Source organism: Rhizobium sp. Root1212 (assembly GCF_001424985.1).
Taxonomy (GTDB): Bacteria; Pseudomonadota; Alphaproteobacteria; order Rhizobiales; family Rhizobiaceae; genus Pararhizobium.
This window is the reverse complement of sequence record NZ_LMDA01000012.1, coordinates 570,753-628,423: the sequence shown is the minus strand read 5'-3', so window position 1 is coordinate 628,423 and position 57,671 is coordinate 570,753. Positions and strand designations below refer to the sequence as shown.

49 protein-coding genes and 1 other RNA gene (1 of these 50 only partly in view) are annotated in these 57,671 nt (G+C 62.1%); 11 read left to right on the top strand and 39 right to left on the bottom strand.

Annotated elements, in window-relative coordinates; all coding sequences use genetic code 11:
- Together ASC86_RS14945 and ASC86_RS14940 are read right to left on the bottom strand one after the other, a co-directional pair.
- Positions 1-667: the 5' end (the start) of an efflux RND transporter permease subunit gene (locus ASC86_RS14945; RefSeq protein WP_056322470.1), read on the bottom strand. It extends 2,468 nt beyond the left edge of the window; the window shows 667 of its 3,135 coding nt (coding positions 1-667); it begins with the start codon at positions 665-667; its stop codon lies beyond the left edge, outside the window.
- A complete protein-coding gene (locus ASC86_RS14940; RefSeq protein ID WP_056322466.1) occupies positions 664-1,872 on the bottom strand; it encodes an efflux RND transporter periplasmic adaptor subunit in 1,209 nt (402 codons plus the stop codon). Before ASC86_RS14940 ends, ASC86_RS14945 begins: the two co-directional genes overlap by 4 nt.
- Positions 1,873-2,242: 370 nt before the next feature.
- Between ASC86_RS14940 and ASC86_RS14935 the strand changes: the two genes are divergently transcribed.
- Genes ASC86_RS14935 through ASC86_RS14925 form a run of 3 tightly spaced genes read left to right on the top strand, consistent with a single transcriptional unit; the run spans position 2,243 to position 5,974 of the window.
- Entirely contained in the window at positions 2,243-4,714 is a 2,472-nt protein-coding gene (locus ASC86_RS14935; RefSeq protein WP_056322465.1) for a UvrD-helicase domain-containing protein, read from the top strand.
- A 16-nt stretch (positions 4,715-4,730) separates the two neighbouring features.
- Positions 4,731-5,219, top strand: coding sequence for a type II toxin-antitoxin system antitoxin SocA domain-containing protein (locus ASC86_RS14930; RefSeq protein ID WP_056322462.1), 489 nt, complete (start codon positions 4,731-4,733; stop codon positions 5,217-5,219).
- Positions 5,220-5,224: 5 nt separating this feature from the next.
- Positions 5,225-5,974, top strand: a complete 750-nt coding sequence (locus ASC86_RS14925; RefSeq protein WP_056322460.1) for a hypothetical protein — start codon at positions 5,225-5,227, stop codon at positions 5,972-5,974.
- Between the two features lie 742 nt (positions 5,975-6,716).
- On the opposite strand, the gene ASC86_RS14920 is transcribed toward ASC86_RS14925, so the two are convergent.
- The gene (locus ASC86_RS14920) at positions 6,717-8,165 is read right to left on the bottom strand and encodes a nucleobase:cation symporter-2 family protein (protein ID WP_244477617.1); all 1,449 of its coding nucleotides are present in this window, start codon (positions 8,163-8,165) and stop codon (positions 6,717-6,719) included.
- A 383-nt stretch (positions 8,166-8,548) separates the two neighbouring features.
- Positions 8,549-9,730: a DUF2778 domain-containing protein gene (locus ASC86_RS14915; protein ID WP_056322453.1), complete on the bottom strand. Its 1,182-nt coding sequence runs from the start codon at positions 9,728-9,730 to the stop codon at positions 8,549-8,551.
- A 473-nt stretch (positions 9,731-10,203) separates the two neighbouring features.
- Here ASC86_RS14915 and ASC86_RS14910 point away from each other — a divergent pair, with 473 nt between their 5' ends.
- Together ASC86_RS14910 and ASC86_RS14905 are read left to right on the top strand one after the other, a co-directional pair.
- Entirely contained in the window at positions 10,204-11,454 is a 1,251-nt protein-coding gene (locus ASC86_RS14910; protein WP_056322451.1) for a GGDEF domain-containing protein, read from the top strand.
- Between the two features lie 66 nt (positions 11,455-11,520).
- Positions 11,521-12,012, top strand: coding sequence for a CreA family protein (locus ASC86_RS14905; protein WP_056322448.1), 492 nt, complete (start codon positions 11,521-11,523; stop codon positions 12,010-12,012).
- 2 nt (positions 12,013-12,014) lie between these two features.
- Here ASC86_RS14905 and pncA read toward each other — a convergent pair whose 3' ends face one another.
- Together pncA and ASC86_RS14895 are read right to left on the bottom strand one after the other, a co-directional pair.
- Positions 12,015-12,644 (bottom strand): bifunctional nicotinamidase/pyrazinamidase, encoded by a 630-nt coding sequence (gene pncA / locus ASC86_RS14900; protein WP_056322677.1) that lies wholly within the window; start codon positions 12,642-12,644, stop codon positions 12,015-12,017.
- 123 nt (positions 12,645-12,767) lie between these two features.
- Positions 12,768-13,232 carry a chemotaxis protein CheW gene (locus ASC86_RS14895; protein WP_056322445.1) on the bottom strand — a complete coding sequence of 155 codons (465 nt, stop codon included), beginning with the start codon at positions 13,230-13,232 and terminating at the stop codon, positions 12,768-12,770.
- 194 nt (positions 13,233-13,426) lie between these two features.
- Between ASC86_RS14895 and ASC86_RS25845 the strand changes: the two genes are divergently transcribed.
- From ASC86_RS25845 to ASC86_RS14875, 5 genes are all read left to right on the top strand, one after another.
- Positions 13,427-13,591: a hypothetical protein gene (locus tag ASC86_RS25845; RefSeq protein WP_156387056.1), complete on the top strand. Its 165-nt coding sequence runs from the start codon at positions 13,427-13,429 to the stop codon at positions 13,589-13,591.
- A 159-nt stretch (positions 13,592-13,750) separates the two neighbouring features.
- A complete protein-coding gene (locus tag ASC86_RS14890; protein ID WP_056322675.1) occupies positions 13,751-14,350 on the top strand; it encodes an SCO family protein in 600 nt (199 codons plus the stop codon).
- Between the two features lie 21 nt (positions 14,351-14,371).
- Positions 14,372-15,502, top strand: a complete 1,131-nt coding sequence (locus ASC86_RS14885) for an NAD(P)/FAD-dependent oxidoreductase (RefSeq protein WP_056322442.1) — start codon at positions 14,372-14,374, stop codon at positions 15,500-15,502.
- A gap of 80 nt (positions 15,503-15,582) precedes the next feature.
- Positions 15,583-16,461, top strand: a complete 879-nt coding sequence (locus ASC86_RS14880; RefSeq protein ID WP_056322438.1) for a 50S ribosomal protein L11 methyltransferase — start codon at positions 15,583-15,585, stop codon at positions 16,459-16,461.
- A gap of 482 nt (positions 16,462-16,943) precedes the next feature.
- Entirely contained in the window at positions 16,944-18,782 is a 1,839-nt protein-coding gene (locus ASC86_RS14875; protein WP_056322436.1) for an aminopeptidase P family protein, read from the top strand.
- 83 nt (positions 18,783-18,865) lie between these two features.
- On the opposite strand, the gene ASC86_RS14870 is transcribed toward ASC86_RS14875, so the two are convergent.
- From ASC86_RS14870 to aqpZ, 16 genes are all read right to left on the bottom strand, one after another.
- Complete coding sequence (locus ASC86_RS14870; RefSeq protein ID WP_156387055.1) at positions 18,866-19,180, bottom strand: AzlD family protein; 315 nt, start codon at positions 19,178-19,180, stop codon at positions 18,866-18,868.
- 4 nt (positions 19,181-19,184) lie between these two features.
- A complete protein-coding gene (locus ASC86_RS14865; protein ID WP_056322429.1) occupies positions 19,185-19,901 on the bottom strand; it encodes an AzlC family ABC transporter permease in 717 nt (238 codons plus the stop codon).
- Positions 19,902-20,253: 352 nt separating this feature from the next.
- Positions 20,254-21,075 (bottom strand): 3-methyl-2-oxobutanoate hydroxymethyltransferase, encoded by an 822-nt coding sequence (panB, locus tag ASC86_RS14860; protein WP_056322427.1) that lies wholly within the window; start codon positions 21,073-21,075, stop codon positions 20,254-20,256.
- A gap of 13 nt (positions 21,076-21,088) precedes the next feature.
- Complete coding sequence (panC, locus tag ASC86_RS14855; RefSeq protein ID WP_056322424.1) at positions 21,089-21,949, bottom strand: pantoate--beta-alanine ligase; 861 nt, start codon at positions 21,947-21,949, stop codon at positions 21,089-21,091.
- 149 nt (positions 21,950-22,098) lie between these two features.
- Positions 22,099-22,815: a fumarylacetoacetate hydrolase family protein gene (locus ASC86_RS14850; RefSeq protein ID WP_056322421.1), complete on the bottom strand. Its 717-nt coding sequence runs from the start codon at positions 22,813-22,815 to the stop codon at positions 22,099-22,101.
- A 106-nt stretch (positions 22,816-22,921) separates the two neighbouring features.
- On the bottom strand, positions 22,922-23,923 hold the full coding sequence (locus ASC86_RS14845) for an inorganic phosphate transporter (protein WP_056322418.1): 1,002 nt from the start codon (positions 23,921-23,923) through the stop codon (positions 22,922-22,924).
- Positions 23,923-24,567: a DUF47 domain-containing protein gene (locus ASC86_RS14840; RefSeq protein ID WP_056322415.1), complete on the bottom strand. Its 645-nt coding sequence runs from the start codon at positions 24,565-24,567 to the stop codon at positions 23,923-23,925. Before ASC86_RS14840 ends, ASC86_RS14845 begins: the two co-directional genes overlap by 1 nt.
- Positions 24,568-24,674: 107 nt before the next feature.
- Complete coding sequence (ligA, locus tag ASC86_RS14835; RefSeq protein WP_056322672.1) at positions 24,675-26,825, bottom strand: NAD-dependent DNA ligase LigA; 2,151 nt, start codon at positions 26,823-26,825, stop codon at positions 24,675-24,677.
- Positions 26,826-27,232: 407 nt separating this feature from the next.
- Positions 27,233-28,906 carry a DNA repair protein RecN gene (gene recN / locus ASC86_RS14830; protein ID WP_056322410.1) on the bottom strand — a complete coding sequence of 558 codons (1,674 nt, stop codon included), beginning with the start codon at positions 28,904-28,906 and terminating at the stop codon, positions 27,233-27,235.
- Between the two features lie 171 nt (positions 28,907-29,077).
- Positions 29,078-29,944: an outer membrane protein assembly factor BamD gene (locus ASC86_RS14825; protein ID WP_056322406.1), complete on the bottom strand. Its 867-nt coding sequence runs from the start codon at positions 29,942-29,944 to the stop codon at positions 29,078-29,080.
- A 171-nt stretch (positions 29,945-30,115) separates the two neighbouring features.
- Positions 30,116-31,054, bottom strand: a complete 939-nt coding sequence (gene lpxC / locus ASC86_RS14820; RefSeq protein WP_056322669.1) for a UDP-3-O-acyl-N-acetylglucosamine deacetylase — start codon at positions 31,052-31,054, stop codon at positions 30,116-30,118.
- 332 nt (positions 31,055-31,386) lie between these two features.
- A complete protein-coding gene (ftsZ, locus tag ASC86_RS14815) occupies positions 31,387-33,207 on the bottom strand; it encodes a cell division protein FtsZ (RefSeq protein WP_056322404.1) in 1,821 nt (606 codons plus the stop codon).
- A gap of 99 nt (positions 33,208-33,306) precedes the next feature.
- Entirely contained in the window at positions 33,307-34,638 is a 1,332-nt protein-coding gene (gene ftsA / locus ASC86_RS14810; RefSeq protein WP_056322400.1) for a cell division protein FtsA, read from the bottom strand.
- A complete protein-coding gene (locus tag ASC86_RS14805; RefSeq protein ID WP_056322398.1) occupies positions 34,635-35,567 on the bottom strand; it encodes a cell division protein FtsQ/DivIB in 933 nt (310 codons plus the stop codon). Before ASC86_RS14805 ends, ftsA begins: the two co-directional genes overlap by 4 nt.
- The gene (locus ASC86_RS14800; RefSeq protein ID WP_056322395.1) at positions 35,555-36,481 is read right to left on the bottom strand and encodes a D-alanine--D-alanine ligase; all 927 of its coding nucleotides are present in this window, start codon (positions 36,479-36,481) and stop codon (positions 35,555-35,557) included. The genes ASC86_RS14805 and ASC86_RS14800 overlap by 13 nt, the downstream gene beginning before the upstream one ends.
- Before the next feature lie 289 nt (positions 36,482-36,770).
- On the bottom strand, positions 36,771-37,457 hold the full coding sequence (gene aqpZ, locus ASC86_RS14795) for an aquaporin Z (protein WP_056322391.1): 687 nt from the start codon (positions 37,455-37,457) through the stop codon (positions 36,771-36,773).
- Between the two features lie 289 nt (positions 37,458-37,746).
- Here aqpZ and ASC86_RS14790 point away from each other — a divergent pair, with 289 nt between their 5' ends.
- Entirely contained in the window at positions 37,747-38,844 is a 1,098-nt protein-coding gene (locus tag ASC86_RS14790; protein ID WP_056322388.1) for a metallophosphoesterase, read from the top strand.
- A 118-nt stretch (positions 38,845-38,962) separates the two neighbouring features.
- On the opposite strand, the gene murB is transcribed toward ASC86_RS14790, so the two are convergent.
- The 17 genes from murB to ASC86_RS14710 all read right to left on the bottom strand — a co-directional run bounded on the left by murB (position 38,963) and on the right by ASC86_RS14710 (position 57,497).
- Positions 38,963-39,937 carry a UDP-N-acetylmuramate dehydrogenase gene (gene murB, locus ASC86_RS14785; protein ID WP_056322385.1) on the bottom strand — a complete coding sequence of 325 codons (975 nt, stop codon included), beginning with the start codon at positions 39,935-39,937 and terminating at the stop codon, positions 38,963-38,965.
- On the bottom strand, positions 39,934-41,349 hold the full coding sequence (murC, locus tag ASC86_RS14780; RefSeq protein WP_056322382.1) for a UDP-N-acetylmuramate--L-alanine ligase: 1,416 nt from the start codon (positions 41,347-41,349) through the stop codon (positions 39,934-39,936). The genes murB and murC overlap by 4 nt, the downstream gene beginning before the upstream one ends.
- Positions 41,346-42,470 (bottom strand): undecaprenyldiphospho-muramoylpentapeptide beta-N-acetylglucosaminyltransferase, encoded by a 1,125-nt coding sequence (murG, locus tag ASC86_RS14775; protein ID WP_056322380.1) that lies wholly within the window; start codon positions 42,468-42,470, stop codon positions 41,346-41,348. Before murG ends, murC begins: the two co-directional genes overlap by 4 nt.
- Positions 42,471-42,504: 34 nt before the next feature.
- Positions 42,505-43,659 carry a putative lipid II flippase FtsW gene (gene ftsW / locus ASC86_RS14770; protein ID WP_056322377.1) on the bottom strand — a complete coding sequence of 385 codons (1,155 nt, stop codon included), beginning with the start codon at positions 43,657-43,659 and terminating at the stop codon, positions 42,505-42,507.
- A 47-nt stretch (positions 43,660-43,706) separates the two neighbouring features.
- Positions 43,707-45,095 (bottom strand): UDP-N-acetylmuramoyl-L-alanine--D-glutamate ligase, encoded by a 1,389-nt coding sequence (murD, locus tag ASC86_RS14765; protein ID WP_056322373.1) that lies wholly within the window; start codon positions 45,093-45,095, stop codon positions 43,707-43,709.
- Positions 45,096-45,101: 6 nt separating this feature from the next.
- Entirely contained in the window at positions 45,102-46,202 is a 1,101-nt protein-coding gene (mraY, locus tag ASC86_RS14760; RefSeq protein WP_056322370.1) for a phospho-N-acetylmuramoyl-pentapeptide-transferase, read from the bottom strand.
- A 102-nt stretch (positions 46,203-46,304) separates the two neighbouring features.
- Positions 46,305-47,738: a UDP-N-acetylmuramoylalanyl-D-glutamyl-2,6-diaminopimelate--D-alanyl-D-alanine ligase gene (locus ASC86_RS14755; RefSeq protein WP_056322368.1), complete on the bottom strand. Its 1,434-nt coding sequence runs from the start codon at positions 47,736-47,738 to the stop codon at positions 46,305-46,307.
- A gap of 1 nt (position 47,739) precedes the next feature.
- Entirely contained in the window at positions 47,740-49,206 is a 1,467-nt protein-coding gene (locus ASC86_RS14750; protein WP_056322365.1) for a UDP-N-acetylmuramoyl-L-alanyl-D-glutamate--2,6-diaminopimelate ligase, read from the bottom strand.
- A 64-nt stretch (positions 49,207-49,270) separates the two neighbouring features.
- A complete protein-coding gene (locus tag ASC86_RS14745; protein WP_056322362.1) occupies positions 49,271-51,013 on the bottom strand; it encodes a penicillin-binding protein 2 in 1,743 nt (580 codons plus the stop codon).
- Complete coding sequence (locus ASC86_RS14740; protein ID WP_056322359.1) at positions 51,013-51,405, bottom strand: hypothetical protein; 393 nt, start codon at positions 51,403-51,405, stop codon at positions 51,013-51,015. The genes ASC86_RS14745 and ASC86_RS14740 overlap by 1 nt, the downstream gene beginning before the upstream one ends.
- Positions 51,406-51,408: 3 nt before the next feature.
- The gene (gene rsmH / locus ASC86_RS14735; RefSeq protein ID WP_056322357.1) at positions 51,409-52,434 is read right to left on the bottom strand and encodes a 16S rRNA (cytosine(1402)-N(4))-methyltransferase RsmH; all 1,026 of its coding nucleotides are present in this window, start codon (positions 52,432-52,434) and stop codon (positions 51,409-51,411) included.
- Between the two features lie 14 nt (positions 52,435-52,448).
- Positions 52,449-52,889 carry a division/cell wall cluster transcriptional repressor MraZ gene (gene mraZ / locus ASC86_RS14730; protein ID WP_056322354.1) on the bottom strand — a complete coding sequence of 147 codons (441 nt, stop codon included), beginning with the start codon at positions 52,887-52,889 and terminating at the stop codon, positions 52,449-52,451.
- Between the two features lie 604 nt (positions 52,890-53,493).
- Positions 53,494-53,888, bottom strand: an RNA gene (gene rnpB, locus ASC86_RS15000) — RNase P RNA component class A.
- Positions 53,889-53,945: 57 nt separating this feature from the next.
- Positions 53,946-55,139 carry an FAD-dependent oxidoreductase gene (locus tag ASC86_RS14725; protein WP_056322351.1) on the bottom strand — a complete coding sequence of 398 codons (1,194 nt, stop codon included), beginning with the start codon at positions 55,137-55,139 and terminating at the stop codon, positions 53,946-53,948.
- 130 nt (positions 55,140-55,269) lie between these two features.
- Positions 55,270-55,803, bottom strand: coding sequence for a lytic transglycosylase domain-containing protein (locus ASC86_RS14720; RefSeq protein ID WP_056322347.1), 534 nt, complete (start codon positions 55,801-55,803; stop codon positions 55,270-55,272).
- Positions 55,804-56,031: 228 nt separating this feature from the next.
- A complete protein-coding gene (locus ASC86_RS14715; protein WP_056322345.1) occupies positions 56,032-56,793 on the bottom strand; it encodes an N-acetylmuramoyl-L-alanine amidase in 762 nt (253 codons plus the stop codon).
- Positions 56,790-57,497 carry a DnaJ family molecular chaperone gene (locus ASC86_RS14710; RefSeq protein WP_056322666.1) on the bottom strand — a complete coding sequence of 236 codons (708 nt, stop codon included), beginning with the start codon at positions 57,495-57,497 and terminating at the stop codon, positions 56,790-56,792. The genes ASC86_RS14715 and ASC86_RS14710 overlap by 4 nt, the downstream gene beginning before the upstream one ends.
- Between the last annotated feature and the right edge of the window lie 174 nt (positions 57,498-57,671).

The window sequence follows — 57,671 nt, the reverse complement described above, 5'->3', positions numbered from 1 at the left end:
AGGCAGTCGAAAGCGCCGTGCGCAGATTGGCAATGGTGATGCCGCGTCCCGCCAGTTTCGACTGGTTGACATCGATGCGGAAAATCTTCTCCTGCTCGCCATTGATCTGCACGTCCGCGACACCCTCGACGGCGGCCAGCCGGTCGGTGATCTCGTTTTCGGCGAGCAGCGTCAGGTCTTCCATCGACAGCGTGTCGGAGGTCAACGCCAATCGCATAATCGGCTGGCTGTCTGAATCCGCCTTCACGATCCGCGGCTCGTCGGCATCGTCGGGCAACTGCCCGGAAACCCGTCCCACGGCATCGCGCACGTCGTTCGCGGCCTGCCCGATATCGGTGGTGTCGGAAAACTGCAGCGTGACGCGGCTCTGGCCGTATTGCGAGGTGGAGGAGATATTCTTGATCCCCTGCACCCGCGACACGGCTCCCTCGATCACCGACGTCACTTCCTGATCGATCGTCTCGGGTGCTGCCCCGTCGAAGGTCGTGTTGATCGACACGACCGGCTGATCGACCTCAGGCAACTCGCGAATTTCAATCCCGTTCAACGCCGCAAGCCCGGCGACGATGATCAGCGTATTGACAACCAAGGCAAAGATCGGCCGCCGGATGAAAAGCGCCGTAAACCCTGCTGTTCCATGCGCCTTCTGACCCGACCCGCCGCTCACTTGGCGATCTCCGCTTCGGAGACCTTCTGCTCGCCGTCGGCTTCCGGCTTCTTCTCCCGCTTCGGCTCTTCGCCGGCAATCCGCACTTCGCCGCCGTCCCGCAGCCGCTGCACGCCTTCCATCACCACGGCCTGATCCTTCACAAGCGCCGCATCGACCAGCACCTTGTCGGAATTGCGCTGGACGATCTTCACCGGCACGCGCAGCGACTTGCTGTCCTCCACCCGCCAGACGAAGGAGCCGTCGGCGCTCCATTGCACCGCAAGCGGATTGACGGTCGGGTAGCTATCGCCGGCAAACCGCGCAACCACGGAGAACGACATCCCGGCCCTGAGCGTATCGTCAGGATTGTCCAGTCGCGCCCGAACGCGCAGCGTCCGGCTCGCCTCGTCCACCCGGTTGTCGATGGCATGGATCACCCCGGAATATTCCGAGCCCGGAATGGCGATGGCGGAAGCCGAAACCTCCTGCCCCACCGAAATCTTGTTGGAAAACCGCTCGGGCACCCAGAAATCGACAAGAATCTGCGAGCGATCGTCGATGACAGCAATCGGCGTCGAGGTCGTGACATAATCGCCGGGATGAACGGTGATGATCCCGGCAATGCCCTGAGACGGCGCCACGATATCGCGCCGCTTCAGATCAAGCTCGGCCTTCCGCAGATCAAGCTCCGCCGCCTGCTCGGCAAACTCCGCCTCCCTGAGCACCGCGACCGAAACCGCATTCCCAAGCTTACGGTTGCGCTCCACCTTCTCCTGCGCGCTGGCGAGCGCCACCCGCGCCTGATCGGCCGCCACCTTCTGGTCGTCGCTGTCGAGCCGGGCAATGACCTGCCCCTGCTTGATGCGGTCGCCGGATTTGATCAGCACCTCGGTCAGATTGCCGGTCGCCAACGGCGTCACGGTCACGGAAAGAATGGCGTCCCCGCTGCCGATCGCCGAAAGCCGATCATTGACGACGGCTTCGCCCACAGGCTCGGTCACGACCAGCGGCACCTGCCCGGCAAAACCGCCGCCGCCCTTGCGGTTGCGCCCCTTGCTTTCGCCTTCAGCGGCGACCTCCGGCTTGGCGACAAGCGCCACCAGCCTTTCGGGAACCCCGAACCCGGCCAGTTTCGCCGCCGCACCCGGCACGAAATGCACCCAGGCCGCCAGCCCGGCGACGAGCACGACGAGACAGATCGCCAGCTGTTTCCAGATCCGCATTCACCTCTCCAAATCGAAAATCCAAAAAACCCGGCATCACCGCAAACGGGTCAAAAAAACGCTTCGCTATAAACTACCGGCTTTGCGCATCGGCGCACAATCCCGGAATGCCATCATTACGCAATTGTAATAAAAGCGGATTTCGTGGATTTGATGGCAGCGGGGGAGGAATAGGAATTAGGCAATAGGCAATAGTGGCGAATAGAGCGCCCCGTCCCCGCGCTTGCCCTCAAGCCCTCACATCTATTCGTTATTCCCCATTCACTATTCGCCTTCCCCTTATTGCCGACTGCCTATTCCCTACTGCCTTAGAGAATAAATGCAGAACGCCATTCTGGCCTTTCGCCCCCGAATCACTACATTGAGCCGCATGAGCAACGGTTTTGACGATATTCCCTTCTTCGACGAGGAGCCGGCCCCGCGCCCGCTGCGCAACCAGCCCGCCCCCCCGCCGGCCGCATCAGGTGGCGGCATAGCCGCCCGCGCCATGGCCGCGCGTGACGGCGCCCGCCCGGCTGCCGTCTATCTCTCGGGCCTGAACCCGGAACAGCGCGAAGCCGTCGAAACCATCGAAGGCCCGGTCCTCGTGCTCGCCGGTGCGGGCACCGGCAAGACCCGTGTTCTCACCACCCGCATCGCCCATATCCTGGCCTCCGGCCGCGCCTTTCCCAGCCAGATCCTCGCCGTCACCTTCACCAACAAGGCCGCGCGGGAAATGAAGGAACGCATCGGCGTCCTCGTCGGCGGCGCGGTCGAAGGCATGCCCTGGCTCGGCACCTTCCACTCCATCGGGGTCAAGTTGCTCCGCCGCCACGCCGAACTCGTCGGCCTGCGCTCGGATTTCACCATCCTCGATACCGACGATGTCGTGCGCCTCATCAAGCAGCTGATCCAGGCCGAAGGCCTCGACGACAAGCGCTGGCCGGCAAAAACCTTCGCCCAGCTCATCGACGGCTGGAAGAACAAGGGCCTCGGCCCCGCAGATATCCCCGAAGGCGACGCCCGCGCCTTCGCCAATGGCAAGGGCCGCGAACTGTACGAGGCCTACCAGGCCCGCCTGAAAACCCTCAACGCCTGCGATTTCGGCGATCTCCTGCTCCACCCCATCCGCATGTTCCGCGCCTACCCGGATGTGCTAAAGGAATACCACACCAAATTCCGCTACATCCTCGTCGACGAGTATCAGGATACCAACACCGCCCAATATATGTGGCTGCGCCTGCTCGCCCAGCGCCCGAAGGGCGAGCCGCAGAATGTCTGCTGCGTCGGCGACGACGACCAGTCGATCTACGGCTGGCGCGGCGCGGAGGTGGACAACATCCTGCGTTTTGAGAAGGATTTCCCCGGCGCGAAAGTCATCAAACTGGAGCGCAACTACCGCTCGACGGCCCATATCCTCGGCGCCGCCGGCCACCTGATCGCCCATAACGAAGGCCGCCTCGGCAAAACCCTGTTCACCGATCGCCACGACCCCGATGACGAAAAGGTGCAGGTCCACGCCGCCTGGGATTCGGAAGAGGAAGCCCGCGCCGTCGGCGAAGAGATCGAACAGCTCCAGCGCAGCAAGCACAATCTCAACGACATGGCGATCCTTGTGCGCGCCTCCTTCCAGATGCGCGAGTTCGAAGACCGCTTCGTCACGCTCGGCCTGAATTACCGCGTCGTCGGCGGCCCGCGCTTTTACGAGCGCATGGAAATCCGCGATGCCATGGCCTATTTCCGCCTCGTCTGCCAGCCGGCCGACGATCTCGCCTTCGAGCGCATCATCAACACCCCGAAGCGCGGCCTCGGCGACACCTCCGTCCGCGCTCTCCACGATTACGCCCGCGCCCGCGATATCCCGATGCTGGCTGCCGCCAGCGATCTCATCGAAACCGACGAGATGAAGGCCAAGGCCCGCAAATCGCTGTTCGATGTCGTGACCATGTTCAAGCGCTGGCAAGGCCTGTTGGAAACGACACCGCACACCGAGCTTGCCGAAACCATCCTGGAGGAGTCCGGCTATACCGATATGTGGAAGGCCGACAAATCGGCCGACGCCCCCGGCCGGCTGGAAAACCTCAAGGAACTCATCCGCTCGATGGAAAGCTTCGAATCCATGCGCGGCTTCCTCGAACACGTCGCGCTCGTCATGGATGCCGAGCAGAACGAAAACCTCGATGCCGTCAACATCATGACGCTGCACTCGGCAAAAGGTCTGGAGTTCGAAACCGTCTTCCTGCCCGGCTGGGAAGAAGGCCTCTTCCCCCACCAGCGCGCGCTGGACGAAGGCGGCCGCGCCGGCCTCGAAGAAGAACGCCGCCTCGCCTATGTCGGCCTCACACGCGCCAAGCGCCGCTGCCACATCTGGTTCGTCTCGAACCGCCGCATCCACGGCCTCTGGCAATCGACCCTGCCCTCACGCTTCCTCGATGAGCTGCCGGTCACCCATGTCGATGTCGCCGAAACGGAACAGTCCTATGGCGGCTATAACCGCGGCGGTTACGGCCAGTCGCGCTTCGACAAGCAGGAACCCTTCGCCAACAGCTATTCCACCCCCGGCTGGAAACGCGCCCAGGCAAACCGCACGGATGCGACCCGCGACAACTGGGGCACCCGCTCCGGCGTTTCGATCGAGCGCATCGGCTATGGCGAAAGCGGCCCCAAGGCCCGCACGATCGATGGCGAACTGGTCGCCAAATCGACGGTCGACACCCCCTCGAAATTCAACCTCGGCGATCGCGTCTTCCACATCAAGTTCGGCAACGGCAACATCGCGGCCATCGAAGGCAACAAACTGACGATCGATTTTGATCGCGCCGGGCAAAAGCGGGTGCTGGACGGGTTTGTGGAGAGAGTGTGAAGGAGAATATAGCCTTATGGCTTACGATCCGAGAACAATAGCCAATATTGTGCTCGATATTGCAGAATCTAAGGGCGTTAAAATCACAAATTTGTCGCTCAACAAGATTCTATACTTTATGCACGCCTGGTATTTAGCAAAAAACCAGAAGCCTTTAATTGAAGCGAAAATTGAAGCTTGGGATTACGGGCCGGTAATACGAGAAGTTTATTCAGAGTTTAAACACTTAGGGGCAAATGAGATAAATAGTCGCGCCTACAGATTTGATGTTGATAAACTCAAAAAGGTGCTTTGCGAAGATCATATTTCTAATAGCGATCTGCTATTTATAGGCGATCAATTTTCGAGATACGGTCATTTAAGTGCCGGAAAATTGGTAAGTCTGTCTCACGAGCAAGGGGGACCGTGGGACGTAGCGTATAATAGGTCAGGCCGAGTGAATCCCGGCATGGAGATATCGAACGAGTTAATACAAACGTACTTCGACCAACAAACGAGGCATTGATTGTAATGAATCGGCTTGAAAAGAAATTAGAGCGCCCCCCTTACGTACACAACTGGATCAGGAATATCGGTTCAGATCTCAAGAGCACGACCAAGATACTTGTTAGATTGGCTTTGGGGTTTCCGACGAAAACCTATGGCGCTGGGGCACCAATTATCCGAGACTGCATAGCTTACTCGCTGGATCGTGAGACGGCTATCATTGCGGCGATGACCACGGGAAGAATCAACAGTCGCCCACTTGTGACAGAATACGTAAGCGCGTTCTGTGACTTCGATGAAACTCGTAAATATTCGGGAAAACCTACCTACGACGAGATGGTCGAGCCGTTCCGCATCGGCAAAGGTTTGTCAGTCCCGGTCAAACCGCTTGTAAACATCGTTGAAAATGGAAAGCTAATTCCGATCTTCTCCGTTGGATGGGCGTCGATGCCTTTCAACAAATTCCAACAGCGTCTTTTCGCCACGGTTCTTGAAGACGCCATCTTCTCCTTGACAGACTTTCGCATGTCCACCGGGGAATTCATTTTCTTCCCAAGGGAAAGCAACCACCCAGATGCTGCTCGCAAACCAATAGTTTGGAAGCGCGGCGATATGGAGAAGCTTTCCGCTGGAGAGCTGAGCGACTGCCTTCATATGTATTCTCAGGCGCTGGAAGCTGCAAAGACGATCTTGAGGGAAATGCCCCAAAGGGAAATACGTCCTGGCCAAAAGCCGGAATCGCCCCATCCCGATCAATATGGATTTGATTTGTAATCTTAGTTTTCGATCGACTTGCCCCCTCGAAACTCTGAGAGGGGGCAACAAAAGGCCAGCTTGCAAAATACAAGGTCAATCCCCGCAAATCCCCGCCCCCTTCACCCGTGCCACACTCCCCTTGTCCCGCCATCGGATACACCGGAGAGCGTTGCCGGCGAGGCGGGGCCGGTGCCTTCGGTCTGTGTTTGAAACGCAGACACGATCGGAGGGGCCTGCAGNGTCCCGCCATCGGATACACCGGAGAGCGTTGCCGGCGAGGCGGGGCCGGTGCCTTCGGTCTGTGTTTGAAACGCAGACACGATCGGAGGGGCCTGCAGAAAATGGTTTCCCTCCCGTTTGAAAGAGAGCGGGGCGTGCCTGTGGGGCACACAGGAAAACGGCCAAACAGCCGCTTTCGCAGAGAAACCGGAGTTGCAGGTAAAAACCGCCGAGACGGGACACATCGCGTGTCACCANCCTGTGGGGCACACAGGAAAACGGCCAAACAGCCGCTTTCGCAGAGAAACCGGAGTTGCAGGTAAAAACCGCCGAGACGGGACACATCGCGTGTCACCACTTTACCAATCCCTGAGGCACCCGATGTGTCCCGGCCGATTGATCCCCAAACCACGGGCGAAACCCGCCGCGTGAACGCATCCCCGTTCCTTGACATCAGCAACCATCGGGCCGCGCCAAAAATGTCCCCAAACGACAATGGCGCCGGTTTCCCGGCGCCATCATCGATCTCATGTCCCGGATATCAGTGCCCGTGGGCGGGGCTGGGCGCGCAGACGATTTCCTTGCCGTCGGCATTGAAGAGCTTGCCGTCGCGGAAGTAGTCGCCGTCCCGAAGGTCGGTGATCGACTGGTAGCGCAGGGTGCGTTCCGCTCCTTCCGCCAGAACCGAAGGCCGCTCCGGGTTGCCGGCACGGAAATGGTTGAAGAGCAGGTTGAGGCAGATCGCCATCAGGGCCGCCGACGAGATGCCCGAGTGGAAGATGGTTTCGAACCAGGCCGGGAAGTTGTGGTAGAACTGCGGCGCTGCGATCGGGATCATGCCGAAGCCGAGCGAGGTCGCGACGATGATCAGGTTCATGTTGCCGTCATAGTCGACCTTGGACAGCGTGCGGATACCGCTGGCTGCGACCGTGCCGAAGAGCACGATGCCGGCGCCGCCGAGAACCGACGGCGGAACGGCTGCGATCACGCGGCCCATCACCGGCAAGAGGCCGAGGGTGACGAGGATCATGCCGCCGGCGGCGACCACGAAGCGGCTCTTGACGCCGGTGACGGCGACGAGGCCGACGTTCTGGGCAAAGGCGCTCTGGGTGAACGAGCCGAAGATCGGAGCCAGGACGCTCGATGCCATGTCGGCGCGCAGGCCGTTGCCAAGGCGGCGGGAGTCGACCTTGGTGCCGATGATTTCGCTGACGGCGAGAATGTCGGCGGAGGTTTCCACCAGGATGACGACGACGACGATCATCATCGAGAAGATCGCAGCCGTTTCAAAACGCGGCATGCCGAAGTGGAAGAAGGTCGGGAAGGAGAAGATCGGACCCGTGGCCACGCGGGAGAAATCCGCCATGCCGAGCGCCGTCGCAACCAGCGTGCCGATCACCATCGACAAGAGGATCGACAGGCGCGAGATGGAGGAACGCCCGAGCTTGCTGAGCACCAGCACCAGCAGAAGCGTCAGCCCGGCAAGGCCGATATTCGGAACGCTGCCGTAGTCGGGCGCGTTGCGGTTGCCGCCCATGGCCCAGTTGGCCGCGACCGGCATCAGCGTCATGCCGATCGTCGTCACCACGATACCGTTGACGAGAGGGGGAAAGAATTTGGTGATGCGCGACAGGACCGGCGTCACGAGGAAGCCGACGAAGGAGGCGACCATGACGGCGCCGAACACGGTCGGCAGGTCGCCGCCGCCGGTCAGCACGGCGATGATGGTGGCGACGCTGGCAAAGGACACGCCCTGCACCAGCGGCAGCTGCGCGCCGAGGAACGGCAGGCCGAGCGTCTGCAGCAGGGTCGCGAGGCCGCCGGCAAACAGCGAGGCGGTGATCAGAAGGCCGATATCGGCCGGTGCGAGGCCCGCGGCCTGGCCGACGATCAGCGGCACGGCGACGATGCCGCCATACATGGTCAGCACGTGCTGCAGGCCGTAGGCCGCCGTGGTCCCGACCGGCAGCTGTTCGTCTTCAGGCCGCATGGCGTCGGATTCGATTGTCTTTGCTTGCAAGAGCATCCTCCCAGAATTGATTGCACCTGCCTGATCGCCTCCGATCATGTGGCAGCAGCACTCCTCCACGGCGCTCAACATACCCTCCTCGGGATGCGCGCCGTCCCACGCATTCTCCCGATGCGTGTGGCGACAACATACTGTGATCCGATATTTTCGCTTCTGCGGAAATTCTTGAAAGTGTTTACGACTTTCAAACGAAAAACCCGCGGGCTTTTGGACCTGCGGGCTCGATATTCGGAATGTGCAAAGGGCAGGATATCAAAACCGCATGCAATGATTAAACGGCGATGACATCAACAAAAACAGGAACTTGCAACCTAGGCACCCAATCTGTTTTATACTCTAGCAGATCAACTGTTTCTCGAAAAGAGCGAAGCCAGCGTCTTCTTCGGCGCGGAGAAGCCGCCCTTCATGCTTTTGACGATGACCATGTGGGTGATCTCGCCGCGCTTGAAGGCCTTCAGGAACTTCGGATAGTTCGCAAAGGCCACGCAGCCATGGCTGTCGCCGCGGTTGCGCAGCAGGTAGCTGTGGGCGAGCAGGCCGACGCGGCCATGGGGCGCGACACCGTCGGTCGGCGTCAGGCGCACGGCCTCGACGCCGTGGAACAGCGATTCGCGCAGCGTCACCTTGTAGGTGCCGGGCGGCGTCGGGCCACGCATCTTGATGTGGACGTAATCCGGGTTGTCGCGCATCTTGCCGATGCCGGAATGGGCTTCCAGCCGCTCGCCGTTCGGCATGTAGACCACGCCGGCGGTGATGTCGTAATAGGCCGTGCCCTTGCGGCCGCTGAAGTTCGGCCGGACGGCATTGTCGTCGTCGTCATCGTCGAGCAGCTTGATGTCCGGCTTCGCATAGGCGAGTTCCTTGACCTTGCCGCGGCTGCCGGTGGTTTCCTCTTCCAGCTCCTTGGCGGCGAGGCTCTTCGGCAGGGCCGGCTTGCGCAGCGGCAGCGGGCCCTCGCCCGGAAGACCGCGATCCATCGCCTGGTCCTCATCGGTCATGACGAGGTTGAAAGGTTTGGTGAGCCCGCCGGGCGTGACCTTGGCCGGTTCCAGCAGCGCCGTCGCCATGCTCGCCGGCTTGCCGTCGATCGTGGCGGGAATGGAGCCGGTCTTCAGCTTGTCCTGAGCCTCGGCCGCCGCCACCATAGAGCGCGTCAGCGCCTTCGTAAGGGCTGCAACCTCAAGCTTGGCGCCAGCCGTAGCGGCCACGGCCTTGATGGGGGCTGCCGATGCCAGCGCGTCGAGTTCGAGCTTCAGACCCGGAAGACGGGAGAATTTCGCGAGTTGCACCGTGCGCATCGTCGGCTGCGACCGGTCGATGGCCTTGAGGCCGAGGGAAGCTTCGAACCGGGCGCCCCCCTTGGGCGCATGGGTCATGCGCTCCATCGTGGCGAAGGTCGCAACCGCCCAGGCGGTCACCGCGATCGTCGCGCCGAGCACGGCCGCACCGCCGAGAAGGCGGCGGATACCGGAAGCCGACTGACCGGAAATCCCGGCACGGGAAAAGCTATGAACCGCAGACGCCATGATACTCGTACCCGAAAACACGTTACTGGTCCCGGCAGGGCATGCGGACACACCCTCGCCGGCGCCGGAAACGATCTTTGGCGAGCCTTTTGCGGCATCGCCGGCAAATCCCGGCTTTCGGGAAGAATGACAAATTATGGTAAGCAATTCCTTTACGCGTCTCCCTGGCTTTCGGGGGTGGGCGCTTAAACGCCAAAAGGATGGACCGCATAAATCGGGGCAACACGGAGAAATTAAGGCCATGCTAAGATTTCTTCCTCGCCAGAATTCGCGAGATAATCCGCGTTTACGACGAGAAACAGGCCGCACGCGTAGCCTTTTCCATTGACCAGTGGAAATTGAGTAAATGTAAAACCATTCTTTAAAATTGAAGATAAATTTCGAAGACAAAATTAAATCAGGCTGAATACGACTTTCGTCATGCCTGCCAAGAAAAATGGGTCGAACAACCGATTCCGTCAGGAACAGCATTCATGGATATTCTTTTCACTGTAGCGGCCATGTCGCTGGCCGTGATGCTGAGCGTTTTCGTTTGTTTACGGAAAAGCGGCGCGCCGGGTGTGTTTTTCTTTGGTTTTGGATGTTTCCTTGCTTTGCTTTCCGTGACGGGCGTCCTGGCTGGGGGCATCCTGCCGGCCCGTCCGGTAGCCATGCTGGCCGTGCTGACGATGCCGGCATCGTGCCTGATGATTTTTTTTGGTATGGGCGCTTTTCTCGGTCGCTCCTCCCCCCGAATGCCCGTCATTGCTGCTCATATTACCGTTTTCGCCTGCGTTACGGCCCTTCTGGAGGGTAGCGGAGCGGAGATCGCCTCGGCGGAAATCGGGGCAGCAGCGGCCTGCTGCCTGTTGGCGGCAACGGGCGCAACACTTTTTCTCCATTGGCCGCGCCACGGTGCAATTGCACCCTATCTCCTGTTTTGCTTCGCCACTGTCTTCGCCGCTGCCCTGCTGAACGGCACCGCGCTTGCGGTCATGCTCTCCAGCGAAAAGGAACTGGGCGATGCGAGCGGTCTCCGGGCGCAGAACCTGCTTGACGCCGGCCTGCTCGCCATGCCCTTCGTCTTTCTCGGCATCATCCTGATGCTGCACGGCTGGATGATCGCCGGTCTGCGCAAGCTCGTCGCCCATGACGACCTGACCGGCGCCTATTCGCGCCGCACCTTTCTGGAACGCGCCGAAACCCTGCATTCGCTCATGGTCACGCTCGGCCAGCCGATGGCCTTCCTGCTGCTCGACATCGATCGCTTCAAGCAGATCAACGACCTCCACGGCCATGCCGGCGGCGACCGGGCGCTGTCGCATTTTACCCGCGTGGTCGAAAACTGCCTTGCCGGCCGCGGCATCATCGGGCGGCTCGGCGGCGAAGAATTCGGGGTCGCGGTGAGGATCGGTGGGCGCCTCGAGGTGGCGGAGCTGGCGGAAACCATCTGCCGCGAGATCCGCTCGACCCCGGCCGTCCTCGAAAACGGCACCACCATCGCGCTCACCGTCAGCATCGGCATCACGCTTGCGGAGCGCAACCGCTCCTTGAGCGACATCATGGTAGAGGCCGACAGCGCCCTCTACGAGGCCAAGGCAACTGGCCGCGACCGGTTCTGCATGGCCGACAGTTTTCCCGGCCCGGCGTCGGCCAGCGCCCGAGCCCTTGCGGGGGCGGCGGCACAGCTTCGGCAGGCTGCTGAAGGCACATCCCATCTCGGCTCGCTCTCGGAAACCGGCTGACATGCGCAAGACAGCTTGCGCGAGCGGGAATATCACCTATCTCAAGGGTAGAACCGGAGTTTGCCCATGACCTTTGCCCCTCGCCTATTTTCCGCTTTTCTGCTGCTGTCTGCCATCACTGCCCCCGCCCATGCGGAAAACGTCGGCGAAGTCGGGGTCGACTGGCTCGGCAACGACATCACCATCGATGCCGTCACCGACCCTGAGGTTCAGGGCGTAACCTGCCATGTCACCTATTTCGACCGCAGCGTGATCGACCGGCTGAAGAACGGCAACTGGTTCGAGGACCCCTCGAACAATTCGATCGCCTGCCAGCAGACCGGGCCGGTGACGATCGGCGACATCGACCTTTCCAAGGGCGGCGAGGAAGTGTTCCGCGAGGGGCTGTCGCTGATCTGGAAGAAGCTGGTGGTCACCCGCATCTACGATAAGACCAATAACACGCTGATCTATCTCGCCCATTCCCGCGAACTCACGGATGGCTCGGCGAAGATGTCGATCTCCACCGTGCCGCTGTTCAACCAGCCGGTAACCTGGAAAAACGGTCCTCCGAAATAACCTCAGGCGGCGGCAAGCAGTTCATCGCTCGAGACGACATGGATGCCCGCCTTCGTCATCTCATCCAGCGCCTGCTTCACGCCGTCCGGCGTGATGCCGCGGCAGGCGTCTTCGATGACTCGGACGGTGACGCCGGGTAGCATCTCCTTCGCATCGAGTGCCGAGAACTTGACGCAGTAATCGGTCGCAAGCCCGACGATATCGAGCCGGTTGACCTGGTGTTCTTTCAGGAAATCCGCAAGCCCGGTCAGGGCCGCGTGATCGTTGTCGCGGAAGGCCGAGTAGCTGTCGACCGCGACATTCATGCCCTTGCGCTGAACGTAGTCGAAGGCGGCAGTGTTCAGATCGGGATGGAACTCGGCATCGCCGGTTCCCTGCACGCAATGATCCGGCCACATCATCTGCGGCTTGCCCCCGAGGCTTCCGAGTTCGAAGGGGGCCTTGCCCGGATGTTGGGAGGCGAAGCTTCCGTGATCGGCAGGGTGCCAGTCCTGCGAGGCAACGATCAGATCGTAGCCCCCTTCAGCGATCAGCCGGTTGGCGACGGCGACGACCGCCTCCCCCTCCGGCACGGCAAGATTGCCGCCGCTGCAGAAGCCATTCTGGATATCGACAAGAAGCAGGCATTTCACGGGCATCGTCCTCGACGGAAACATCACCCGTAACATAGGCGGTAAAAACCGGGCGTCAAACACGGCAAAACACCGCCCCTTGAAAGGAACGGTGTTCGAAATCCGTTTTACGGAACCACCGGCTTAAGCGGCCTGCTGCAACTCTTCGGCAATGACCGTATCGAGATTGAGGAAGCAGACCATGGTCTTTTCCAGCGCCACGATGCCGCGGCAGAAGGCGCGCTGGGCTTCCGGAATGATTTCCGGAGCCGGCTGCAGGGCATCGCTCTTGATCGTCATCATGTCGGAAACCTGCTCGACCAGCAGGCCGACCAGCTTGCCGGCGATATCGGTGACGATGATGGCCGAACGCTCGGACGGCTCCGTCATCTTCATGCCGAGACGGCAGGCCATGTCGATGACCGGAATGACGGCGCCACGCAGGTTGATCAGGCCGAGAACGTAAGGCGGCGTGTGCGGCATCGGCGTCACCGGCGCCCAGCCGCGGATTTCGCGGATCGCCATGATATCGATGCAGAACTCCTGATCGGCGAGATGGAACGAGACGATCTCGAGATAGGCGCCGGACTGTTTGATTGCGTTGGACATGGTCAGAACTTTTCCCAATTTTCTGCGGAATGCGCGGCACGGACCCGCAACGTCATGCCGGCCGGAAGCTTCCTCGCTCCCTGCCACGATCTCAGGAACAAATTAAACCTTCGCTAAAATAGTCATCGAATTCTCACGATTGCCGGGATGGCGGCGGCCTGTTCACGGCGGGCGATTTCGGCTATTCTTGGCCTATGCAGGAAAACACCGCCCGTCATCCGCTGCTCATCCCCGTCGCCGGTGCGGCCTTTGCGCTTGCCGCCATCGCCGCTCTCGTCCTGGCGCTCATGGGCTGGGCGACACAAGGGGCGGAGATGTTTCGCGCGCTTTCGACCGCCGGCCTTTCCTGGTGCATGTGACCGCGGCCCCGCCGGGTGCTGCAATTTGCCGCCGATCACGATTGCTTCAACTCATTGCGCAAGCTGGCCTCAGGGACTATCCAGAGCCAGATTGAAAAGATCGAGCGTTTTCTCGCGCCTTCCGGCGCAGGACGCTCCCATGAAGCCGGACGCTTGTTCATGAAGACACTTCGCATCATTCTCTGGGCGGCCGTCGCCGTCGTCGCGGCGATCCTCGGGTGGTTCACCTATGCAGTGACGTCGCCGAAATCCGAACTGGCATCCGGCCCCTTCGGCGTTCCCTTCACGCTGGTTTCCCAGACCGGCCAGCCCATCACCGAAAAGGCATTCACCGGCAAGCCGACGGCGCTGTTCTTCGGCTTCACCCATTGCCCGGAAGTTTGCCCCACCACCCTGTTCGAGATGAACGGCTGGCTGGAGAAGGTCGATCCCGAAGGCAACAAGTTGCAGGCCTATTTCATTTCCGTCGACCCGGAACGGGATACGCCGGAAATCCTCGGTCAATACGTCTCGAACGTTTCCAAGCGCGTCACCGGTATTTCCGGCCCGCCGGCCGACGTCCTGGAGATGGTCAAGGGTTTCCGCGTCTATGCCAAGAAGATTCCGCTGGACGAAAGCAAGCCGGATGGCGACTATACGATGGATCACACGGCATCCGTCTTCCTGCTTGATTCCGAAGGGCGTTTCAAAGGAACCATCGCCTATGGCGAAAATCCCGACGTCGCCGTCAAGAAGCTGGAAAACCTGCTGAAGGGATAATGCAAGCTCGGTGGGGGCGGGATGGAGAAAGGCTCTGAACGGTCCATTCTGATTGCCGGCGCAGGCCCTGTCGGGCTCACTCTGGCGCTGGAACTGGCAAGGCGCGGCATCCGGCCGCGTCTCGTCGCGAAGGCTTCCGGTCCCACACCCTCCAATGAGAGCCGCGCGCTCGGCGTCAATGCCCGCACGCTGACGCTGCTGGAAGAATGCGGCGCGACCGCGCTGATCCTGCACAAATCCCGACGGATCAACCGTTTCCGTGTCGCTTCGCGTGGAAAACCGCTACTCACCGTCGATACCGCCAAACTGCGCGGCCGCTATTCGCCGCTCTATGCCCTGCCGCAGGGCGATACCGAAGACATCCTGATCGCGCTTCTCGCCCAGCATCATATCGTGCCGGAATGGCGAACCGCCGTCGAAGACGTAACCGGCAGGACGGACAAGCCGGCCGTGTTGCTGCGGCATGCCGACGGCAACAGCGAGACGGTTTCGCCGGATATCCTTATCGGCGCAGACGGCTCCCATTCCGTCGTCAGGGAACGGTGCGGCTTCACCTTTCCCGGCGAGAGCATGGACATGCCGTTCTATCTCGCCGACTACCGCTATACCCAGCCGGTCGAAACCGGCTATGCCGAGGGCAATTTCCTCAATCCCGGCGTGGTCGCCCGCATCCCCGTGCGCGAGGACACGCTGCGCTACATCTCCACGCGGGAGGATTACGAGGGGCTGATCACCCACCCCGGCGAGATCAGGGACAAGCCCTGGGTTTCCTCCTTCCGCGTCAGTTTCCGCCATGTCGAAAGCATGCGGCGCGGCCGGGTGTTTCTGGCCGGCGATGCCGCCCATATACATTCGCCGATCGGCGCACGCGGCATGAACCTCGGCATCGAGGATGCCTGCTGGCTCGCCTGGCTGATTTCCGAAGGGCGGGAAGCGGAATATTCCGATCTGCGTATGCCGGCGATCGAAACCGTGATCAAGGCGACGCGGCGTAACACCGTCTTCGTTACGCTCCGCAACCCGATCCTGACCGGGCTGCGCCGGCTGATTCTGCCGTGGCTGTCGCTGTTTCCGGCAACCACGCGGGCGGTGCTACGCACGGTTTCCGGCCGCGACACGCCGCCTCCGCCCTGGATTCCCGGCGCAAAATAACCGCCGCTTCTTTGCGTTCGCCGGTTCGCCATGGTAGAGCCGCCGCAAGCTCGATCCCACCCCACGCAAAGGACGCCGCCGTGGCCGATATTCGCCTCTACATCACCACGACCGAAAAGCAGGCGGACGTCATCCTCGGCCACATGACCGATGCCTTCGAGGACGAAGGCTATGCCATCGCCACCATGGAGATCGACGAGAAGAACGATATCTGGGAGGCCTCCCTCTACCTGCTGCTCGACGAGGAAGAGGAAATGCAGCCGCGCTTTGCCGAACTGATCGAGGTGCATATGCCCGGCACCGAGATCAAGCGCGAGGTCATTCCCGACGTCGATTGGATCGCCAAGTCGCTCGAAGGTCTCTCACCGGTGCGCGCCGGCCGCTTCATCGTCCACGGCTCCCATGATCGCGACAAGGTGAAAGAAAACGACCTCTCGATCGAAATCGATGCCGGACAGGCTTTCGGTACCGGCCATCACGGCACGACGGCCGGCTGTCTGGAGGTGATCGACCGGGTGATGCGCGCGCGCCGGGTGACCAACGTGCTCGATCTCGGCACCGGCAGCGGTGTGCTGGCGATTGCCGCCCGCAAGCTGAAGCATGTGCCGGTGCTCGCCACCGATATCGACCCGATCGCAACGCGGGTGGCGGCCGAGAACGTGCGCCGCAACGGCATCGTCTCGGGCATCAGGACCATCACCGCTGCGGGTTTTCACTCGCCGGCCTTCGATACCTACGGCCCCTTCGACCTGATCATCGCCAATATCCTTGCCCGCCCGCTGATATCAATGGCGCCGAAGCTGGCCAGCCATCTGGCGCCGGGCGGCTCGGTGATTCTCTCGGGGATTCTCGCTTCGCAGCGCTGGAAGGTGCTTTCAGCCTACAACGCCCAGCACCTGCGCCATGTGCGCACCATCTGGCGCAACGGCTGGGTGACGATCCATCTCGACCGCGCGTGAGACTTCCGGCGTGTCCGACAGGGGCACGCCTTTTCTCTTTCCAAAAGCCTGAAATTGAAAAAGCCGCCTGTCGATCATGACAGGCGGCTTTTCAAAACCAAGGCGATGCCGAAGCACCGCCCGTTGACCGGCAAGCCGGCCACGTCCGCGAGCTTGAGGAGGAGGAGCGCTCAAGCGGACTCTTCATGGTTCAAATCGGCCATCCGGAGGGAGGAGGAGAAGGACAACCGACTATATCTGAACCATGGAGTGCGTCGCCTTTCGGCAATCGCGGGAACCGGAGACATGTCCCTCAGTTCGTTGAGGGGATTTATAGACTATTTTGCAGTGCGAGATAGGGCCTGGACGGAATAGGTGCCATGCGCTGGGCGCATAAGTATGATGATTTCTCGAAAAGCCCCGCTATTTCACCTTCTACGCTTTCGCGCCGCGAATGATCCGCTAGACTGCGATTTCCCTTTATACGTATCGCAGGCAATCCGATGTTTCAGTCTTTCGAAGTCACCTCTACTCCGCAATTCGGCAAGGAGCGTACGGATGCGCTGCGGGCGGCGCTCGCGGCCCTTGGCGTGGACGGTTTCCTCGTGCCGCGCGCCGACGAGTTTCAGGGTGAATATGTGCCGGCAAGCGCCGAACGCCTGTCCTGGCTGACCGGCTTCACCGGCTCCGCCGGCGTCGCTTTGCTGACGCCTTCCCAGGCGATTGTCTTTGTGGACGGTCGCTACGTGACCCAGCTTGCCGAGCAGGTGGACGGCAGCGTCTTCACCGGCGGCGATCTCGTCGGCGAACCGCCGCATGTCTGGCTCGAAAAGCATGGAGCCAAGGGGTTCCGCCTCGGCATCGATCCGTGGCTGCATACGGGCGCCGAAGTGAAGAAGCTTGAAAAGGCGCTGGAGAAGATCGGCGGAACGCTCGTCTTTCTCGATCACAACCCGCTCGACCGGCTCTGGAACAATCGGCCGGATGCGCCGCTCGGCCGCGTCAAGATCCAGCACAACGACCATGCCGGCGAACTCGCCAGGGACAAGATCGCCAAGATGGCGGCGGAGACGGCGAAGGCCGGTGCCGCAGCCGTCGTGCTGACCGACCCCTCCTCCATCGCCTGGACCTTCAATATCCGCGGCAGCGATGTGCCGCATACGCCGCATCCGCTCGCCCGCGCCATCATCCATGCCGATGGATCAGCCGAAATATTCCTCGACAAGCGCAAGACGGGGATCGAGGAGGAAGCCTATCTCACCCAGCTCGCCCGCATCGAGCCTCCGTCGGGTTTCATCGACCGTGTCGCGGCGCTCGCGGCCGGCGGGGTGTCGATCATGATCGACCCGGATCATGCGCCCTTCGCGCTCGCCGAGCGTATCCGCACGAGCGGCGGCACCGTGGTCGAGGCGGCCGATCCGGCCCGCCTGCCCCGCGCCTGCAAGAACAAGGCCGAAATCGAGGGTTCGCTGAAGGCGCATCTGCAGGATGGCGCGGCCATGGTCGAATTCCTGGCGTGGCTTGATTCGACGACGCCCGGCACCGTGACGGAAATCGCCGCGACCCAGAAGCTTGAAGAGGTCCGCAGAAGCGTCGGCGAGCGCATGCAGAACCCGCTGAAGGATATTTCCTTCGACACTATCGCCGGCGCCGGCAGCCATGCCGCGATCATGCACTACCGCGTCACCACCGAGACCGATCTCGCCATTGCCGATGGCAGCATGTTCCTGATCGATTCCGGCGGCCAGTACATCAACGGTACCACCGACATCACCCGCACGGTCGCCATCGGCACCGTGCCGCAGGAGCAGAAGCGGTTCTTCACGCTGGTCCTGAAGGGCATGATCGCCATTTCTGTGGCTCGATTCCCGAAGGGTTCGCGCGGGGTCGATCTCGATCCGCTTGCCCGCATCGCGCTGTGGAAGGCCGGCGCGGATTTCGCCCATGGCACCGGCCATGGCGTCGGCTCCTATCTTTCGGTTCATGAGGGACCGCAGCGGATTTCGCGGGCGGCGATGCAGGAATTGCTGCCGGGCATGATCCTTTCCAACGAGCCGGGCTACTACCGCCCCGGCGCCTTCGGCATCCGCATCGAAAACCTCGTGCATGTGCTGCCGGCCGAGATGATCGACGGCGGCGACCTGCCGATGCTTGGTTTCGAGACCATGACCTTCTGCCCGATCGATCGACGGCTGGTGCTGGCGGAGCTTTTGACGGCGGAGGAGCTGGATTGGCTCAACGCGTATCACGCAGAGACCTGCGAGAAACTGCTGCCGCTGCTGGGTGACGAGGCGACGCGAGATTGGCTGAAGGCTGCGACGGCGGTGATTGCTGGGAAGTAAGCAAGGAGCATTTGCGCGAGACGCATTATCCCCTCATCCGCCCTTCGGGCACCTTCTCCCCGCTGGGGAGAAGGGAAAGCTCTTCAGAACCCGGCGAAATGCCGGAGCGCCATCACGACGACCCAGCCGGCAAACAGCATCCACAGTGAGTTGAACCGCAGGCCGACGACAAAAGCGACGGCCATGGAGGCGGCGACGTCCCAACCGCCGTAGACGAAGGCTGGGGCAACAAGCGTCGACAGAACGGCAGCCGGCACCGCGTTCAGCGCGGCTTCCATGCGCGGCGGGATGCGCTTCATCTGGGTCATCATCACGTAGCCGCCGATGCGGGTGATGAAGGTCGCGACCGCGGCGGCGAGGATGATGTAGATCAGGTGCATGTGATCGGGGTTTGCCATCGTCCTAAACCTCATGCTCCAGTGTCACCGGCTCTTCCGGCGGGTTGCGCAGCGGCATACAGGCGGCAAGCGCCACCCCGGCGATGGCGCCGATGCTGACATGCCAGGGCGAGCCGACGAAGTGCATGGCGGCGACAGAGACGATGGAGCTGACCGCCACCACCGGCAGCCAGTGATCGCGCTTGCGGAAGCCGAGCACGAGCCCCATGAAATAGATCGGCAGGAGCACGTCGAGGCCAATCGCCTTGGGATCGCCGATCATCTGGCCGAAGATCGCGCCGATCAGCGTCATGGCCTGCCACGGCAGATAGATGATTGCGCCGAAGCCGAGATACCACGAGAAGCTGACGGTCTCGCCGGCCTCGCCCTTCTTTTCCGATTCGGCATATTGCGGATCGGTGAGCAGGAAGAAGGCGAGCGCCTTCTGGAGCGGGGTGAAATGGCTGATATAGCGGGTGAGCGACGCCGAATAGAGGATGTGGCGGAAGTTGACCGCGAAGATCGACAGGATGATCAGCCACGGCTGGACATTGTGATTGAACAGCTCGATCCCGACCATCTGGCTCGCGCCGGCATAGACGGTGACGCTCATGAAGACGGCATCGAAGATGGTAAAGCCGTTGTCGATGGCAAGTGCGCCGAATAGCGCGCCGAACGGCGAAGCCGCCAGCATGATCGGAAAGCCGCGGCGGACACCTTGCCAGAATTCGTCTTTGGACATGAAAGTGCTTTCAGGAGAGGACGGGCAGCGACTGCAGCATCCTGTCGTCAGGAAGCGTTTGGGATAAGGCGATCATGCCCATCCGACAATTGAATAAGTTTGATGAAGCGATCCGTTTCGCTGATGCGGGGGCAGGCTCTTGGCTCAGCATGTTTCGAGCTGGTGGCTTTTACCCCCCTCTGCCCTGTCGGGCATCTCCCCCTCAAGGGGGGAGATTGACTGGGGTCGGCCTCTCGCTCCCAATCTCCTCCCTTGAGGGGGAGATGCCGCATACTCCGAATATGCTTCCGCCCCTCATCCGCCCTTCGGGCACCTTCTCCCCGCAGGCGGGGAGAAGGGAAACCGTGGCCCGTCAGCGCTTGAGCTGGAAGGTGTGTTCCGGGCCGGGGAAGCTGCGGGCCTTCACCTCGGCGGCGTAGTTGGCGAAAGCTTCGCTCATGACCGGCGCGAGATTGGCGAAATGCTTGACGAAGCGCGGCTTGAAATCGGTAAAGATGCCGAGCACGTCATCGACCACGAGAACCTGCCCGTCGCAGGCCGGCGATGCGCCAATGCCGATGGTCGGCACTTTCACCTGGGCGGTGATTTCGCGGGCAACCGGCTCGACCGTGCCTTCGATGACGATGGCGAAGGCGCCGGCTTCCTCGATGGCCGCGGCATCGCGGCGGATTTTCTCGACTTCCTTGTCGTTGCGGCCGAGCGAGCGATAGCCGCCGGTCGTGTTGATCAGTTGCGGCATAAGGCCGACATGGCCGAGCACAGGAATACCGCGCTCGGTGAGGAAATGCACGGTTTCGGCCATTTCCGCGCCGCCTTCGAGCTTGACGGCGGAACAGCCGGTTTCCTTCAGCACGCGCGCCGCCGTCTCGAAAGCCTGTTCCTTCGACATCTGGTAGGAGCCGAACGGCAGATCGATGACGACGCAGGCATTCGAAGAACCGCGCATGACGGCCTGGCCATGGGCGATCATCATCTCGACGGTGACGCCAACCGTGGAATCGAGGCCGTAAAGCACCATGCCGAGGCTGTCGCCGACCAGCATGAAATCGACATGCGGGTCCATGAGCTTGGCAACCGGCGTCGTATAGGCGGTGAGGCTGACGATCGGGCGCTCGCCCTTGAGGGCCTTGATATCGGCCGGCGCCAAGCGGCGTTTGGCTGTATGTACGCTCATTCATGCCACCTTTTCAGAATTGCGCATTGGGGTCGATGACCCGGTTATCGAGCAGTTTCGTGCTCCCGAAGCGGACAAAAAGCAACAGAAGAACCGGTTTTTCGCCAATTTCGCTGATGATCCGCAACGTTTCGGGGTCGCGGATCGCGATCACCTCCGGCTTTGCAAGCGGCTCTGCGTCGATAAACTCGCTGATTGCAAGCTCCAGAGCGCCGACATCATCAGCGCCCTCGGCGATCAGCCGCTGGGCCTCATCGAGCGCCTTGGGCACGATGACGGCCGCCGCCCGCTCTTCCGGCGTGAGGTAGACGTTGCGCGACGAACAGGCGAGTCCGTCGGCCTCGCGCACGGTCGGCACGCCGATCACCTCGACCGGCTGGGCAAGATCGGCCACCATGCGGCGGATCAGCTGCAGCTGCTGGAAATCCTTTTCTCCGAAGAAGGCGCGATCCGGCTGGACGATGTTGAACAGCTTGGTGACCACCGTCGACACGCCGGCGAAATGGCCGGGGCGGACGGAGCCTTCGAGTTCGTTGCCGATCGTCGGGACATCGACGACCGTTTCCATCGGGCGCGGATACATATCGCTGACGCCCGGCGCGAAGAGGAAATCGACGCCGCCCTCGACCAGCATGGCCTGATCGCGCTCAAGGTTGCGCGGATATTTCGTCAGGTCTTCATTGGCGCCGAACTGCAGCGGGTTCACGAACAGGCTGACGACGACGATATCGCTCGATGCGCGGGCGCGGGCGACAAGCTCCATATGACCGACATGCAGATAGCCCATGGTCGGCACGAGTGCGACAGACTTGCCGGCCCGCCGATGGGGGGCAAGGCGCGCGCGCAGTTCGGCAATGGTGGTGATGGTTTCCATATCCGGACCCTCCAATCCGTTTTTACCGGCAGGGGGATGCCGGCCCGTCGTCCGGGTCTTCGACGAAAAGATCGAATGCGGCGACGGGTCGGCTTTCTAACGTGTGCAGTGCAAAAAGACAATTCCGCAATTGCGTGAAAGGCTCGAGGTTACGAGGCCTTGCGTTCGATGGCGCCGAAGATCGAATGGCCGGTGCCATCCTTGGCATCGAGGCGGAGAAGATCGCCGGCGGTAAGCGATGTGGTGATCGACGGCGTGCCGAGATCGACGAGGGTTCCAGCACCAAGCGACCGGTGCTTGACCTGGGCGGCGACGGCGCCGGCAAAGCCCTGCCCGCCCTCATCCTCGCCCGTCACGGCCTTGCCGTTCACGGTGAGATTGAGTGCGAGGCCGGCGATTTCATCCGGTGTCACCGCGACCGGGGAAAAGGCGGTCTCAGCGTGTTCGCCATCGACGGAAACGGTGGTCGCCAGCATGACGAGGGCAATGGCCTCGCCGGCAGCGGCGGCGTCGGAACCGGCAGCCAGATCATTGACGACGGCCACGCCATAGGCTTCGACGGTCGTCTTGCCGGATGTGAGGGAAAGATCGTCGCGCGGGGCCGCGAAGGTGCCGCCGAAGCCGCAGCCGAAAGCGCGCGGCAGTGGCGATGCGGCATCGTGCTCGTGAAAGCGCATGGTCGGCTGCGAGCCGGTTTCCACCCCTTCGGCCACCCGTTCCAGCCGTGGGGCGACATAGGCCCAGTCATCCAGCGCCGCCTGCAGGGTGCGGGCGATATGGCCCACTTCCGAGCAGCGGGTGAGGTCTTTCGAGACGACCACCAGTCGTCCGTCACGGGTCGAGTCCTTCAGGGTGGCAAGCTTCATGAATGTTTCCTCGGGTTCTGTCCGGCGGCGTCTCTGCGTCGCCTGCCGGCATACTGACATCATGAAGCGGCGCTGTCGCCAGCGTTTTTCGCGAAATTTTCGGCGGTTAGAAGAGCGAGGTGACGAAGTACGTCAGTGCGGAAATCACCGCTGCTGCCGGCAGCGTCAGGAACCAGGCGATGACGATATTGCCGGCAAGGCCCCAGCGCACGGCCGAGACGCGACGGGCGGCGCCGACGCCGATGATCGCGCCGGTGATCGTGTGCGTGGTGGAGACCGGAATACCAAGCCAGGTGGCGCCGAACAGCGTCAGCGCACCGCCGGTTTCCGCGCAAAAACCCTGCATCGGATTGAGTCGCGTAATCTTCGAGCCCATGGTGTGGACGATACGCCAGCCGCCGAACAGCGTGCCGAGCGCCATGGCGGACTGACAGGAAATCACCACCCAGAAGGGCACGTAGAACTCAGAGCCGAGATAGCCCTGCGAGAACAGGAGCACGGCGATGATGCCCATGGTCTTCTGCGCATCGTTGCCGCCATGGCCAAGCGAATAGAGCGAAGCGGAGATGAACTGCAGGCCGCGAAAACTGCGATCGACGGCAAAGGGCGTCTGGCGCACGCAGATCCACGAGACGATCAGGACGAGCAGCAGCGCCAGCACGAAGCCGATCATCGGCGACATGAAGATGGCGGCAACCGTCTTGGCAAGACCGGCAAGCACGATGGCATCGCCGCCGATCGAGGCGAGCCCCGCGCCGACGAGACCGCCGATCAGCGCGTGCGACGAGCTGGAGGGAATGCCGAAAACCCAGGTGACGATATTCCAGACGATGGCGCCCGTCAGCGCCGCGAAAATCACCGCCGGGGTCACGATCTTCGGGTCGATGATGCCGGTTCCGAGCGTTTCGGCCACATGCAGGCCGAAGAACAGGAAGGCGATGAAATTGAAGAAGGCGGCCCACATGACCGCATATTGCGGCCGCAGCACCCGCGTCGAAACGATGGTGGCGATCGAGTTCGCCGCATCGTGCAGGCCGTTCAGGAAATCGAAGAACAGCGCGACGCCGATAAGCGCGACGAGCAGCGGAAAGGCGAGCGCCGCATCCATCAGACGTTCTCGATCACGATGCCGCTGATTTCATTGGCGACGTCCTCGAAGCGGTCGACGACCTTTTCGAGTTCGCCGTAAATCTCGCTGCCGATGATATAGGCCATCGGATTGGACTGGCCGTGGCGCTTGAAAAGGTCCTTCAGGCCCTCGTCGTGCAACTCGTCGGAGCGGCCTTCGACGCGGGTGATCTCTTCGGCGATGGCGGAAAGCCGCGGCGCATTGGCGCCGATGCGGTCGAGCAACGGAACGGCCTCGGCGATCAGCCGGGCCGCATCGACGACGAGCACGCCCATGTCGCGCATGCCGGGATCGAAGGTTTTCTGTTCGAACAGGCGAATGGTCTTGACCGTCTTGTGCATCATGTCGATAGCGTCGTCCATCGACTGGATCAGGTCTTTGATGTCGCCGCGATCGAAGGGGGTGATGAAGCTGCGGCGCACCGCGAGCATCACCTCGCGGGTGATGTTGTCGGCCTGGTCCTCCAGCGCGATGATGCGCTTGCAGTTGGCATCATGATCGCCCTCGCCTGCCAAGAGCGCCTTCAGCGCATCGGCAGCGCCGACGACCGTGCGCGAATGCGCCTCGAAAAGCTCGAAGAACTTGTCCTCGCGCGGCATCAGCTTACGAAACCAACCCAGCATCGTTCAATCACCCGTCTTCGCCAGTGTCATACAACTGTCATAAATCTGGCAGCCCTCATAAAGAAGGCGAGCGAAGAAGGGAAGCTTTTACGGCCGGTAAGACGTGTTTACCCACCGATCAGGGTAAACCAGCCGTCTTCGTCGGTGGTTTCGACGCCGAGTTCGCGGGCTTTTTCGAGCTTGGAGCCGGCTCCGGGTCCTGCGACCAGCAGGTCGGTCTTCTTCGAAACGGAGCCGGCAACCTTGGCGCCGAGCCGTTCGGCCATGGCTTTCGCCTCGTCGCGGGTCATTTTTTCCAGCGAGCCGGTGAAGACCACCGTCTTGCCTGCGACAGGGCTGGAGCTTGCGACCGGGGCTTCGGCATCGAGAGGCGTGACTTCGCTCAGGAGGCGCGAGACGACATCGACATTGCGCTCTTCCTTGAAGAACTCGACGATGGCGCGGGCGACGACTTCGCCGATGCCGTCGATGACGTTGAGGTCACTCCAGGCTTCGGAGCCCGGTTCGGCGGCGGCAACCATGGCTTCGGAAAAGGCGGCATAGCTGCCGTAGGAACGGGCTAGAAGCTTTGCCGTGGTTTCGCCGACATGGCGGATGCCGAGTGCATAGATGAAACGGTGAAGGGCGATTTCGCGGCGGCTGTTGATCGCGTCAAAGAGTTTACGGACGCTGACCTTGCCGAAGCCGTCGATGTTTTCGAGCTTGGTGAGCGTCGATGCCTCCTGCCGGCGCTGTAGGGTGAAGATATCGGGGGCCGTCTTGATCGACAGCGCCGGATCTTCGGCCTCGAAGAAGAAATCGATCTGCTTGGAGCCGAGGCCTTCGATATCGAAGGCGTTGCGGGAGACGAAGTGCTTTAGGTGCTCGACGGCCTGCGCCCGGCAGACGAAGCCGCCGGTGCAGCGGGTGACGGAATCGAGCTTGCCGGTCTTTTCGTTGCGCTCGCGCACCGCATGGCTGCCGCAGACCGGGCAGATTTTCGGGAATTCGTAGCGCACGGCATTCGCCGGCCGCTTTTCCATGACGACATCGAGCACCTGCGGGATCACGTCCCCTGCCCGCTGGACAATGACGGTATCGCCGATGCGGATATCGTGGTCCGGCTCGCGGATGCGCTCGCCGCTGTTGCCGATGCCCTCGATATAATCGGCATTGTGCAGCGTCGCATTGGTGACGACGACGCCGCCGACGGTGACGGGGGTGAGGCGCGCGACGGGCGTCAGCGCGCCGGTACGGCCGACCTGGATGTCGATGTTTTCGACGGTCGTGAAGGCCTGCTCGGCCGGGAATTTGTGGGCTGTTGCCCAGCGGGGCGAGCGGGAGCGGAAGCCGAGGCGCTGCTGCAGGTCGAGCTGATCGACCTTGTAGACGACGCCGTCGATATCGTAATCGAGGTCCGGCCGTTCGAGGCCGATCTCGTTATAGTGCTCGATGATCGCCTCGACGGAGGAAAGCCGCTTCATCAGCGGATTGACGGGGAAACCCCACGTCTTGAAAACCTCGACCATGCCGAGCTGGGTATCGGCGGGCATCTCGGAGATTTCGCCCCAGGCATAGGCGAAGAATTTCAGCTTGCGGCTGGCGGTGATGGTGGGGTCGAGCTGACGCAGGGAGCCAGCGGCGGTGTTACGCGGATTGACGTAGGTCTGCTTGCCTTCCGCCTCCATTTGGGCGTTCAGCGCCAGGAAATCGCTTTTCGCCATATAGACTTCGCCGCGCACTTCGACGACGGCGGGTACGCCGGCCGGGAGCGTCTGCGGGATTTCCCTGATGGTGCGGATATTGGCGGTGACGTTCTCGCCGGTCGTGCCATCGCCGCGGGTGGCGGCGCTGACGAGCTTGCCGTTTTCATAGCGGATCGACATGGAAAGGCCGTCGATCTTCGGCTCGGCGGTGAAGGCGATGGAATTGTCCGACAGGCGGCCGAGGAAGCGGTAGACGCTGTTGATGAAATCGCGCACGTCCTCATCGGAAAAGACGTTGTCGAGGGAGAGCATCGGCCGGGCGTGGACGATTTGGCCCAGAGTCGGCAACGGCGCCGACCCTTTCATGTTTTCAATCCTATTTAAAAGATCAGCGAAGGCATGCCGTTGATTTAAAAGAACTTTGTACAACCTAACCATTGCATCGAATGCCGAATCTGGCATGATAGGCATGTCATAGGTGTGGTACTGTTCATTGGCATAGAATATTGCATCGGACAGTTTCTGTACATATTCTTCAGAGATTTTATTCTTAAAAGATAAAAGATTCTCCATTTTTTGTATTTTTACTTCTGAAGAGTCAGACTCGAAACTTCGATGCTTATCGATCAGAATATCTACGAGATCACGACTATATTTCGAGTCGAAATCTTGAAATGCTTCAACCAGATCAGCCTTTCGAAGATTGGGCGCCATCAGCAAATAATCGTCAGCAATTTGATTGATATCAGAATTGCGGTTGTGACCTATCTGCTTCATTTTGAGTTTTCCTTGGTCAATAGGATTAGCGCATTCTGGCAAGTGAGTTTCTTCGCCAGACGCTCCAGCTTCGTTGCAACCTCTTCAAAGGTGAGATTTTTAACGGCGATCAACATGACCAGACTCCTCGGATGTGGGAGTCGTTTTAGAGCAAATTGTGGAGATGGAAAGAGGGAGTTGGCGGGCTTTTCGGACCACCATCCCTACCCGTTCCCCGCCAGCAGCCTTGCCGCAGCCGCCCTCGCCTCTTCCGTCACCGAAGCGCCGGCGAGCATGCGGGCGATTTCTTCGGTGCGGGCCTTGTCGTCCATGCGGGCGACGCGGGTGGCGATGGTTTCGGCTTTCTCAGTCGAAGGTCCCTTGGAGATCAGGAGATGGGTCGCGGCGCGGGCTGCGACCTGCGGGGCGTGGGTGACGGAGAGGACCTGAACCTTGTCGGACAGGCGCTTCAGCCGCTGGCCGATGGCATCGGCCACCGCGCCGCCGACGCCGGTGTCGATTTCGTCGAAGACGAGGGTCGGGGCGGAGCCGCGGTCAGCGAGCGCGACCTTCAGCGCCAGCAGGAAACGCGAGAGCTCGCCGCCCGAGGCCACCTTCATGATCGAGCCCGGACGGGTGCCGGGGTTGGTCTGGACGTGGAACTCGACGATGTCGATGCCTTCGGCAGCCGCATTGGCGGTATCGCTTGCGACCTCGACCATGAAACGTGCGCGTTCCAGTTTTAGCGCCGGAAGCTCGGCCATGACGGCTTCGGACAGCGCGGTCGCGGTATTGTGGCGTTTTTCCGAGAGCAGCGTGGCGGCCGAATCATAGGTGGATTTGGTCAGCCTCAGCTGACCTTCGAGCTGCTTCAGCTTTTCCTCGCCGGCATCGAGATCGGCGAGATCGGAGATCATCTTGACGGCAAGCGCCGGCAGGCCGGTGACCGGAACGGAATATTTGCGGGCGGCGGCGCGCAGCGCAAAGAGGCGCTCTTCGACGCGCTCCAGTTCCTTCGGATCATATTCGGTCTTGCGCAAGGCGCGCTCGACGGCCATCTGCGCGTCCGACAGGTGGTTGAGGGCGGTGTCGAGGAATTCGACGGTCTCTTCCAGCAGGCCCGGCGCCTCGTGGCTCTTGCGCTCCAACCGGCGCACGAGCGAGGCGATCAGCGGCACGGGTGAGGCATTGCCGTTCAGGAATTCGCTGGCTTCGTTGATATCGACGGCGATGCGCTCGGCCTTCATCATCCGGGCGCGGCGTTCGGCAAGCTCGTCCTCCTCGCCATCCTGCGGCGAGAGGGTTTCAAGCTCTTCGACGGAAGAGCGCAGGTAATCGGCTTCGCGGGCGGCCGCTTCCACCTTTTCGCGGTGCTTGCGCAGGGTGCGCTCGGCATCCTTCCAGACACGGTATAGCTCGGCGACACCCGTCGCCTCTTCGGCAAGGCCGCCGAAGGCATCGAGCAGGGTGCGGTGGGCGTGGGTATCGACCAGGGCGCGATCGTCGTGTTGGCCGTGGATTTCGACGAGAAGCTGGCCAGCCTGGCGCATCAGTTGCACGGACACGGGCTGGTCGTTGACATAGGCCTTGGTGCGGCCGTCGGTGTTCTGCACCCGGCGGAAGATCAGGTCGCCATCGTCATCGATGCCGTTTTCGCGCACCAGCAGACGGGCGGGATGATTGCCGGGGATATCGAAGACGGCGGTCACCTGCCCCTTGTCGCTGCCATGGCGCACCAGCGAGCCATCGCCGCGGCCGCCGAGCGCCAGCGAAAGACTGTCGAGAAGGATCGATTTACCCGCGCCGGTCTCGCCGGTCAGCACCGAAAGGCCGCTCTCGAAGGAAAGATCAAGCCGTTCGATCAGGACGATATCGCGGATCGAGAGCTGTGAAAGCATCCGGTTTCGATTCTCCCAGGGCCGGGTCCGTCAATCAAGTTTCTGTCTGGGCGCATGTCGTTATCGCAAAACCGCTCAAACACTTTTGCGCGACATGCTTTTGGAACAGGGCCAGTTGCGGCCGCAAACTGCCGCAGCGGCCGCCGATTCGCAACATGATAGCCGAGTGGCTTAGACGCCGAGCAGACTCTTGCCGGCGCGCGAAATCCACGAACCCTTGTTTTCACGCGGCTCAAGACCGCCGGTCTGCAGCAGCTTGTAGCTGTCGGCATACCACTGGCTGTCCGGATAGTTGTTGCCGAGAACGGCAGCGGCGGTCTGCGCCTCGCCGACCACGCCCATCGCAAAATACGATTCGACGAGGCGCGCGAGCGCTTCTTCGATCTGGTTGGTGGTCGGATATTTTTCGACGACGGTGCGGAAGCGGGTCACGGCGGCAAGGTATTCCTTGCGCTCCAGATAGTAGCGGCCGATCTGCATTTCCTTGCCGGCGAGTTGGTCCTTGGCGAAGCGGATCTTGGCCTGCGCGTCCTCGGCATATTCCGAGCCCGGATAGTTGTCGATGACCTTCTGCATGGCCTCGATGGTGTTCTGGGCCGGCTTCTGGTCCTGCGTGACGGACGGGATCTGCTTGGAATAGGCAAGGCCGACGATGTACTGGGCGTAGGCTGCGTCTTCCGACTGCGGATAAAGATTGAGGTAGCGGTTGGCCGCGTTGATCGCGTCCTGATTCTGGCCGTTGCGGTAAGCAACGAAAGCCTTCATGACAAGCGCCTTGCGGGCATATTCCGAGAAGGGATGCTGCTGGTCGACGGCTTCGAACTTGCGCGCTGCTTCCGTCGTCTTGCCGGCCTGCAGGTTGGCGAGACCCTGATTGTAGAGGGTTTCCGGCGGATCGGTCTCGGCCGTCAGCTTGGTGATGTCGATATCCGGATCGTTCTGGCATGCCGTCAGCAAGAGGCCGGTCACCGATGCGGTAAGCGCGATGGAGACGACACGCGCCATCTTCTTCATGTCAAGCTGGCCTGCAAATACCATAAGAAAATCCCACTCATGCGCCGGTAAGGCTACCGCCGCCTATGAACCGCGTTTTAGATCAAGATGCAACACGCCCGCAACGTCATGATCAGCGATTAACGCAATTTTGTGGCAGCCGTTACGTGAAAAAGCCGGCGAAACGCCGGCTTTCATCCTCGAAGCGTATAGGAATTACTGCGCGCCGGCAGCAATTGCCTCGCGCACGGCCGGACGCTGACGCGTCGGCGTGCTTTCGACGATCTCGTAAGCCGTCGGGTCGCTCATCAGTGCCTTCAGCGCATGGGCGTTCATCTTGTGGCCGCCGCGATAGGAGCGATAGCAGCCGAGGAACGGCATGCCGGCAAGCGCGAGATCGCCCACCGCATCGAGCGTCTTGTGACGCACGAATTCGTCCTTGGCATAGCGCAGGCCCTCGACATTGATGACCGTGTTGTCGTCGGAGATGACGACCGAGTTTTCGAGCGAGGAGCCGAGACCGCGGCCGGCGGCCCACATCTTCTCGACATCGCGCATGAAGCCGAAGGTGCGGGCGCGCGACAGCTCGTTCTTGAAGGTCGACGGCGTCATGTCGCCCTTCCACGACTGGCGGCCGATCAGCGGGCAATCGAAATCGATCTCGACTTCGAAGCGCATGCCGCCTTCATAGGGAAGGAATTCCGACCAGGAAGCGCCCGCTTCGATGCGGACCGGCTTCAGGATGCGGATGTAGCGGCGCTTGGTTGCCAAGGCCCGGATGCCGGCCTGCTCGATCGCTTCGACGAACGGAGCCGAGCTGCCGTCCATGATCGGCATTTCGGCGCCCTGCACCTCGACGACGAGGTTATCGATGCCGAGTGCGTAGATCGCGGCCATGACGTGTTCGATGGTGGCGATGAAGGTGGCCGGGGTGAAACCGAGGACCGTGCAGAGATCGGTGTTGCCGACCTGCGAGGAAACCGCCTTGAACTCGCTGACGACGGTGTCGCCGTTCATGCGCTGGAAGACGATGCCGGTATCGACTTCGGCTGGCTGGAAGGTGATGGAAACTTCCGTGCCCGAATGTACGCCGGTACCCGACAGAGTGACGGCGCTTGCGATCGTCGTCTGAAAACCAAGCTGTCCAATTCCCAGTACCATGCTCTTTGCCTTATCAATGCGGGCGGCCGGTTCAAGCCGCCAATCAGAATCTTGCGAACCGCGGCATTGGCCATAAGAAACCCACGATCGGCAGCACTCTCGCGCTGCCAGCCGGATCATCTCAAGCCAGCGATGGTGAAATCGCCTATGCCCCTGTTGTCCCGACCGTCAACATAATGGGCTCCGGGCGCCAAACCAAATCACTGTTTCTTTCGGTTTGTTACGCAATCGACACATGGCATTAGATCATGAAAACATTGATCAAAACATAAAAAATGCCCAGGCGTTAAGCCTGGGCATTCGGCAAGGTGGAAGGAAGGCTGAAATCAGTTCGACTGACGGCGCAGGAACGCCGGGATTTCGAGCTGATCGTCTTCATGGGCGCGCGGCTGCGGAGCAAGCCGTGCGCGATCGTCGAGCGATGCCCGACGCGGTGCGTAGACGCTGGCTTCCGGCGACAGCGGACGACGCTGCTGGGAAGCTGCCGGCGGTGCACCGGCGGTCATATCCGCTGCGACGGCGTGAGTTTCTTCTTCACGACGTCCCAGCGAATTGGTGATCCGCTTCAACAGACCCATCGGACCGCGGTCTTCATGCGCGGCCGGCTGTGCCCGGTGCTCGGCCTCGGCCTTTACCATCGGCGGAAAGTCTTCGACCTTCGGCATGCGAACCTGCTCGGCGTGATCGCGGATCACCGGAGCGGCCTGCTCATGGCGGGCAGCGACGGGTTCCTGACGCAGGACCGGCTGAGGCGCCGGTTGATGCGCGACCGGGGCCGGCTGGTGGACGGGCATTTCGACCGGACGCTGGGCAACCGGAGCGGGCTGCTGTGCGACCTGTTCGACGGGGGCAGCGCCGGCGAAAAGACGGCTCTGCGGGCGGAATTCTTCCTGCGGCTGGGCTGCCGGAGCAGCGGCGCGCTGATGGGTCTGCAGGAACAGCTCGCGTTCCAGCTCGGCCTGACGGATCGCCTTGGCGATCTCATCAGCCTGAGAGGTCGGCTGCGGTGCGGCCTGCTGGGTGACCGGCTGCGGCGCCGGCTGCTGGACAACCGGGGCGGGCTGCATCTGCTGCGCAACGGCCGGCTGCTGGACCGGAGCGGCCGGGATCGCTGCCGAGGGGCGAACGACGGGCTTTGCTACCGGGCGAAAGCTGGCGGTGCGGTCAGCCACCTCCGCAGCCGTGCGGTCGATGCCGGTTGCGACGACAGAAACGCGGATCAGGCCTTCGAGTTCTTCATCGAAGGTTGCGCCGAGGATGATGTTGGCGTCGGGATCGACTTCTTCACGGATGCGGGTTGCAGCTTCATCGACTTCGAAGAGGGTGAGGTCGCGACCGCCGGTGATCGAGATCAGCAGGCCCTGTGCGCCCTTCATCGAGGTTTCGTCGAGCAGCGGATTGGCGATCGCAGCTTCGGCGGCGGCCATTGCGCGGCCTTCGCCCGATGCTTCGCCGGTGCCCATCATGGCGCGGCCCATCTCGCGCATCACCGAACGGACGTCGGCGAAGTCGAGGTTGATGAGGCCTTCCTTGACCATGAGGTCGGTGATGCAGGCAACGCCCGAATAGAGAACCTGGTCGGCCATGGCGAAGGCGTCCGCGAAGGTCGTCTTGTCGTTGGCGATCCGGAAGAGGTTCTGATTCGGGATGACGATCAGGGTGTCGACCGACTTCTGCAGCTCGGCGATGCCCATGTCTGCGAGGCGCATGCGACGCGCGCCTTCGAAGTGGAACGGCTTGGTGACGACGCCAACCGTGAGGATGCCCTTGTTGCGGGCAGCCTGGGCCACGACCGGAGCCGCACCCGTGCCGGTGCCGCCGCCCATGCCGGCGGTGACGAAGCACATATGGGTGCCCTGCAGGTGATCGATGATCTCGTCGATGCACTCTTCAGCGGCTGCGCGGCCAACTTCCGGCTGCGAGCCTGCACCGAGGCCTTCGGTGACCGCAACACCCATCTGGATGATGCGTTCGGCCTTGGTCATGGTCAGCGCCTGAGCATCCGTGTTGGCGACGACGAAATCGACGCCCTGGAGGCCTGCGGTGATCATGTTGTTAACAGCGTTGCCACCACCCCCGCCAACACCGAAGACGGTGATGCGGGGCTTCAGCTCGGTGATATCCGGCTTTTGCAAGTTGATAGTCATAGTACCCGTTCCTTCCTGGTTTCTGGCCGCCTTGCCGAGCCGGCCAAATCTTTAGAATTCCAACCCCGAGCCCGCCTTACCTGAGCGGGCTCGAGACGTTCAAAAACTTTCCTTGAGCCACTGCCCGACACGGGCGATGCGACCCTGTCCACCCGAGAGCGACGAGAGCAGACCGCCCTGCGACGCGTGGGTTTCCATCTCTGCGACCTGCGGGTAGATCATCAGACCGACCGCGGTGGAAAAGGCCGGGCCCTTGGCAGCCGCCGGAAGACCGGAGACGCCGAGCGGACGGCCGATGCGAACATTGCGCGCCAGAATGCGGCGGGCCGCTTCGGGCAGGCCGGTAAGCTGGCTTCCGCCGCCCGTCAGAACCACGCGCTTGCCGACGATGGGCGAGAAGCCCGAACGCTGGATGCGGTCGCGGATCAGTTCCAGCGTCTCTTCGATGCGGGCGCGCACGATGCGCGACACCAGCGCGCGCGGCACATGGGTCGGCTGGTCGCGCTCGTCTTCGCCGATCGGCGGGACGGTGACGATATCGCGCTCGTCGGCGCTGGCCGGCAGGGCCGAGCCGTGGACGACCTTCAGGCGCTCCGCATCCTCGATGCGGGTGGAAAGACCGCGCGCCAGATCGGTGGTGACGTGGTGGCCGCCGAGCGAGACGGCATCGGCATGCACCAGCTTACCTTCGGCGAAGACCGAGATCGTCGTGGTGCCGCCGCCCATGTCGATGGCGGCGCAGCCGAGTTCGACTTCATCATCCACCAGGGCTGCAAGGCCGCTAGCGTAAGGGGTCGCGACAATGCCTTCGACCGAAAGGTGAGCCCGATTGATGCAGAGTTCGAGGTTTTTCAGGGCGGCGCGTTCGGCCGTCAGCATGTGCATGTCGACGCCGAGCTGGTCGCCGAACATGGCCATCGGATCGCGAATGCCGCGCTCGCCATCGAGCGAATAGCCTGTCGGCAGCGAGTGCAGGACGACGCGGTCCTGACGCTGGGACTGGTGAGCGGCGGCGGCCAGAACCTTCTTCAGGTCGGCTTCCTCGACTTCCTGTCCGCCGAGATCGATGGAAGCGGTGTAGATGTCGCTCTGCAGGCGGCCGGCGGAGATGTTGACGATCAGGCTGTCGATTGTCAGGCCGGCCATGCGCTCGGCCGCATCGACGGCAAGCCGCACGACGCTTTCGGTCGCATCGAGATCGGCGATGACACCGTTCTTGATGCCGCGCGACTTGTGGTGGCCGATGCCGATCACTTCGATCGAATGGGTGCGGCCGGGCAGGATCTGGCTTTCAGCCTTCGGCGTCAGCCGGCCGATCATGCAGACAACCTTCGTCGAGCCGATATCCAGAACGGAAACGACATGCGACCGCTTCGACGACAGCGGCTTCAGGCGGGGCAGGCCAAAATGGGACGAACCGAAAAGGCTCATGTACGATTCTCCTGCTCCTGCTTCTTCAATAACTTCGTGCGGGCATCGACGGCCACCTGGCGGCGGGTCGCGGCTTCCGGCGTCAGACGAATGGTGGTGCGGTCTTCGAGGCGCAGATCGACGGCGGCGATATCGCGCTCCAGAAGCTGCTGGCCCTCTTCCATGGTGGAGAGAACTTCCATGGCGCGTTCCAGATCCTGCTCCGGCAGCTTGATGACGATGCCGTTGTCGAGCTGCAGGTCCCAACGACGACCGGCGACGCGGACGTAAGCCTTGACGCGATCGCGAATTTCCGGCCAGGCCGAGAATTTTTCGTAGAAATCGGCAGCCGCCGTTTCGGCATCGCGGCCGACGAACAGCGGCAGTTCCGCAAACTTGTTGTCGCGCAACGGGGCAATGACGCTGCCGCTCTTTTCGATGAGCGACAGATCGGAACCGTGCTGCCAGATACCAAACGCCTTGCGCTCCTTCAGCGCGACTTCGATGGTGCCCGGATAGACCTTGCGGACGGAGACAGCCTCGACCCACGGCATTTCACCGATGAGCTTGCGGGCTTCGGCGATATCGAGCGCCACCAGCGAGGTCGCGCCGTCGAGGCCGAGCTGCTGGAGGATATCGATTTCCGAGGTCTGGTCGTTGCCGGAAACCTTGACGTCTTCGATGGCAAAGCCGGCAGCCGTCGTCGTGGTCTGGGCGAAATCCTGGCCGTGACCGCCGAGCGACATGCCGTAAAGCCCGGTCGCAGCGAAGAATGCAGCAGCCGAAACGGTGCCGGTATAAGGCGCGAAATGGATGCGGCCGGTGCCGAGGCTGACGAGGAAGCGCACGACGCGGCGCAGCGGACGCGGAAGCACGAACTGACCGTCCAGATCAGCCGCTTCAAGCGGTGCACGCACCCTGCCCTGTCTTCTGCCCTTCAACGCAAACACGAAGCGTCCTCCACGATCCACTTAAGGAATTCACCAAACGAATAGCCGGCATGGACGGCCATTTCAGGCACCAGGGAGGTCGGGGTCATGCCCGGCTGGGTGTTGATCTCCAGCCAGATAAGCTCACCGTCTTCAGAGAACCGATCGTCGAAACGGAAGTCGGAGCGGCTTACGCCACGGCAGCCGATCGCCTGATGCGCCTTGACTGCCAATGATTGTATTTTTTGGTAAATAATTGGTGAAATTTCCGCCGGAATGACGTGTTTCGAGCCACCTTTTACGTATTTGGAATCGTAATCGTAGAAGCTGTGGCCCTGCGGAATGATTTCCGTGACGCCGAGCGCCGCACCACCCATGACACCACAGGTCAGCTCGCGACCATAGATATAGCGCTCCGCCATGACGCGGTCGCCGTAGCGCCACTCGGAGGAACCGAGAATCTGCGGCGGGTGCGACTGATCTTCCTGGACCATCACAACGCCGAAGCTCGACCCTTCGGAGACCGGCTTGACGACGTAAGGCGGCTTCAGCGGATGCTCGCTGCCGAAATCGTGGCGATCCATGATTCGCGCTTCGGCAACCGGAATGCCGGAGGCGGCGGCGACATATTTGGCCTGCGCCTTGTCCATGGCGAGTGCCGAGGCAAGCACGCCGGAATGGGTATAGGGGATTTCGAGATATTCGAGGATGCCCTGAATGGTGCCATCCTCGCCGTAGGGGCCATGAAGGGCATTGAAGGCGACATCGGGGCGCAGCGCGGCAAGCGTCGCCGCGACGTTGCGGTCGACGTCCACGCGCGTCACGCGATAACCTTCCGCCTCAAGGGCGTCCGCGCAGGCAGTCCCCGACGAAAGGCTCACCGGCCTCTCCGAGGAAAATCCACCCATCAGGACTGCCACATGCTTGGCGCTCATCACACTCTCCGACATCAACACCTGCCTTTATGAAATTGCGCTTGCGCAGAGCTTGTAGGAGCCGCGATTCGCGAATTTCAGGCACAGGCTCACTAGAACGGCATTATGGTTAATGAACCGTTTACTTTGGTTAACCCGTTTGGTGAGATGATGGAAAAATCCGAGACGAAAGATAATTTTTCTGATTTTAAATCAGCGTGTTGCCGAAAGTACTAAACATGACCTGAAATGTGAAAGGCCCCGCCGAAATGGCGAGGCCCTGTCTTTTTTCCGGTGATTCCGGCCTGTTTCAGTCGTCTTCGCCGACGATCTTCCAGACGATGCCGCCGATCGCACCGCCAAGCAGTGGCGCCAGCCAGAAAAGCCACAATTGCTGTAGCGCCCAACCGCCGACGATCAGCGCCTGACCGGTCGAACGCGCCGGATTGACCGAGGTGTTGGTGACCGGAATGGAGATCAGGTGGATGAGTGTCAGCGCCAGACCGATGGCGATCGGCGCGAAACCCACAGGCACGCGACCGTGAGTCGAGCCGAGGATGATGAACAGGAACATCGCCGTCAAAACCACCTCGATCAGCAGCGCCGACATCAGCGAATAGCCCCCCGGCGAGTGTTCGCCGTAACCATTGGCGGCAAAACCGCCGAGCTGGAAATCAGCCTTGCCGCTGGCAATCAGGTAGAGCACCAGCGCCGCAACGATGGCGCCTGCCACCTGCGCGACGATATAGGCAGGGAGCGACGAGGCCGGGAACTTGCCGGCAACCGTGAGGCCCACAGAAACGGCCGGATTGAAATGACCGCCGGAGATGCCTCCCACCGCATAGGCCATGGTCAGCACGGTAAGGCCGAAGGCAAAGGCCACGCCAAGCAGGCCGATGCCGACCTCGGGAAACGCAGCCGCGATGACCGCGCTGCCGCAGCCCCCGAAAACAAGCCAGAATGTTCCTAAAAATTCCGCAGAAAGCTTCTTGAACATGGTTTCCCCTTGAGTGGAGCAACGCCCCTTGCGCCGCTGGACAGTCTCGTCCGCCCGGAAAACCCCGTACACATTTTATCCGGTATGCCGCGAACCAGAATGCAACTCAAAATTTCTCCAGAATTCGATTCCCGTCAAGAACGACGCCTCTGGGCCGGGGATACGCAGCATCTTCAAGCTGAATCAGAACTGACGAAAGAGTCATGAAGGCGCTGATTTCGCGTCTCTTTTTCATTGCCGGATGACTTTTGCATTTCTCCCTTCTAAGCTTCCCGCAGGAGGACATGGCATGATCGATCGACGGCATTTCCTGAAAAACAGCCTTTCCGCCGGGCTGCTGCTGACGCTTTCAGGCGGCTCGGGCCGCGCCGCCGTTCCCAAGACCGACGCCACCTTCCTTGTCATCAACGACGTGCATTCTTGCCGCATGGGCTCGGGCCTCAGCCCGAATTGCGCGGCCGAAGGCAAGACGGATGCGGCGTTGTTGCGGCACATAAGGGCGCTGAACCGGATCACCGAACAAGCGTGGCCGCGGGAGATCGACGGCAAGCCGACCGGTCTTTCCAGTGCCGGACAGCGGATCGCCACGCCACTTGGCATCGTCGTCAGCGGCGATATCACCGATGACGGCGGCGGGCAGATGGCGGAGCTTGGCGAGGGCACGCAACTGCTTGAGTTCTCACACCGCTATCAGGAGGGGATCGGGCCGGACCGGGTGCATTTCCCCGTCTATGTCGGTCTCGGGAACCACGATCTGGATCAGGACGGCCGACCGCCGCATCCGAACTGGTATCGCGACGAGCTGCGCGACTATGTGCGGCTCAACCACAAGCCCAGCGCCTTCTTCAAGCCGCCCTACCCGGCCGACAATTACCACGAGGCTTCCGATTGCTACTCCTGGAACTGGGGCGGGCTGCATCTGGTGCAGGCGCAGCGTTTTGCCGGAGATACGAACAAGGGTGCGGCAAGTGCATTGGATTGGCTGAAGAACGATCTTGCCACCTTCGCCGCCGACGGACGGCCAGTGGTGATCTTCCAGCATTATGGCTGGGACCCGTTTTCGCTGGAGCGCTGGGACCCGGAGGCGAAGACTTTCGACGATCAGGGAAGCGGCAATCCGCACTGGTGGTCGGATGCGGATCGTCAAGCGTTTCTCGATATCCTGAAGGGCTACAACATCGCCGCCGTCGTGCATGGGCATGAGCATGATACGGCGATGATCTATCAGGCCGCCGGCCATGACATCATCAAGCCGACCGCTGTCTATAAGGGCGGTTTCGGCGTGGTGCGGGTGACGGACAAGGGAATGGACGTGGTTTTGGGGGAAGCCGCGGATGATATGGGCGGCGTGCGGTTTCTTGCGGCGTTCAGCAAGAACTTCGGGTGATGTTTTTTCCCCGCGGCAAGCTCGGGACTCGCGGGGATACCCCCTCATCCGGCCCTATGGGCCACCTTCTCCCCGCTGGGGAGAAGGGAAGCCAGCCGCCATTCCGAGCGATAATCGCTTACGCCAAAGCCTTGCCGAGGAATTCCTTGACCTCGTAGCCCGGCATGAAATTGCCAACGCGCTTGATTTCCCACTGCAGCGCGATGCCGGAGTTTTCCATCACGCGCTGGCGCACGGTCTCGCCGAGATATTCGAGTTCGTAGCCGCTCGCTTGGCCCGTGTTGATCATGAAATTGCAGTGCATCGGCGACATCTGCGCGCCGCCGATCATCAGGCCGCGGCAGCCGGCTTCGTCGATCAGCTTCCAGGCGGAATGGCCTTCCGGGTTCTTGAAGGTCGAGCCACCGGTCTTTTCTCGGATCGGTTGCACGGTTTCGCGGTGCTGGCGCACGGCGTCCATCTCGGTGCGGATCTTGGTCTTGTCTTCCGCATAGCCCTCGAAGACAGCATGGGTGAAGATCAGGTCCTTCGAGGCCGACGAATGGCGGTAGCTGTAGCCCATGTCGGCCTTGGAGAGCACATGCTTGTTGCCCTTGCGGTCGACCGCATGGACCTCGACGACGCGCTCGCACGTCTCGCCGCCATTGGCGCCGGCATTCATGCGCAGCGCACCGCCGACGGAGCCGGGGATGCCGTAATAGAAAGCGAAGCCGCCGATGCCGTGATCGAGCGTCATCGCGGCAAGGTTCTTGTCCGGGCAGATGGCGCCAGCCTTGACGCGGTTTTCAGCGACAAGCTCGATATCGCCAAAACCCTTGGCAGAGAGGCGGATGACCACGCCCTCGATGCCGCCGTCGCGCACGAGCAGGTTGGAGCCGACGCCGGCGACCATGACGGGGACGTCTTCCGGCAGGAGCTGCAGGAAGGTCACGAGGTCTTCAAGGTCGTGCGGCTGGAACATCAGTTCGGCGAGACCGCCGGCGCGGAACCAGGTCACACGGTCCATGGGTGCATCCGGCGTCAGGCGTCCGCGCAATGCGTTCACGCCCTCCCCGAGAGAAGCCAGAAGTTGGGTGCCGTTTACCTGTTTCATGCGGAATGTCCTGAAATGCCTGCGAGTTCCTTCGGAAGAGCAGCGGCCCAGTAGGTGATGCTGCCAGCCCCCAAGAGAACCACAAAGTCTCCCGGTTGCGCAATGCCTGCGACGATAGGAGCGATCGCGTCCGGGCCTTCGATGTAACGGGCGTCGCGATGGCCGCCGGCTTTCATGCGGGAAACCAGTTCCTGCGAATTCACGCCTTCGATGGGGTCTTCACCCGCCGAATAGACCGGCGCGATCATGATCGTGTCGGCATCGTTGAAGCAGGCGGCGAAATCGGTGAACAGGCTTTCCAGGCGCGAATAGCGGTGCGGCTGGTGTACGGCGATGATTCGGCCCTGACAGGCCTCGCGCGCGGCGCGCAGTACGGCCTTGATCTCGACGGGGTGGTGGCCGTAGTCGTCATAGACGCAGACGCCGTTCCACTCGCCGGTGAAGGTGAAGCGGCGCTTGACGCCGCTGAAATTGGCGATGCCGCGGGCAATGGCTTCCGGCGGGATGCCGAGACGCTGGGCGACGGCGATGGCGGCTGTCGCGTTCGAAACGTTGTGGCGGCCGGGCATCGGCAGGCGCAGGTCGGTCATGGAGATGACCTGGCCGGTGCGGCGGCGGCGGATTTCGATGTCGAAGACCGAGGTCGCACCATCCATGCGGATGTTGGAGAAGCGCACGTCGGCCTGCGGGTTTTCGCCGTAGGTGATGACCTTGCGGTCCTCGATCTTCGAGACCATGGTCTGCACTTCGGGATGATCGAGGCACATGACGCCAAAACCGTAGAACGGCACGTTTTCGACGAACTGGCGGAAAGCGGCGCGCACGGCGTCGAAATTACCGTAGTGATCGAGGTGCTCGGGGTCGATATTGGTGACGACGGCGATATCGGCGGGCAGCTTCAGGAAGGTGCCGTCCGATTCGTCGGCTTCGACCACCATCCACTCACCCTCGCCCATGCGGGCATTGGTGCCATAGGCATTGATGATGCCGCCATTGATGACGGTCGGGTCGAGGCCACCGGCTTCGAGAAGGGAGGCGACCATCGACGTGGTGGTCGTCTTGCCGTGGGTGCCGCCGATGGCGATGGCGTTGCGGAAGCGCATGAGTTCCGCCAGCATTTCGGCGCGGCGCACGACCGGCAGCAGCTTTTCGCGGGCGGCGATCAGTTCCGGGTTGGTCTTCTTGATCGCGGTGGAGACGACGACGACTTCGGCATCACCGAGGTTTTCCGCCTTATGGCCGACGAAGACCTCGATGCCCTTGTCGCGCAGGCGCTGAACGTTGGCGCTGTCGGACTGGTCGGAGCCCTGCACCCTGTGGCCGAGATTGTGCAGCACCTCGGCGATACCGCTCATGCCGATGCCGCCAATCCCGATGAAGTGGACGAGACCGATGCTCTGCGGCATTTTCATGGGCGTGATTCCTTGAATTTCGCGATCGTTAAACCGCCTGCAATAGCTTCAACCATGGCGGCAAGCAAGCGCGCGGCATCCGGCTTGCCCGCACGTTTGGCGTTTTCCGCCATTTGTACGAGCGAGTCCGGGTTGGTCATCGCATTGGTCAGGATGCGGCTGAGCTTTTCGGCGGAAAGGTCGGATTGGGCGATGACCTTCGCCCCGCCGGTCGCGGCGAGGGCTGCGGCATTGGCGGCCTGATCGTGATCGAGCGCATAAGGATAAGGCACGAGGATCGCCGGGCGGCCGATGACGGAGATTTCCGAGACCGTCGAGGCCCCCGAACGGCAGATCACCAGATGGGCCTTGCCGATGCGCTCGGCCATGTCGGTGAAGAACGGCTGGATCTCGGATTTAAGATCGAGCTTGGCGGAGCAGTTCGAAACCATCTCCATGTCTTCCGGGCGGGCCTGCTGGGTGAGCCGCAGGCGCTTCTGCAGATCGGCATCGAGCAGGCTGATCGCCGTCGGCACGCTCTTGGAGAAATACTGCGCGCCCTGGCTGCCGCCGAAGACGACGAGGCGGAAGTCTTCGCCCGCGGCGGAGGGCTGATACGGAGCCTTGGCGGCTTCGAGCACGGCGGGACGGACCGGGTTGCCGGTCGTTACCGTCTTGGCCGCATAGGGGCCATCGGTCTCCGGCAGGAAGCCGCCGGCGATGGCCTTGACCTTTTTGGCGAGCGCCTTGTTGGCGCGGCCCATGACGGCGTTTTGCTCGTGAATCATCGAGGGGATGCCGAGGCTGCTTGCGGCCAGAAGCGGCGGCACGGTCGGATAGCCGCCGAAGCCGACGACGACGGCCGGGCGCACCTTGGCCATCAGCCGCTTGGCCGCGCGGATGCCGGTCCAGAGCTTCCACAAAGAGCGGGTGACCTTGATCGGGTTCTTCGAGCCGATGGTGGCCGAGGGAACGACGTGGATTTCGTCTGCGGGGAATTTTCCGGCGAAACGTTCGGCGCGGCTGTCGGTCACGAGATGGACGGACCAGCCGAGCGCCTTCAGCTCATGGGCGAGCGCTTCTGCCGGAAAAAGATGTCCGCCGGTTCCCCCGGCGGCCAACATGATGATGCCTTTGGTCATTTATATTTTCTCCTGCCTCGGCAAAGCCAAGGCGTCACTCCGCCGGCACACCGATGCCGGAGCGGAACAGGCTGCGTTCGACCGCGCGCTTTTCGGGCCGATGACGGGTCAAAGCCAGAATGAAGCCGGCCGTGACGCAGATCGCCACCATCGACGAGCCACCATAGGAAATCAGCGGCAGGGTCATGCCCTTGGCCGGCAGGAGTTCGAGGTTGACGCCGACATTGATCATCGACTGGATGCCGATCTGCAGCACGAGACCGGCAACAGCGAAGCGCGTGAAATCGTTGCGTTCGCGGAACGCATGCGACAGGCCGCGCATGACGAGGAAGGCGAAGATCGCAACGATCACCATACAAAAGATAATGCCGAATTCTTCCGCTGCAACGGAGAAGATGAAGTCGGTGTGGCTATCCGGGATGATGCGCTTGATAATGCCCTCGCCCGGCCCCTGGCCGAACCAGTCGCCGCGGATGATGGCCTCGCGGGCGGTATCGACCTGGAAGGTATCGCCCTCGCCCGTGAGGAACCGGTCGATACGGCCGGCGACGTGCGGCAGCAGCGTATAGGCAACCACGAGGCCGCCGACGCCCGCGCCGCCGAGCAGGATGATCCAGATCCACGGCATGCCGGCCATGAAGAACATGCCGCCCCAGACGGTGGTCGTCAGGATGGTCTGGCCAAGATCCGGCTGGGCGACGAGAAGCGCCGCCACCATGCCGTAGAGCAGGATGGCGAAGAGGTTTCCGGGGATTTCCGGCTGGCGGGCGTGCTCGGAAAACAGCCAGGCGCAGACGACGACGAAGGCCGGCTTCATGAATTCGGACGGCTGGATCGACAGGCTGCCGATGGAAATCCAACGCCGTGAGCCCTTGACCTCAGCGCCGAAGAACAGCGCGAGCAGCATCATGCCGATGGAGACGATGAGCAGGATGATCGCGGCGCGGCGCACCTGCCGGGGCGATAGGAAGGAGATACCGATCATGATCGCCAGCGACGGCAGCAGGAAGGCCGCGTGGCGCTTGACGAAGTGGAAGCTGTCGAGGTTCAAACGCTCGGCGACGGCGGGGCTTGCCGCGAAGGACAGCATGAAGCCGATCCCCATCAACAGGATGAAGGTCGCCAGGAAGAACCTGTCGATCGTCCAGAACCAGTCGGCCAACGGGCCTCTTTCGGCGCGGCTTACCATGTCTTTGTCCCCTTCCGCGAGCGCGACGCGCCCGAATTCCTGTATCGTCAGATCAGCATCGTCACGCCGTCGAGTGAACGGACGTGTTCGACGAATGCCTCGCCTCTGACTTCAAAGTTCTTGTACTGGTCGAAGCTTGCGCAAGCCGGAGACAGCATCACGGCTGCTGCGAGACCATCGCGCGTCGCGTCTTCCGCCGCATGGGCCACCGCCTTGTCCAGCGTCTGCGAAATCTCGTAAGGCACGGCTTCGCCGAGCGTTGCGGCAAAGGCCGGTGCGGCTTCGCCGATCAGATAGGCCTTGGCGATCTTGCCGAAGAAGGGTTCGAGCGTGGTAATTCCGCCCTCTTTCGGCAGGCCGCCGGCGATCCAGTAGATGCGGTCGTAGCTCGACAGAGCCGGTGCTGCCGCGTCGGCGTTGGTGGCCTTGCTGTCGTTGACGAAGACGATATCGCCCTTGCGGCCAACCGGTTGCATGCGATGTTTCAGGCCGGGGAAGGTTTTCAGGCCTTCATGGATTTCGGCTTCGGAGACGCCGACGACCAGACAGGCGGCGATGGCGGCCGCAGCATTCTGGGCGTTGTGGTTGCCGCGCAGCGTCGGGATGCCGTCAAGATCAACAAAGACTTCCGACAGGCCGCCTTCGGCGCGCATGATGCGGGTGCCATCGGCATAGAAGCCTTCGCCCAGCGCACGGTGGCGGGCGATGCGGATCACCTTGCGGCCGGCGAGTGCGGCGCGGTCGGCGATCGTTTCGGTATAGGTATCGTCGACGCCGACGATGGCCGTGTTGCTGCCGGTCGTCAGGCGCTCCTTGATCCCCGCATAATTTTCCATGCTGCCATGACGGTCGAGATGATCGGGCGTCAGGTTGAGCAGGATGCCGGCGGTCGGGTCGATGCTCGGGGCGAGATCGATCTGGTAGGACGAGCACTCGACCACGTAGAAGCGGTTCGCAGCCGGGGGATCAAGGGTGAGGACGGCGGTACCGATGTTGCCGCCGAGCTGGGTGTCGCGGCCAGCGGTCTTCAGGATATGGGCGATCAACGCCGTCGTCGTGGATTTGCCGTTGGTGCCGGTGATGGCGATAAAGGGGCAATCCGGCGCATGAGCCTTGCGCTCGCGCACGAACAGCTCGACATCGCCGATGATTTCGACACCAGCGGCGTGGGCGAGATCGGCGGTCCAGTGGGGCTTCGGATGGGTCAGCGGCACACCGGGGGACAGGACGAAGGCGGCGAAGCTCGACCAGTCGGCCTCACGCAGATTGCCGGTGCCGATGCCTTCCGACTTCGCCTTGGCGACGCTTTCCGGGTTGTCGTCCCAGGCGGTTACCTCGGCGCCGCCGGCGACCAGCGCCTGCGCGGTCGCGAGGCCCGAGCCGCCGAGGCCGAAGAGCGCGACCTTTTTATCCCTGAATGTGGTGACGGGGATCATCCGGGCTCACCGCAGCTTGAGCGTGGAGAGGCCGATCATCGCCAGGATGACGGCGATGATCCAGAAGCGGATGACGACCTGGCTTTCGGTCCAGCCCTTCTTTTCGAAATGGTGGTGGATCGGCGCCATCAGGAAGACGCGGCGGCCGGTGCGCTTGAACCAGAACACCTGGATGATGACCGACAGGGTTTCCATGACGAACAGGCCGCCGATGATGATCATGACGATCTCGTGCTTGGTGGCGACGGCAACGGTGCCGATCAGGCCGCCCAGCGCCAGCGAACCGGTGTCGCCCATGAAAATGGCGGCCGGCGGCGCATTGAACCAGAGGAAGCCGAGGCCTGCGCCGATGACGGCGCCGAGGATGACGGCAAGCTCGCCGGTGCCGGGCACGAAATGGATCTGCAGGTAGTTTGCGAAGACGGCGTTACCGGCGAGATAGGCGATGACGCCGAAGGAGGCGGCGGCGATCATGACAGGCACGATGGCGAGACCGTCGAGGCCGTCCGTCAGGTTCACGGCATTGCCCGCGCCGACGATGACGAAGCCACCGAACAGGATGAAGAAATAGCCGAGATTGAGGGTGAAATCCTTGAGGAACGGGAAGGTCAGCGACGAGCCGAAGGTGGAGCCGGCAGCCCCCGCCGACAGGGCGGCGCGCATCATGAAGAACACCGCAATCGCCGCAAAGACGAATTCGAGACCGAGGCGTGCCTTGCCGGAAAAGCCCTTGTCGGACTGCTTGGTGACCTTGAGGTAATCGTCATAGAAGCCGATGGCGCCGAAGCCGAGGGTCACCAGCAGGGTCGAAACGACGTAAACGCTGGAAAGATCGGCCCAGAGCAGCGACGAGCCTACGATGCCGGCGAGAATCATCAGGCCGCCCATGGTCGGCGTGCCGGCCTTCTTGAAATGGGTCTGGGGACCGTCTGCGCGGATCGGCTGGCCCCTGCCTTGGCGAACCCGAAGCGACGAGATCATCTTCGGCCCGAAGAGGAAGACGATCAGGGCGGAGGTGAACAGAGCGGCGCCGGTCCGGAAGGTGATGTACCGGAAAAGATTGAAGAATTGTATATGGTCCGCCAATTCGACAAGCCAGATGAGCATAAGGGACCTTTCCCCAAAGGTTCGTTTCGGATTCCATCCATCAGGAGAAGCTGATGAAGGGGTAGCCTTGCGGCCATATAAATAGTGCGTCGAGCGCCTGCCCTATTGGGCGGCACCCGTGTCTTCAAATGCCGGATACTTGTCAAGCAAGGCCGCGACGATGCGTCCGCAGCCGGTGCCCTTGGACGACTTGATCATCACGACATCCCCTGCCGCGATGGCATCGACTGCAAAAGCTTTCAGATCATCGACGCTCTCTCGGTATTCGAGATTCACCGTTTCCGGCAGCACGTCGCGCAGATGCGCCATTTCGGGGCCGGCGAGCCAGACATGCTCGATGCCGGCCTCACGCAGCAGCACGGACAACGCCGCGTGGACCTTGGCCGAGAACTCGCCCATCTCCAGCATGTCGCCGAGGATGGCGATACGCCGGCCGCCCTCACCCGGTTCGGCATCGCCGAGAAGCGCGATCGCCGCCCGCATGGACGCCGGATTGGCATTGTAGCTCTCGTCGATCAGCGCGAAGCTGCCACCTTCGATGGCGAGGCGATGGCGCTCGCCGCGGCCCTTTTCCGGCTGCAGCGTCGACAGCGATGCGGCGGCCCGGTCGATATCGCCGCCGACGATGCCGACGGCGCCAAGCACCGCCAGCGCATTTTCCGCGATATGGCGGCCGGGCGCGCCGATCGGGATTTCCAGCGTGCGGCCATCGATACCGGCCCAGAGCACGCCGCTTTCCGAACCGCCGGCAAATTCGACAAGCCGGAAATCCGCACGCGGATTGGTGCCGAAGCTATGGATGTGGGCGACGCAGAGGTCGTTCGCCTTCTTTTCGAGGAAAGCGTACTGGTCGTTGTCGCGATTGAGGATCACGTGACCACCGCCGACGAGGCCTTCCACGATCTCGGCCTTGGCGGCCGCGATCTCGGACAAGTCCTTGAAATTGCCGAGATGGGCGGCGGCGATTGTGGTAATGACAGCCACATGCGGGCGCACCATCTTGACCAGCGGCCGGATTTCGTCGGCATGGTTCATGCCGATTTCAAAGATGCCGAAATCGGTGGCTTCCGGCATGCGGGCCAGCGTCAGCGGCACACCCCAATGGTTGTTGAACGAGGCGACGGAGGCGTGCACCCTGCCCTGCGGCGCAAGCACATGACGCAGCATCTCCTTGGTCGTCGTCTTACCGACGGAGCCTGTGACGGCGATGATCTTGGCGGCGCTGCGGTCGCGGGCGGCGCAGCCGAGGCGGATCATCGCCTCCAGCACGTCGTCGACGACGATCATCGGTGCGATCAGCCGGCCGAGCGCCGGCAGCTTGCCTTCGCTGACGACCAGCAGAGCCGCGCCGTTGGCGATCGCCACGCCGGCGTAATCATGGCCGTCGACGCGGTCGCCCTTGATCGCGAAAAAAGCCTCTCCCTTACCAAGAGAGCGGCTGTCGATGGAAATTCCGTTGATGCCTTCCGGCAGGTTTCCGAGCGGCCGTCCGTGCATGGCGGCCAGAAGATCGGCAGTGGTCCAGAGATAGCTCAAATCATCGGCCTCCCGCGTTTGCCTCAAGGGCTTTCCTCAACTCGGCATGGTCGGAGAACGGCAGGGTGACCGAACCCACGGTTTGGCCTTCCTCATGGCCCTTGCCGGCGACGATAAGTGTATCGCCGGATGTCAGCATGGCGACGGCAGCCTTGATCGCCTCGGCGCGGTCGCCGATTTCGGTCGCGCCTTTTGCCGCGGCCATGATCTCGCTGCGGATGACGGCGGGAACCTCGGAGCGCGGGTTGTCGTCGGTGACAACAACGACATCGGCGAGCCGTGTCGCGATCTCGCCCATGATCGGCCGCTTGCCCTTGTCGCGGTCGCCGCCGCAACCAAAGACGACGATGACGCGGCCAGTGGTGAAGGGGCGCACCGAGGTCAGCACGTTTTCCAGCGCATCGGGCTTATGGGCGTAATCGACATAGGCGAGCGCGCCATCCGGCGTGTGGCCGACCAGTTCGAGGCGGCCGGAGGCGCCGGTAAGCCGGTCGAGGGCGGCCATGGCGACCTTGGGCGAAACGCCGGTGGAGATCGCAAGGCCCGCCGCGACCAGCGCATTGGAAATCTGGAAATCGCCGGCCAGCGGCAGGTGAACCTCGAAAATCTCGTCACCGACATGAACCTCGGCGATCTGCTTGTGGCGGAAGTGCTCGACGCGCTTCAGGGTGAGGAAATCGCCCTTGCGGCCGACGGTGCGGACATCCTGCCCGGCCTTGGAGGCGGCCTCGATTGCCGCTTTCGACCATTCGCCATCGGCGAAGATCACCGCAGGCGAGCCCTTCGGCATGAGCGTATCGAAGAGGCGCATCTTGGCGGCCATGTAGTCTTCGACGGTCGGGTGGTAATCCATGTGGTCGCGGCCGAGATTGGTGAAGCCGGCAGCGGCGAGACGCACGCCATCGAGGCGCGACTGGTCGAGGCCGTGGCTGGAGGCTTCCATCGCCGCGTGGGTCACGCCCTCATCGGCAAGCTCGGCGAGCAGCTTGTGGAGCGACACCGGATCGGGGGTCGTCAGCGAGCCGTATTCGGTGCGACCCGGAGCAATGACGCCGGTGGTGCCGATCATCGCGGCCTGATAGCCGGCATGCGCCCAGATCTGTCGGGTGAAGGAGGCGACCGAGGTCTTGCCGGCTGTGCCGGTGACGGCGACCATGGTTTCCGGCTGGCGGTCGTAGAAGCGGGCGGCAGCGAGCGCGAGTGCGCGGCGGGGTACCGTGGTTTCGAGAACCGGGACAGTCGCTGTTGCCGGGCCGGCCGAGATGACGGCGGCAGCCCCCTTGGAAACGGCATCCGCGATATAGGCGGCGCCATCGGCCTTGCTGCCGGACAGCGCGACGAAGAGCGAGCCGGGCTCGACCTTGCGGCTATCGGCGGTAATGCCGGAAATATCGATGTCGCCGCGGCCGTTTTCGAGCTGCGCGGCAATGTCGGGGAAATCCCTTCCAAGGAGTTCATTGAGCTTCATGGACTGCACTTTCAAACGAATCGACGCGCCCCCTGGCGAATCCTCGGGGACTGTCATTCCATGGTCAATACGACACCAGCAAGGCAGAACCGTCGGCTCCGAACTTGGGCTCCACACCCAGAAGTGGCGCCGAGCGGCTGATGATGTTGCGCACGATCGGCGCGGCATTGCCGGCGGCCGTTCGAATGCCCTTCTCGCCCGTCTTCGGCGCATCGATGAAGGACAAGACGACATATTGCGGATTGTCGATCGGGAAGCCGGCGAGGAAGGCGTTGAAGTTCAGATCGCTCGAATAGCGGCCGTTGACGACCTTGTCGGCCGTACCCGTCTTGCCGCCGACATTATAGCCGGGAACGAGCGCGTTCTTGCCCGAGCCGTAAATGCCGTTGTAGCGGAAGAGGTAGCGCATGTCGTCGCTGGTGCTCTTCTTGATGACCGGAACGGCGACGGCATCGGCCTCTTCGACCGTGCGCGGCAGGAAGGTCGGTTCGATCAGCTTGCCGCCGTTCATGAGGGCAGCGCCCGCGACCGCGGTCTGCAGCGGCGTGGTCGAGACGCCGTGGCCGAAGGAGATGGTGATCGAGTTGATCTTCTTCCAGACACGCGGCTGGCTCGGCATCTTCACTTCCGGCAGCTCGGTCTGCATCTTCGACAGCAGGCCCATCTTGGTCAGGAACTCTTTATGAGCGTCGATGCCGACGAGATCGGCCATCTTTGCCGTGCCGATGTTCGACGAATACTGGAAGATTTCCGGCACGCTCAGCACGCGGTGCTTGCCGTGGAAATCCTTGATGGTGAAGCCGCCGATACGGATCGGGAAGCGGGCGTCGAAGGTATCCTTCAGCGTCACCTTGCCGGAATCGAGCGCCATGGCCGTCGTGAACGACTTGAAGGTCGAGCCCATTTCGAACGTGCCGTTCGACATGCGGTTCATCCAGCCGTCCTGCGCGCCGCCGGCCGGGTTGTTCGGATCGTAATCCGGCACGGAGGCCATGCCGAGGATTTCGCCGGTATGCACATCCATGACCACGGCGCCGGCCGCGATCGCCTGATATTCGGTCATCGCCTGCAGCACGGAATCGCGCACGATGTTCTGGACACGCAGGTCGATCGAGAGCTTGACCGGCTCCAGCTTGGCGTCGCTGGTCATGCCGATGGCGGCAAGGTCGGCAAGGCCCTGGTTGTCGATATAGCGCTCCATGCCGGCAATGCCGCGGTTGTCGACATTGACGTGGCCGACGACGTGAGCCGCGGTCGGGCCGCCCGGATAGAAGCGGCGCTTTTCCGGACGGAAGCCGATGCCGGGAATGCCGAGCGCCAGGATTTCGCTCTGCTGCTTCGGCGTCAGCTGGCGGCGAAGCCACTGGAAGCGCGATTTGGATTTCAGCTTGTTGTAGATATCGGCAACGTTGAGGTTCGGCAGCACGGTGGCGAGCTGCTCGACCGCCTCGTCGGCATCGACGATCTTGTTCGGCTCGGCATAGAGCGAGACGGTGCGGATGTCGGTCGCAAGGATTTCACCATTGCGGTCGAGGATATCCGGGCGCGAGGCCATGAGGTTATCGCCGCGACCGATGCTGGACACCGTCTCCGGCTGGGCAAGGCCATATTGCACGAGGCGGCCGCCGATGATGCAATAAACCGTCGTGAAGCCAACGATCATGATCGCGACGCGGCTGCGGGCCTGGCTGCCGCTCTTCTTGCGAGAACCGACGAAGGAGGCGTTGACGTCACCGGGGCGATTGCTGCCGCCCGTGGAGAAATGCGCCTTGCTCTTGACCACCATGATACGCGACAAAAAGGACATCAGCGCGCCACCGAACCCGTTGAGATATTATCTGTTTTCTTGGCGGCAGCGGTCTTTGACACCGGCTTGCCGTCCTTGCCCTTCTCTTCCTCGACCGGAACATCCGCCTTCAGCATCGGCAGCTCCTGCGGATGAATGAGCTGGGTCGGCGCCGTCGGCGCCAGTTGCAGGTCCTGCTGATAGCTGCCGACGAGCTTTTCGAGGCGGCTCGGCTGGGTGAGCAGCGCCCAGTCGGCGCGCAGAAGATCGATCGTGTCTTCTTCCAGCTTGATCCCGGCATCGAGCTTGCGGACCTCTTCCAGCTTGTTTTCGGCCTGATGCTTGATCGTGTAGGTGACCGTTGCCGCGGCCGTCATGACGACGATCAGAACGATGTCAAAAGTACGCAACATGGTTCAGGACCCCATCTTTCCAAGGCTTGCAAGGTTCGGCAAATCGAAGATGGACATATCATCCGCCTCTGGAGGGGCTTCCGTGCGCACTGCCGACCGCAACTTGGCGGACCGGGCGCGCGGGTTTTGTGCCGCTTCCTCTTCGCTGGCTGCAATCATAGCCTTGCCAACTGGTGCGAAGGTTGCCGCACGCTGATGGACGACCGGCAGGTGGCGCGAGCCGGAAGCCTTGCCGGCGCGATCGGAGAAGAACTTCTTGACGATGCGGTCTTCCAGCGAATGGAAGGTGACGACGGTCAGGACGCCGCCGGGCTTCAGCGCCCGCTCGGCGGCAAACAGCGCCTGCGCCAGCTCGCCCAGTTCGTCGTTGACGAAGATGCGCAGCGCCTGGAAGACGCGGGTGGCCGGATGGATCTTGTCCTTGGCCTTGCGCGGCGTGACGATTTCGATCAGGCCGGCGAGATCACGGGTGGTCTCGAACGGCTGCTCGGCACGACGTTTCTCGATGGCGCGGGCGATGCGGCCGGATTGCGGCTCCTCGCCGAGGAAGCCGAAGATGCGGGTGAGGTCGGAAACCTTGGCGCGATTGACGACATCGGCGGCGGAAACGCCGTCGGCCGACATGCGCATGTCGAGCGGCCCCTTCTTCTGGAAGGAGAAGCCGCGCTCGGCCTCGTCGATCTGCATGGAGGAGACGCCGATATCGAGCACGACGCCATCGAGGCCTTCGGCCGGCGCATGATCGGCAAGCTCGGAGAAACGGGAGTGGATGAGCGTCAGATGGCCATTGCTCGACGCAACCAGCGACTGGCCGCCGGCGATCGCATTGGGATCGCGGTCGAGCGCGATGACATCGGCTCCGGCATCGAGGATCGCGGAGGTATACCCGCCTGCGCCAAACGTGCCGTCGAGAATGATCTTGCCGGGGGCCGGTTCGAGGCTGGCGAGAACCTCGCGAAGAAGAACCGGAATGTGGCGGACCGGTCCGCCATCGGCTTCAGTGGAACCTCCGCCTTGATCCGCCACCATTCCGTTTCTCCACACTACTGAGACCGCAGACCTCGCAATCTGCGCTCTTCGCGCGCATCCGCCTGCGCCTGAAGGAACGCCTGCGGTGCCCACAACTGAAAATGATCCGCCCGTCCAACAAAGGTCACCTCGTTGGTGATGCCCGTGAAGTCTCGGATAAAGTCCGTGACCGCGAGGCGCCCTTCCTGATCGAGCTTCATGAAGACCCCGCCCCCATGAACCAGGAGCGACATCTGATTGGCCGGCGCCGAGAGAGGGTCCTCCAGCGCGATCTGCCTTTCGAAACGATCCAGCAACTCCGGACCGCCGGCGCTGATAGCCGGAAACACGAAATCCTGAAAGCAGTATAATTCCCTGATGTCCAATGCCGACATCACCGACCGGAACGCGGACGGCACGGAAACCCTGCCCTTCGCATCGATACGCTGTGTCGCATGGGACAGAAAACGGTTCATGACGCGATACGAAAACCCTGGACGCCGACCCCAACAGACACAAAGCAGGCCGCCGCCGGCCATGATAGCCGGTCGCACGCCCCATCAGGAGCACTTGCAAAACGCTTGATGATTGGGCCTCAAAACGCCCGTGTGCAGTGCGTGATTGGGATAACATGGGACCATATGGGCGTCAATGGGATGAACCTTCTTCAGCGCGCGCCGCGGCGGTTGAGGAGAGGATCGCCTGACCGGACAGCGCGGTCCCGAAACCCTTTTCCGCCCGGATCGACCCCGAACAAAAACAGTTTCTTAACCCTAAATTCGAATGGTTAAGGCGAGGTTAAGATCGAACCCCGGAGGGTGTGGGCGGGCGTCGGCTTTTTATTTCGTGGGGAGGAGATTTCTATGGCCACTCCGAGGTGGCTTTGCCGCGTGCAAAATCGATTCGGCAACGCTGAGATGAAGATGCGACGCATGCTCGGAATAGGCCGCTTGTCCCTTCTCCCCGCCTGCGGGGAGAAGGTGGCCGACAGGCCGGATGAGGGGCCGATGTCGCAACATTCGGGGGATGAGAGTTTTTGAGTTTGCCTCACCGGACCGCCCCAAAAATCAAAGAAAGAAATTCGCCAGTTGGCCTGTAAGCCGGGTTCTGTATGGCTCCGACCGAGGCCGGAACGTGGCAGCCATTCATCTGGGACAGCGCTTGCGCGATGCCTCTTGCAACCCACCCGGATAACTAGCCCGGAAAAGGCCGGAGCGCTTGCGCGCTCCACGTTATCCCTATTCGGTTTTGCTCCCGGTGGGGTTTACCGTGCCGTTCATGTCACCATGACCGCGGTGGGCTCTTACCCCACCCTTTCACCCTTACCGCCCGAAGGCGGCGGTTTGCTTTCTGTGGCACTTTCCCTGAGGTCGCCCTCGCCGGACGTTATCCGGCACCGTCTTTCCGTGGAGCCCGGACTTTCCTCCCCCCGCAACCTTTCGGCCCTAGCGGAGAGCGGCTGCCCGGCCAACTGGCAGGCGCTGATTAACCGAGGCGGCCGGCAATTGCCAGAGGCAATCGCAGATTCGCCGCTATTCCCGGAAGGAGACGGCGAAATCCGTCTCGTATTCGGAAGCGTCGAGCACGCCGTTGAGGACCAGCGAGGCCCCGAGCCGGCCGATCTCGTCCGAACTCTTGGCGGCGGCACCATTGCCGCCGGTAACCACCGCGATGCGGTCGCCGCCGGTGAAGCCTATGACGGGATAGCCGTGCGGCGTATAGGTGGTGACGCAGGGCGCGATATGGGTGGAAACCGGCGTGAAGGACCGCATCACCTCGGCAAACAGCCGCGCGATATGATCGGCCGCCGAACGGCTGCCTTCGCCATGATACCAGTTGCGCGCCGCCGACTCATCGGCCATCGGCAGGTCGGTCGGATCGCCGCCGATCTTGATGTAGTGGCGGCCATCGGGATAGAGCACCGGCGGCAGGAGATAGAAATTCTCGTCCTGCACCCGTCCCGCGACGATCAGCGACGGCATGGCCGCAAGGTGTTCCAGATCGGCATCGGAGACCTCGGCAAAGAACACCGTGCGCCCCTTGACCACCAGATCGAGCGGCCGGGCGAAAAGCTTGCGCGAGATGGAAAAGCCGCCAGCGGCGATGAGAATGCGGGCCGCCTTCAACACCTGCCCTTCGGCGGTTTCGACGCGAACGCCATCAGCCTCTTCGGAAACGGAAACGACTTCCTGCGCGACGACACGGGCGCCGGCCTTCTCGGCCGCGTTTACCTGCGCCTTCACCAGTGCGCGCGGATTGATATGTCCCGCGCCCGTGGCTTCGAAAATACCGCCATAGCCGGCCGGGAACGAAAAATAGGGAAATTTGCCGCTCAGCGCATCGGCATCGACATAGGGCGCCACGACGCCGAGGCGGTCCCGCGCATCGATGACATTGCCGAGATAGTCGCTCTCGCCGCCCGGAGCCGGAGCGGCGATCAGGCATCCCACTTCATGATAGAATTCGATGCCGCTCTGCTCGGCGATCTGGCCGTAACGTTCGATCGAGCGGCGGGCGAGCCGCGCCCAGACGGGATCGGGATCGATGGTGCGGGTGATGCGGCCGTTGTCGTAGTGGCTGGCGAAGACGCCGTCGTGACGCTGCCAGTCGGCAGGTTCGTCGGGGCCGACCAGCGCAACCCTTGCGCCGGATCGTGCGAGGTGCCGCCCGGCGGCAGCGCCCATCATTCCCTTGCCGACAACAATGAAATCAAACTCTTCCGCCATGCCATCCACTCCAGCAACCGATGTCCGGGGATAGCACGAGAGACGGGAAAAGCGCAAAGCGCCGGTACGCGAAAAACCAATCCGGCATTTGCAAGGGCCGGGACAAAAGTGCCCGCCCCTTCGAACAGCGTCAGCCCAGAATGGCCTGCACCTTGCCGCAATAACGGCGCGAGACCGGGTTCATGCGCTTGGCGCCATGGCCGGCATTGTAACGCAGCACCGTGCCGCAGGTGTAGCCGCCCGACAGCTGATGCGCCTGGGCGAGATACTTCATGCCGAACTTGATGTTGGTTTCCGGATCGAAGAGGCCGGTGCGTCCGCCCTTGTAGCCCATCATCCGCGCCGTCGTGGGCTTGATCTGCATCAGGCCGATTTCGCCGGCACTGCCGCGCGCCTTCGGATTGTAATTGCTTTCGACCTTGATGATCGCATGGGCGAGATCGACCGGAACGCCGTATTCCTCGGCATAGTCCTCGATCAGGTCGCTATAGGCGGTCGGCTGCAGCGCGATGTCCGGCTTCGGATAGCCGGTTGTCCGCTCTACCGACGGAATAGCTTCGGTCTTGATGATTTCGTCCTGAATGCCCCCGGCATAGGTCGTCGTCGCGCTGGAAACGAGCATGCAGAAGCATGCCGCAACCGCAGCACCCTTGGTAATTCGCATCGAGTTTGAAGTCTCCAATAGTCGTGGACACGGCCCACCGGACGCACCCCGTCCTGCCGCTCCACTTGCTGTCGTTATCGGCAGGAAAGGACTTGGAGGCCCGGCATCACCTGCGCTTCGGTACGGCGCAGAAAAGACCGGCGCATCGTGGTATTCGTGTGGCAGTGCACAAAATTAGCGATTTCCGCCCCGGTCAGGGGTCGGGAAACGACCTTGCGGAAAGGCCCTTCAGGCGGCGAATTTCGGCAGGGACGAGAGCAGCCGGTGCAGCGTATCGAGGGTGGAAATATCGGCGATGCCATCCACCTGCACTTGCCGGAAATGGCGCTGGAACGCCGCAACCGCGCCTTCGGTCTTCTCGCAGAAATTGCCTGTGACTTCAATTCCGTAGCCATAGAGCCCGAGCATGGACTGGATCGCCTCGACCGGCTGTCCCTGATCGCCTTTTTGGAAGAAACGTCCGCCGCCGATGGGGGTCGGCGCAACCCAATGCCCCACACCGCCCTCGAACAGCGCTTTCCATGGAAAATTTTCGCCCGGATCGACCTTACGAATCGGGGCGACATCGCTGTGCGCAAGCACCTTTTCCGGGGCGATGGACCAGCGTTCGCCACAGTCCCGACACAATTCGACGACCGAATCGATCTGCTTTTTCGGAAAATCCGGCAGGCTCGGATGCCCGGCATTGGCGATCTCGATGCCGATCGAGCGGGAGTTGATATCGCCCTCGCCCTGCCAGATGCTCTTGCCCGCATGCCAGGCGCGGCGGCTTTCCGGCACGAGCTGGTCGACGCGGCCATCCTCATAGACGAGATAATGGCACGACACCTGGCTCTCCTCGCGACAGAGCCAGTCGAGCGCGCCTTCCGCCGTCGGCATGCCTGTATAGTGCAGAATGATCATATCGGGCATCAGGCCCCCTGCCCGTTCGCCATGGTTCGGCGACGGCACGACGCGTGCCTTGGCGTAGTCGGCAGAAAACGAAGTCATGCGGCGCGGCGTTCTTTCTCGATCGCCTCATAGGCGGCATTGAGGGCCGCCATGCGGTCGTTGGCGATCGCATGGAACTCCTGCGGCACGCCGCGGGCAAAGAGCGTGTCGGGGTGGTTTTCGCTGACGAGCACGCGGTAGCGGCGGCGGATATCGGCAAAATCGTCCTTCGGCGAAACGCCGAGCACCTTGTAGGGATCGACGCCCTCGGCATGCACATGCCGGGCCATGATCTCGTCGAAGCGGCTTTCCTTCATCCGGAAGATTTCGGCGACGCGGCGCAGGAAGACCATTTCGTTCTCATGCAGCGCGCCATCGGACTTGGCGATGTGGAACAGCCCGTCGATAATGTCTTCCAGCACCGGGCAGTTCTGCTCGCAGGAAACGCAGAGCGAGGCGAGCTTTTCGGCATAGGCCTCGTAGCCGGCGACATCCTGACGGGCCAGATTGTAGAGGCGGGCGACGTTCTGCGCCTGATCGTCCGGGAACTTGAAGATATCGCGGAAGGCAGCGACCTCGGTTTCGGTCACCACACCATCGGCCTTCGCCATTTTGGCGGACAGCGCGATCATCGCGACGGAAAAGGCCACCTTGCGGCGGGTTTCGGGATCGCCCTCGAACAGCGTGCGGATCGCCTCGACGACGCCCGCGAGCGCATTGCCCGTCGCGGCGACGAAACCGACCAGGCTGTCCCAGAATGTCATCGGTGCGTTCTTTCCCATATGGCCTGTTCCGATCCCCAGAAGACAAAAGCGTGTGCGGAAGACGGAAATGCGGCGGCCTCGATTTTGCCGCTACGGATAAACAGCTTGAACAGATATGCGGCCGAAATGCAAGCGATCCGCCCCCTGGACGCAGCGTTATGACGATTTTGTGAT

Bases quoted from the DNA above. Each gene is read 5' to 3' on its own strand.
- ASC86_RS14840 (WP_056322415.1), bottom strand. From the start codon at position 24,567: ATGCTGGGTTGGTTTCGTAAGCTGATGCCGCGCGAGGACAAGTTCTTC.
- murC (WP_056322382.1), bottom strand. From the start codon at position 41,349: ATGAAAATGCCGCAGAGCATCGGTCTCGTCCACTTCATCGGGATTGGC.
- murG (WP_056322380.1), bottom strand. From the start codon at position 42,470: ATGACCAAAGGCATCATCATGTTGGCCGCCGGGGGAACCGGCGGACAT.
- ftsZ (WP_056322404.1), bottom strand. From the start codon at position 33,207: ATGACTATCAACTTGCAAAAGCCGGATATCACCGAGCTGAAGCCCCGC.
- ASC86_RS14790 (WP_056322388.1), top strand. From the start codon at position 37,747: ATGATCGATCGACGGCATTTCCTGAAAAACAGCCTTTCCGCCGGGCTG.
- ASC86_RS14870 (WP_156387055.1), bottom strand. From the start codon at position 19,180: ATGGCAAACCCCGATCACATGCACCTGATCTACATCATCCTCGCCGCC.
- recN (WP_056322410.1), bottom strand. From the start codon at position 28,906: ATGCTTTCACAGCTCTCGATCCGCGATATCGTCCTGATCGAACGGCTT.
- ASC86_RS14710 (WP_056322666.1), bottom strand. From the start codon at position 57,497: ATGACATTCTGGGACAGCCTGGTCGGTTTCGTCGCCGCGACGGGCAAT.
- ASC86_RS14885 (WP_056322442.1), top strand. From the start codon at position 14,372: ATGGAGAAAGGCTCTGAACGGTCCATTCTGATTGCCGGCGCAGGCCCT.
- ASC86_RS14715 (WP_056322345.1), bottom strand. From the start codon at position 56,793: ATGACTTCGTTTTCTGCCGACTACGCCAAGGCACGCGTCGTGCCGTCG.
- ASC86_RS14720 (WP_056322347.1), bottom strand. From the start codon at position 55,803: ATGCGAATTACCAAGGGTGCTGCGGTTGCGGCATGCTTCTGCATGCTC.
- panC (WP_056322424.1), bottom strand. From the start codon at position 21,949: ATGGAAACCATCACCACCATTGCCGAACTGCGCGCGCGCCTTGCCCCC.
- ligA (WP_056322672.1), bottom strand. From the start codon at position 26,825: ATGGAGAATCTTTTATCTTTTAAGAATAAAATCTCTGAAGAATATGTA.
- ASC86_RS14865 (WP_056322429.1), bottom strand. From the start codon at position 19,901: ATGTCCAAAGACGAATTCTGGCAAGGTGTCCGCCGCGGCTTTCCGATC.
- ASC86_RS14895 (WP_056322445.1), bottom strand. From the start codon at position 13,232: ATGTCCAACGCAATCAAACAGTCCGGCGCCTATCTCGAGATCGTCTCG.
- ASC86_RS14925 (WP_056322460.1), top strand. From the start codon at position 5,225: ATGAATCGGCTTGAAAAGAAATTAGAGCGCCCCCCTTACGTACACAAC.
- panB (WP_056322427.1), bottom strand. From the start codon at position 21,075: ATGAGCGTACATACAGCCAAACGCCGCTTGGCGCCGGCCGATATCAAG.
- mraY (WP_056322370.1), bottom strand. From the start codon at position 46,202: ATGCTCATCTGGCTTGTCGAATTGGCGGACCATATACAATTCTTCAAT.
- ASC86_RS14930 (WP_056322462.1), top strand. From the start codon at position 4,731: ATGGCTTACGATCCGAGAACAATAGCCAATATTGTGCTCGATATTGCA.
- ASC86_RS14935 (WP_056322465.1), top strand. From the start codon at position 2,243: ATGAGCAACGGTTTTGACGATATTCCCTTCTTCGACGAGGAGCCGGCC.
- ASC86_RS14920 (WP_244477617.1), bottom strand. From the start codon at position 8,165: ATGCGGCCTGAAGACGAACAGCTGCCGGTCGGGACCACGGCGGCCTAC.
- mraZ (WP_056322354.1), bottom strand. From the start codon at position 52,889: ATGAACCGTTTTCTGTCCCATGCGACACAGCGTATCGATGCGAAGGGC.
- ASC86_RS14890 (WP_056322675.1), top strand. From the start codon at position 13,751: ATGAAGACACTTCGCATCATTCTCTGGGCGGCCGTCGCCGTCGTCGCG.
- murB (WP_056322385.1), bottom strand. From the start codon at position 39,937: ATGAAACAGGTAAACGGCACCCAACTTCTGGCTTCTCTCGGGGAGGGC.
- ASC86_RS14850 (WP_056322421.1), bottom strand. From the start codon at position 22,815: ATGAAGCTTGCCACCCTGAAGGACTCGACCCGTGACGGACGACTGGTG.
- murD (WP_056322373.1), bottom strand. From the start codon at position 45,095: ATGATCCCCGTCACCACATTCAGGGATAAAAAGGTCGCGCTCTTCGGC.
- aqpZ (WP_056322391.1), bottom strand. From the start codon at position 37,457: ATGTTCAAGAAGCTTTCTGCGGAATTTTTAGGAACATTCTGGCTTGTT.
- ftsA (WP_056322400.1), bottom strand. From the start codon at position 34,638: ATGAGCCTTTTCGGTTCGTCCCATTTTGGCCTGCCCCGCCTGAAGCCG.
- ASC86_RS14800 (WP_056322395.1), bottom strand. From the start codon at position 36,481: ATGAGCGCCAAGCATGTGGCAGTCCTGATGGGTGGATTTTCCTCGGAG.
- rsmH (WP_056322357.1), bottom strand. From the start codon at position 52,434: ATGGTGGCGGATCAAGGCGGAGGTTCCACTGAAGCCGATGGCGGACCG.
- ASC86_RS14750 (WP_056322365.1), bottom strand. From the start codon at position 49,206: ATGAAGCTCAATGAACTCCTTGGAAGGGATTTCCCCGACATTGCCGCG.
- ASC86_RS14845 (WP_056322418.1), bottom strand. From the start codon at position 23,923: ATGGATGCGGCGCTCGCCTTTCCGCTGCTCGTCGCGCTTATCGGCGTC.
- ASC86_RS14905 (WP_056322448.1), top strand. From the start codon at position 11,521: ATGACCTTTGCCCCTCGCCTATTTTCCGCTTTTCTGCTGCTGTCTGCC.
- ASC86_RS14745 (WP_056322362.1), bottom strand. From the start codon at position 51,013: ATGTCCTTTTTGTCGCGTATCATGGTGGTCAAGAGCAAGGCGCATTTC.
- ASC86_RS14910 (WP_056322451.1), top strand. From the start codon at position 10,204: ATGGATATTCTTTTCACTGTAGCGGCCATGTCGCTGGCCGTGATGCTG.
- ASC86_RS25845 (WP_156387056.1), top strand. From the start codon at position 13,427: ATGCAGGAAAACACCGCCCGTCATCCGCTGCTCATCCCCGTCGCCGGT.
- ASC86_RS14940 (WP_056322466.1), bottom strand. From the start codon at position 1,872: ATGCGGATCTGGAAACAGCTGGCGATCTGTCTCGTCGTGCTCGTCGCC.
- ASC86_RS14740 (WP_056322359.1), bottom strand. From the start codon at position 51,405: ATGTTGCGTACTTTTGACATCGTTCTGATCGTCGTCATGACGGCCGCG.
- ASC86_RS14915 (WP_056322453.1), bottom strand. From the start codon at position 9,730: ATGGCGTCTGCGGTTCATAGCTTTTCCCGTGCCGGGATTTCCGGTCAG.
- ASC86_RS14875 (WP_056322436.1), top strand. From the start codon at position 16,944: ATGTTTCAGTCTTTCGAAGTCACCTCTACTCCGCAATTCGGCAAGGAG.
- ASC86_RS14825 (WP_056322406.1), bottom strand. From the start codon at position 29,944: ATGGTATTTGCAGGCCAGCTTGACATGAAGAAGATGGCGCGTGTCGTC.
- ASC86_RS14725 (WP_056322351.1), bottom strand. From the start codon at position 55,139: ATGGCGGAAGAGTTTGATTTCATTGTTGTCGGCAAGGGAATGATGGGC.
- ftsW (WP_056322377.1), bottom strand. From the start codon at position 43,659: ATGGTAAGCCGCGCCGAAAGAGGCCCGTTGGCCGACTGGTTCTGGACG.